The sequence below is a fragment of the Kaistia terrae genome, from assembly GCF_026344005.1.
In the GTDB taxonomy this organism is placed as follows: Bacteria; Pseudomonadota; Alphaproteobacteria; order Rhizobiales; family Kaistiaceae; genus Kaistia; species Kaistia terrae.
Map to the genome: position 1 here is coordinate 281401 of NZ_JAPKNH010000001.1, position 55977 is coordinate 337377.

Here is a 55977-nt window from a genome sequence, read left to right on the forward strand (position 1 = left end):
CTAGGTGTCTTTTGATGAATGGCTATCACGCGCGGGCCGGGCATCATCGACAGCGGGTAGAAGTGGGTCTCTTCGCCCATCTGCTCTTCGCCTTCCTGGTCCGGATAATAATATGGCCCGGAACTCGCCCTGCCCGACATTACGGCGATGGTTTTGCAGAGCCCGAAAGAGCAGGTGAAAAAGCTGGTGAATTTGCCGCTGGCGACTAAGGGTTCCTCACTTGCCTCCCAAATCGTGACGGTCCTGTTCTTGACCCTCCTGAGGAGCCCATTACTGCATTTCGGGCAAGGGAATGCGGGATAGCTGTCTTCAGGGTATTTCTCGCTCCAGAGTAACCTGTCCATCATCCACCCACATGTTTGACGTCGCGCCGTGCTTTGACTTCCATTAGAGCCGCACGGGCGGGAGGAATCTCATGTTTAACTTGCTTATGCGGTCGGCCGACTGGAATATCAACAAGGCTGAAATGCCACTCGAACGTATGTTCGAGTATACGGAAAAGCACCTCGCCGCCTACTTCACGACAGAGGGTAAGCCAAATTTCGACTGGCTCTTCCAGCACCCCTGCCTGTTCATGGATGAAGGCATCATGGATGAAGTCGCGCACGTAGGGCGCGTCACTAGGCACCGCATCAGCGGCAAGGAAGTCGCGATCGAATACCAGATCGACAGGGAGGTTCCGGTACTTCGCAACGACTTCATCTATGAACACCGTCGGCATTTTGACATGACCGCTGATTGGGAATTCTCCCGCAACCACTGGGCAGTCAAGGAAGTGGATCTCTACCAGGTCCTTTTCACATCATGCGGTTGCCAGTCCGTTAGCGTCCGGAGGTCTTCAAGCTCGAGGAGCGCGAGATCGTCGATCCGAATCTGGTGTCTGCAATGATGCCGTTCGCCCCCGCGTTCAACGGCGTCTATGCGGCAATCGAGGCCGCGGCTGCGCAGATTGGAATGACCTGCCATCGCGCTGACAACGTATGGGAACATCACGCAATCATTCAAGATATCGTTCAGCTAATTGACTTCGCGCGCATCGTTGTCGTCGACTGCACCAGCCGCAATCCCAATATCTTCTACGAGGCCGGAATCGCGCACACGCTGGGCCGCGAAGTCATCCTGATCACGCAAAGTAAGGACGATATCCCCTTCGACCTTCAGCACATCAGGCATATTCCCTACCTGAACAACGGCGAAGGGCTCGCCGACCTGAAGGGCAAGATTCTAAGGCGGATGAAGACTGTGACCGGTCGCTAAGCAGGTTACGGCGACAAGCCTGTGCTCAATGGCCTTGGCTTTATGCTGGGTCCGGTTGACCCATCCAAGATGCGGACGGTGCGCATGCGGCCCGACACTGGCCGGAGATCGTTTAGCTTCTGAAGGACAGCTTCCGGGGTGCGACAGCAGGTCGTGGAACGACCGCCATGGGGTCGTGAGCGGACCTGCTATCCCAGGATATGCCAGGGGCCGTTGCATAGCGCTTCACACAACGGAACCGGCCCTCACTCCAGCGAAACTTCCGCCGCTTTCTTCTGGCCGGGCCGGAGCAGGAAGATCAGTAGCGCCATGAATCCGGCCGCGACGGTGATTGGCAGCGCTTCCGCGCCAAACAGGTCCATCAGGAAGCCGATCGGCGTCGAGCCGATCACGGAGCCGGCCGAATAGGCCATGGCGAAGCCGGTCGAGACGACCGCGAGGCGCTGGCCGCGAAAATCCTGGCCGATCAGCACGATGCCGAGCGTGTAGAGTCCCGAGACGGTGCCGCCGGCGATGAAGACAACCGGTTCGAGCAAGAACGCCTTGTCCATGACAAAGGGGAAGGCGAGCGTGCTGACGACGGCGATGCCGGCGCAACCGATCAGGGTCAACCGCCTGCCATGCCTATCGGCAAACCAGCCCAGAGCCACGATCAGAACGGCTTCGCCGAGGCTGAACACGGCGACCAGTCGCGAGGCGCCGGAATCGTTGAGGCCATGCGCGAGGCCGTAAAGCGGCAGCAAGCTCTGCATCGCCGTCTCGCCGATGCCGGTCAGGAATGCCGCCGCGATCAGGCTTCCCGCAAGCGTCAGCGACATGCGCAGCGTATGGACGTCGCCGCTCTCTTCCTCGTCGTCGACTTCGCCGACGGCGGAGCGGATCGACAGCGCCACCGCGACGCCGATGGCGAGCGGCACCATGGCGACGACAAGCGGCAGGCTGCCGGTCGAACCTGTTCCGGAGAGAAGGAGGGGGCCCATGAATTGGCAGGCGGCGTAGAGCGTGCCCGAGGCGCCGACGATCCGGCCGCGGTTCTTGTCGTCGACGACGCCGTTTAGCCAGATTTCAGTCGTCGTCCACAGTGCTGCGAAGCAGGTGCCCATGACGAAGCGCGCCACGAACCAGACGGCGATATTGTCGAAGGCGAAGATGGCCGCGAACGAAGCCAGCGACAGCGCGAACTGGGCGGCGACCAGCAGGCGCAGGCCCATGCGGTCGATCAGCCAGGGCACGAACGGGCCAAAGATCAGGATGCCGGCGCCGGCGATCGAGGCGTTGAGGCCGATCAGCCAGGTCGCGATGCCCTTCTTTTCCAGCGCCAGCGAGAAGAACGGATAGGAATAGCCGAACAGCAGCGCTTCGATGCCGATCAGCAGCAGTACACCGGCCACGCGCCAGGTGCGGCTTCGCGCGGCGGACGGTTTCGGTTCGGAAACAGGCATCAGATCTCGCAGTTGGGCTCTGGGCACCAGCATTTGATGCCCTGCGGCACCAGATCGAAGGTCCGGTAGTCGGCGGTCAGTTCCTCGCCCTCCGCGATCTCGCGATCGGCGAAGACATAGAGCTGCTCCTCCACCCGCGTGTTCGGGTGGCAGGAATGGTTGAGGAAATCGATGCCGGCCGGCTCTTCCATCGGCAGCAGGCAGAGCAGCTTGCGGCCGATCAGCTTCAGATGGACGGATTGCCGCCACCAGTAGTCGTCAAGCTCGCTCTGCTTGTCGAGGTCGATCAGCATCGCCTTGCCGTCGAAGAAGCCGAGCAGCGTGTCCTTGGGCACGGTGGCCTTGGCATGGATCGTCTGGTGATCGTCGCTGATCGAGCGGACCTCGATGAATTCTTCGTTGGTGTAGCTCATCGGGTCACTTTCTGAAGTCGAAGGCGGGGATGCCGCCGGACTGGCCGTCGCGGGAAGCCTGATAGCGCTCCCCGTCGAACAGCGCGGCGATCCAACGCTGGCAGAGGCGATTTGCGTAGACCACCGGCATTTCGTGGTCGTGCGGTTCCTTGGCGGTCTCGGCGAAGACCGGGTCGCTGTGCGGCGCCGTCCAGGTCTGCTGGTCGCTGGAAAGGTGTACAGCGCGCTCCGGCACCTCGGAAACCTTGTTGTAGGCCTGGATCGTGTTGATCGACATCTTCTGCCAGACCCCGGCGCACTTGTGGAGCAGGCGCTCCAGATCATGCCGGTTGCCCACCTCGTGCGGGGCGCAATGAAAATGCCGCTGGCTCATATCGCGCACCAGCATGCCGAAGGCGAAGGCGTCCGACGTGGTGTTGATGGCGAGAAACGGCGTGCTGAGGGCTGGATCGTAAAGCGGATCGACCACCGACGCCGCATGGGGGCAGAAGGCGACGGGGAAGAACTCGTAGAAGGTGGGAATTCCGGTCACCGGGCAAATCACATCGATCGGGATGGCGATGGTCTGGCTGTGGATCAGCGCTCCGGCACTTTCGGCGAACCCGGCATCGACCATGACCTGGGCAAGCACGCGCAACTCATCCTCCGAATTGTCGAAGACGCGGCTGGACGGAACAATGGCAAGAAAACCGGTCTTTCGGTACTCTTCAACATCCAGGCGGAAGGTATTGAGCGCTTCGGAGAACTGGTAGCCGTTGCTGACGTGCGCGACGGTATAGCGTCCCAGCTGGAATTCGCGCCTTCCCGCCGAGCAGCGAAGATCCGACTGTAGCCATTCGTCGAATTCAGCGGGGGACGGTGCCGTAGCGGTCTTGTGAAATGGGCAAGAGATGGCCGTGGATGATGCCATCCCAGCCGAATCCGGTGGGAAGTCCATATCGCCCCCGCAACATCGTCCACACAGGATAATACATGATTATGCGAAAATTGGGTGTAGGTCAGACGCTTTGTCAACCATATTATATTTGAAGCAATTGGGCGCCTTGGGGCCGCGCTCGATCCGCGAATGGGTAGCATCTCAGAACGGATTCGCACCGCGCGCCGCGGCTCCGCGAGCGATAAAATTGCCGAAATCCGGTTCCCCGAATATACCTAAAATGCGCTCGATCGAATTAAGTCGGCATAAAAGGGCCCGTGCTTACATTCCGGTGTAGTCAATCGAGATGGACCTTAAATGTCTCACCCGATCGCCGGGCGCATCACGTTTAACCTGGTAGTCGGCATCCTCGTGACGGTGGTGACGGTCATCGCGGGCATCGCCTGGATGGCCTATCGCCAGAATGACCAGGCCGCCGAGCAGACACGCACCATGGTGATGGGCGGCGTCGATGCCATGCATACCCGCATCCAGGGGCTGGCTAACGACTATTCCTGGTGGGAAGAGGCGTATGACGCCTATCAGCGCGGCGACGAGGAATGGATCGGCGCGAATATCGGGACCGGCATCGTCGACACCCAGATCGCGGATTTCCTGGCCATTCTCTCGCCCGAGGGGGAGCTGAAGTATGGCTGGTCGACACCGGCCGACGCACCGACCCCGAAATCCGTCCTGTCGCCCGAACTGATCGGGATGATCGAGGACCTTATCCGCTCGGCGCGCGTCGAAAACAACGCGGCCCGCTCCGGCTACATCGAAACCGCAGCCGGGACGCTGCTCGTCGGCGTTGCGCGCATCGCGCCCTTTTCAAAGGCCGAAACGGTCGACCCGGCGTCGCTGCCCTTGCTCGTGATGGGCTTCTATCTGGACAAGAAGCGCCTTTCCGGACTCGGCCAAACCTTCCTTATCGACGACCTGCGCCTTGAGCCGGAAGATCCATCGCATAAGGACAGCGAGTTTCCCGAGATCCGCGACCTCTACGGCGAGGTGATCGCGCACTTTGTCTGGACGCCGCCGACGCCCGGCTTCGCGGTCCTGCGCAACGTCGTGGCGCCGATCGCCGGCGGTCTGCTTGTCTTCTGCCTGATCGCCATGGGAACGGTGCTGCGCGCGCGTCGCCTGGCTCTTTCGCAAGCCCTGAGCGAACGGCAGGCCATCGAGGCCGCCCGAACCGACAGCTTGACCGGCCTGACCAACCGCTTTGGCTTCAACGAGATGATTGGCGGCGCCGCCTTCCTGGATGCGAGCGGCAAGGGCGCCGCGGCGATCATCTATCTCGACGTTAACGGGTTCAAGTCGGTGAACGACTCCATCGGCCATCAGGGTGGCGATGAGCTGGTCGGCATGCTTGCCGAGCGGCTGGCGATGATCCTGCCGGCGGATGCCTGCTTTGCCCGAGTCGGCGGCGACGAATTCGCGGTGGCCCTGACGGGACGTCCGGCGCTCGAGGCGGTCGCCGGCATCGCTTCCGCCATGGTGCATGCGCTCGATCAGCCTTTCGCGGTCGCCGGCTTCCAGTTCCAGGTGACGGCTGCCGTCGGCTACGCGGTTTCTGACGGGCCGGATGTGGCGCCGGAGGAATTGCTCCGTCGGGCCGATCTGGCCATGTACCAGGCGAAGAACGCGGCCGAGCGGGACGCCGTACAGTATCATTCCGGCCTCGAGACGGGAGCGCTGCATCGCAAGCGCCTCGGCATGGCGCTTCGCAGCGCCATCGAGATGAACGAAATGTCCGTTGTCTATCAGCCGATCGTGCGGGTCAGCGACCTGACGATCGTGTCGGTGGAAGCGCTCGTTCGTTGGGAATCGGGTGAGTTTGGCCGCGTCTCGCCGGCCGAGTTCATCCCGGTCGCCGAGGAGACGGGCGCGATCCACGATATCGGCAAGTTCGTGTTCCAGCGCGCCTGCCAGGATATGGTCGACTGGACCGGGCTGAAGATCTCGATCAATGTTTCGCCGGCCCAGCTGCGCGATCCGAGCTTTGCCAACGATCTGGGCGCCATTGCGCGCCGGCATGACGTCGTGCCGAACCGCTTCAAGCTGGAGCTGACGGAAGGGCTGCTGGTCCGCAACCCGACCATCGCCAAGCGCAAGCTGGCGCGGCTGAAGTCGATGGGCTTCGGCCTGTCGCTGGATGATTTCGGCACCGGCTTTTCCTCGATCGGCTATCTGCGTCAGTTCCCGTTCGATTGGCTGAAGATCGATAAGTCGTTCATTGCCGAGCTTGGTACCAATCAGACGGCGAATGCGCTGATCCAGTCGATGATTGCGCTTGGCGACGCCATGGACATTGCCGTCGTTGCCGAAGGCATCGAGACGGTCGAGCAACTGATGCTGCTGCGAATGCTGCATTGTGAATATGTGCAGGGCTTCTTCCTGGCCAAGCCGATGTCGGCGGCGGAAATTACCGCTCTGCTGGCAGAGCTTGGCGAGAGCCGCCGGATCCTTCCGGATCTGGATCTGCCGGATGTCGTGCCCGGCAGGGCGGTCCTGACCCGGTTCGGCTGAATGTCGATCTGGTTTCCTCGCTCCGCCTTTGCCATACAGGGGTATGAGGGGCTTTGGGGGAATGCCGGTGAGCGATGTACTGACGGGCGAGGAAGCGCGGCGTATCGCGCTCGCCGCCCAGGGTTTTGGCAGTCGGCGCGATGCCGGCCTGTCGTCCTGGCGGCAGATAGCCCCGGCAATCGGCCGCATGGGCCTTCTGCAGATCGATTCCGTCAATGTGCTGGTGCGCTCGCACTACCTGCCGGTTTTTAGCCGGATCGGCGCCTATGACCGCGCCGCCCTCGACACCCGCGCCTTCGCCGGCGGCAAGAAGCGGGCGCTGTTCGAGTATTGGGCGCATGAAGCCTCGCTGCTGCCGCTCGACATGCATCCGCTGATGCGCTGGCGCATGCAGCGCGCCGCGGCTGGCGTTGGCATCTATTCCGGCATCGCCAAGTTCGCTTCCGAAAATAGGGATTATGTCCGCGCGGTCGTCGAGGAAGTCCGCCAGCGGGGGCCGATGGGGGCCAGCGAACTGGACGATCCCGGCACCCGCAGCGGCCCTTGGTGGGGCTGGCACAAGGGCAAGACGGCGCTCGAATACCTGTTTTGGGCTGGCGAGGTCACGACCGGCCACAGGCGCGGCTTCGAACGAATCTATGACCTGCCGGAGCGCGTCATTCCGAGTGAGATCGGCGCCGTCGAAACGCCCGATGAGGCCGACGCCATCCGCGCGCTGACGCTGGCGGGCGCCAAGGCGCACGGCGTGGCGACCGAGACCGACATCCGCGACTATTTCCGCCTGCCGGTGGCCGAGGCGCGGATCGCGCTGCGCGAACTGGTCGAGGAAGGCGCGCTGCGGCCCGTGCGCGTCGAGGGCTGGCAACATCAGGCCTATCTTGCCGCCGACGCGGTCATGCCGGCGCGGGGAACCCCGACAGCGCTGCTATCGCCGTTCGATCCACTCGTCTGGCACCGGCCGCGCACGGAGCGGATCTTCGATTTCCATTACCGGCTGGAGTTCTACACACCCGGTCACAAGCGCATCTTCGGCTATTTCGTGATGCCGTTCCTGCATCGCGGTCGACTGGAGGCGCGGATCGATCTGAAAGCCGACCGGGCCGCGAACCGGCTGCGCGTTCTCGGTGTCTTCACGGAAGAGACGGTGCGCAGGCCCGAGGCCATGTTGCCGGCCCTGGCCGAAGAACTGCGGCGCTTGGCCGGATGGCTGGAGTTGGGCGATATCCTTGTAGAAGCGCAGACTCCACTTGCGAATTTGCTAAAAGAGCAAATGACTTAGCCACGCATTAAGTAATTTCGCGAGATCTTTGCGGAACGTGGAGCGATAGTTTGCACGTCGCCGTGGGAGATGATCTTGTCAGCGGTACCATGAGCCTGCTCCAGCGATCCACCTTCCGATTTGCCCTGCGCGTCGCCTTGCCGGTACTGCTGGTGCTGGCGGCGTCGATCGCGTTCATGATTTTCTCGCTCGCCGAGATGGCGGGGGAAGTGGACCGGATCGACGGCGTCGCCAAGGAACGATCGGCCGGTGCCGCCGTGGATGCCTACCTGAAGCGCCTGCGCGAGATCCATGGCGATTATGCCGTCTGGGACGATGGCGCGGTCAAGCTGGCGGGTGAGATCGACAAAAGCTTCGCCGAAAGCAATTTCAAGGAAGGGACACGCTCCGGCGTGTTTTTCGACGCCGCCTATCTGCTGGATGAGAACGGCGAAAACGTCTTCGCGTTTCGGCGCGGCGGCGTGGCGTCGCGTGGGGCGCTGGAGGAATTCGGCTCACCGCTCCAGGCGATGATCCTGAGCCTTGCAGGTCGTCATGCTCCCTTCGATTCCAAGGTGGGCATGATGAAGGATCGCTCGGGCAGCATCGCCGCGGTCGCCGTCGGTTCGATCTTTCCCGCAACCGAGTCGAAGCCAAGGCCCGTCGGCCAGCCGCGCCTGCTCGTGCTGGCCCATGTCCTCGATGAATTCACGATCCGCAAGATGGGCGAGGATTTCGTCATCGAGGGAATGTCCCTCAGCCTGGATCCGGAGATCGGCCATAGAGGGACCGTTCTGCTCGATCCGGGCAACAACTCGATCGGCGCCCTGACCTGGGCGCAGGGCAGCCGCGGCGGCGAGGCCTATTCCCGCGTTGCCCCGATGGCCTATCTCACGCTGACGGCCATCGGCCTGACGGTCCTGTTCCTGCTCGGGATCGGCTATTTCAACCTTGTCGCCGTGCGCCGACGGGAGCGCCAGGCCGTCCATGACGCCAATCACGACGGCCTCACCGGATTGCCCAATCGCGTTGCGCTGATCCGGACGCTGGAAGTCGCGGTGCGTCGTCCGCGTGCGCCGCCGCTGACCGTGTTGTTTCTCGATCTCGACCGTTTCAAGGAGGTCAACGACTCCTACGGACACCAGATCGGCGATCGCCTGCTGCAACGGGTCGCGCTTGGGTTCGGGGCGATATGTTCGCGGTGGGGGCAACTGGCCCGTGTCGGCGGCGACGAATTCGCGCTGGTGCTCAACTCCGGCGCATCGGTCTCGGCGGCCGAGGATCTCGGCAACCGCCTCGTGAACTATCTGAACGGGCCGATCGTGATCGATGACCGGGTGATCTCCATCGGAACCAGCGTCGGCATCGCGGTTGCCGACGAGAAGGGGATCACGGCCGATGAGTTGCTGCGGCGCGCCGATGTCGCGATGTATCAGGCCAAGGAACTCGGCCGCAGCCGCGTCGCGTTCTATGACTGGTCGATAGACGCCGAGAAGACCGATCGAAAGCGCCTGGCGAATGAACTGCGCGAGGCGCTGGAAGCCGACGCGCTGCATCTCGTGTACCAGCCGATTTTCGAGGCGCAGACGATGCGTCTGGCTCAGGTCGAGGCGCTGTTGCGCTGGACTCACGCCAGCCAGGGGCCGATTCCGCCTGATCTGTTCATATCCATAGCCGAGGAAAGCGGTCTGATGGATGCGGTCGGCGACTGGGTGCTACGCCATGCCTGTCGGGATGCGGTGCAGTGGCCGACGGTCCGGCTCGCCATCAACGTGTCGCCGGTGCAGTTTCGCAATCCGGGTTTCGACCGGGCCCTGGCAGGCATCCTGAGGGATTCGGGCCTGCCGGCGAGCCGTCTGGAAATCGAGATGACGGAGACCAATATGGTCACCTTCCCGGAGCGCGCCCAGAACATCGTCGCTTCGCTGCGCGCCCTCGGCGTCAGCGTGGCGCTGGACGATTTTGGCACAGGCTATTCGTCGATTGGCTATCTTCGCCGCTTCTCATTCGACAAGCTGAAGATCGACCGGTCGCTCGTCCATGGCGTGTCCGTCGATCCGGAGACGCGCCGGCTCTGCGAGGCGACCATCGCCCTCGGCCTCGCCCTTGATCTTGAAGTCACGGCCGAGGGAATCGAGTTCGAGGCGGATGCCGAAATCCTGCGCCAGGCCGGCTGTTCCTATCTGCAGGGCTTCGCCTTTGCCCGGCCGATGTCGGCGGCGGCGATCAAGGAACTGCTCGCCGCCGGCGCGACGCCGGCGGGCGCATCCTTGCACGAGGCTTGATCGATCCGGCCGCCGGCGGCCGGATCGAAATCCGGCGGATCAGGCGAGCGTCTTGACGGCGGCGGCGATCGCTTTGCCGAGGGCAACCTGATCGGCCGGGTCGAGATGGATGCCGTCATAGGCACTGGAGCGGATGTGCTGGCCAGCGTCGAGGAACGCCGTGCCGTGCTCCTTGGCGATGGCGGCATAGAGCGTCGCGAACTTCAGCGACTTGGCATGGCCGCCTTCCAGCATCGGCGTGTATTCCGGCTTCTCGCCCGTATGGTCGAGCATCGGGGCGGGCGCGACGACGAGGATTTTTGGCACGCCGGCATCGTTGCCGGCTTCGGCCTGCTTGACCAGCTTGATCAACTCGCCGACGCCCTTGGCGATATCTTCCGCCGGCACGTTGAACCGCGCCTTCAAATCATTGGTGCCGAGCATGATCACGACGACGTCGAGCGGGCGATGGCTGCGCAGGCAGGGCAGGAGGTAGGTCTTGCCGTTCATGTATTCGCCCTCGACCGGGTCCGAATGGACGGTCGAGCGACCCGGCAGCCCCTCTTCGATCACATGCCAGCCGGAGCCAAGCTCCGCCTGCGCGACACCGGGCCAGCGCTCTTCGCGCGTATAGCGCTCGTCGGGGCGGGGGACGGTTGCGGCGCCCCAGGTGTTGGAATCGCCATAGGCGAGAACGGTCTTCATGGAAATGCGCTCCTCCGGGCGAATCTTCTTCGCCTCTCCGTCCCCGATCAAACATCAGTTTTCCAAATTCTCAACCCGGGGGCTTACGCGAATCCGCCCACCCTCTACGATCGGACAGGGTGCTTCGGGACGGAGTGCTGCATGATGGAGAACCTTGAGAATGCGGAAGCCTGCCGACACCGCCGTACCGATCCTGCCCGTGATCGCCGAGCGCTGGAGCCCGCGCGCCTTCGATCCCGACAAGACGCTTTCGGAGGCCGATCTGAAACCGCTCTTCGAGGCGGCGCGCTGGGCGCCTTCGTCAAGCAACTCGCAGCCCTGGCGCTTCGTCTATGCGTTTCGCGGCGAGCCATTCTTCGACACGCTGGTCGATTGCGCGGTCGAGGGCAACCAGCCCTGGGTCCGCCGCGTCTCGGTGCTGGCCTATGCCGTCGCCAAGCTGCATTCCAAGAGCGGTCGCTCGCTTTGGCATAACCGCCACGATACCGGCATCGCGCTTGGCTATCTGCTGCTGCAGGCAACCGCCAATGGTCTCGCCGTGCATCCGTTCGGCGGCTTCGAGAGCGACAAGGTGATCGCCGCAGCCAACGTACCGGAGGGTTTTGAACCCTGCACCGGTATCGGCATCGGCTTCCCCGGCGATCCCGATATCCTGCCCGAGCGCGACCGGTTGCGTGAACTGGAAGGGCGCGAGCGGCTTGCGGTCAGCGAATTCGCCTTTCACGGCAAATGGCCTTCGGTCTAAACCGGCAAGTTGTCGACCGCTCCCTCCCGAGTGAGGGGGCGGTCAAGCTTGCCGATCCGAAGCAGGTGACGCAGCGGAATTTCTCGCCTTGGCTGTAAGTGCCAAATATATGTACCCGCCGTACGTATATATATTATTATAATTTTGAAAATAGAGCGACAAGGGACGGAATTTCGTTGTGTCGTCGGCCGGGTCTGCGTCGCCGGATATTGCGGCAATTGTCCACATCGCCGAATTGACAAGCTGCGGAGCGCGGACGTTAATGGTCGCCGACTACGGGATGGAGGCTTCGATCTCTCCGGGTTGGCGGACATGCGGTTGGAGGGCCGCGCCAACCCAAGGGGATCGTTGGATGGGTCCTTGGGAGGAACAAGCATGAAGAACCGTTTTGGCGTGCCATTCGGCGCGGCTAGTCGACGAACTGTGCTCAAATCGCTGGCGGCCGGGGTCGGCGTCGCGGCTTTAGGGGGCGGGTGGACCGGGGCGGCGTTCGCCGAGGACCGGACCCTCACGATCAACACCAACATAAGCGGCGAGGGCCAGCGCAAGCTGATGGCCCAGTTCATCGAAGAGTTCACGAAAGAGACCGGCATCAAGGTCCAGCAGAACGCGATGGACCATGAAGGCTACAAGACGGCGATCCGCAATTTCCTCGTCGCCAATCCGCCGGATGTCTGCCTGTGGTTCTCGGGCGATCGCATGCGCGCCTTCGTCAATCGCGGCCTGTTCGACGACATGTCGGATCTCTGGGCCAAGGAAGGCTGGGCCGACAAGGTCGGCGCGCTGACGACGACGGTCACGGTCGACGGCAAGCAGTATGGTGTTCCGACCGGGGCCAGCTTCTGGGGCATCTGGGCGCGCAAGGACTATCTGGACAAGTATGCCGGCGGCAAGGCGCCCGCCACCTGGGACGAACTCGTCGCCTATGGCGACAAGATGGTCGCGGACGGCATTTCGCCCTTTGCCATCGGCACCAAGGATCTCTGGCCTTCGGCAGCGTGGTTCGACTATCTGAACCTGCGCATCAACGGCTACGACTTCCATATGCAGCTGATGGCCGGCGAGGCCTCCTATGAGGATCCGAAGCTCGATGCCGTCTTCGACAAGTGGCAGGAACTGATCGACAAGAAGTTCTTCATCCCGAACCACACGTCCTATGACTGGCAGGGCGCGGTGCCCTTCCTGCTGCAGGGCAAGGCCGGCATGTATCTGATGGGCCAGTTCCTGACCCGCAACATTCCCGCCGCCGACCTCGACAAATACACCTACCTGCAATTCCCGGTGATCGACGCGGCGGTGCCGACTGCCGAGGAATTCCCGGTCGATTCCATGCACATTCCGTCCGGCGCGAAGAACAAGGACCTGGCCCGCCAGTTCATCACCTTCTTCTACCAGCCGCAGCGGCTGGCGCTCTGGGTCGAGCCGGAAGGCAATATTCCGACCCGATCGGACGTGCCGGTGCTGAAGAAGGACTGGCTGCTGGAGAAGGGCCAGGAAATCCTCAAATCGGCAAAGTCGGCCTCGCAGTACTACGACCGCGATACCGACCCCGACATGGCGCAGATCGGCATGAACGGCTTCCAGCAATTCATGGCGGATCCCAACAGCCGCAAGGCCGTCCAGGCCCGGCTCGAGCAGGCACGCAAGCGCATCTACAAGAAGAGTTGAGGCGGGGCGATCCACCGGCGCGGCCTATTCGCGCCGGTGGATCTTCGCTCGGGCTTCGGATGCGCGATCCCCCTGCGCCTCGTGGCTCCGAGCCGGCGCGCCTCGGGACTTCGCTCGATTCTCGCATCGAGTGTCCGGCCGGGGTGGCGATCCGAAATGACCGGATGGAATGACGGATGACAGATGTTTTGCGTGCATCGGCGACGCCAAATTCGCGACCGGGTTCCTTGTGGCGACGGCATCGGGAATGGCTGACGCCGGTGCTGCTTCTTGCTCCCGGCCTGATCCTTTTCCTGCTGATCATCGTCATCCCGACGCTGCAGAGCTTTCGCCTGAGCCTGTATGAATGGGATGGCATCGGCCCGAAAACCTGGGTCGGCCTCGGCAACTACACAGAACTGTTCGCCGACCCGCAATTTCTCACCAGTCTCAAGAACAACGTCATCTGGCTGGTGCTGTTCCTGATCGCGCCGGTGGGCGGGCTGGTTCTGGCCTTGCTGGTCAACCAGAAGATCAAGGGAATCCGGCTGGCCAAGTCGCTGTTCTTCATGCCGCTGGTGCTGGCGCCGGTGACGGTCGGCGTCGTTTATTCGTGGTTCTACGATCCGACCTTCGGCATGATGGCGCTGATCTTCAACGTCTTCGGCGCAACCGCGCCGGCGATCCTTTCGGATCCCGATCTGGTGACGTTCGGCATCGTTGCCGCTGCCCTCTGGCCGCAGGTCGCCTTCTGCATGGTGCTGTTCCTCGCCGGTCTCAATAATCTGGACGAGGATGTGCTGGGCGCCGGCCGCGTCGATGGCGCCAAGGGCTTTCCGATGTTCTGGCATGTCGTGCTGCCGCAATTGCGCGCGGCGAGCTTCATCGCCCTGACCGTGACGGTGATCGGCGCGCTGCGCAGCTTCGACCTGATCGCGATCATGACGCAGGGCGGTCCCTATGGCTCGTCCTCCGTGCTCGCCTACCAGATGTACGAGCAGGCGATCTTCTCCTATCGGATGGGCTATGCGGCGGCGATCGCCACGGTGCTGTTCGGCGTCATGGCGGTGTTCATCGTCTTCTATCTGAGCCGCGTCATGCGGGCTGAAGCGAGGCGCGAACGATGAGCTATCCGTTCCCCGTCCAGCAGGCGCGGCCCGCCGTCCGCGCGCTCTATCCTGTCGCCATCGTCGTGGTGCTGGCGCTGTGGCTGTTGCCGCTCGTCGCCATTACCATCACCTCGATCCGCTCGGCCGAGGATTTGATGGTCGGCAACTATTGGGGCTGGCCCAAGAGCTTCGATCTGCTGGAGAATTACCAGGCGGTCTTCACCCAGACGGCGATGGCGCGGTTCTTCTTCAATTCGCTGGTGATCACGCTTCCGACCGTGTTTTTCGTCCTGATCCTATCGACCATGATGGGCTTCGTGCTGGCGCGCTATCGCTTCCGCGGCAACATGCTTCTGTTCGCGCTGCTGATCGGCGGCAACTTCATCCCGCACCAGATCCTGATGATCCCGGTGCGCGATTTCATGCTAACGATCGGCCTCTACGACACGCCCTATGCGCTGATCCTGTTCCACACCGTGTTCCAGACCGGCTTTGCCACGCTGTTCATGCGCAATTTCATCGCCGATCTGCCGCCCGAACTGTTCGAGGCGGCGAAAGTCGAGGGTTCCTCGCCCTGGCAGGTGCTCTGGCACATCGTGACCCCGCTGGTTCGCCCGGCGCTCGCGGCGCTCGGCGTGCTGATCTTCACCTTTGTCTGGAACGACTATTTCTGGGCGCTGGTGCTGACCCAGGCCGATACGGTCCGCCCTGTCACCGCAGGCCTCGCCACTTTGCGTGGACAATACGTCACCGCCTGGAACATCATCGCAGCCGCGACCGTCCTGGTGGCGATTCCGCCTGTCCTGATGTTCTTCCTGATGCAACGCCACTTTGTCGCCGGCCTGACCATGGGTGCGGTCAAAGGGTAGCGGCGTGTTCCTTCTCTCCAAGGTTTCGGCGGTTTTGCCGAACGCAGTGCAACGAAAGAGACTGATATGACGATCTCGGCCGATAACCAGCCCCCCGTTCGCTGGGGTATCATCGGACCCGGCGGCATCGCCAAGGCGTTTCGCGACGGGCTGACGCATTCGAAGACCGGCAAGCTGGTCGCGATCGGCAGCCGCAATCCGTCCAAGCCGGGGCTCGGCGATGATTTTCCGGGCGCCCGTATCCATGACGGCTACCAGGCGCTGCTCGACGATCCCGAGATCGACGCCGTCTACATCGCGACGCCGCATCCCGGCCATGCCGAATGGGCGATCAAGGCGGCCGAGGCCGGCAAGCATGTGCTGGTCGAAAAGCCGCTCGGCCTGACCGCCTATGAGGCGGAGGCAATTTTCCACGCGCACAAGAAGGCCGGCACGTTTGCCGCAGAGGCCTTCATGTACCGCGTCCATCCGCAGACGAAGCGGCTCTATGACCTCGTCGCCAGCGGCATGATCGGCGAAATCCGCGCCATCAAGTCGAGCTTCGGTTTCGCCATGCCGAAATTCGATCCCGACCATCGGCTCTATGCCAATGACCTCGCCGGCGGCGGCATTCTCGATGTCGGCTGCTATCCGGTCTCGATGACCCGACTGATTGCCGGTGCAGCTTCCGGCAAGCCGTTCCTCGATCCCGTCCAGGTGCAGGGTTCGGCGCATCTTGGGAAATCCGGCGTCGACGAATGGGCGGCGGCGATCCTGACCTTCCCGAATGACATCATTGCCGAAGTCTCGTGCAGCGTGTCGGTGGCGCAGGATAATGTGCTGCGTATTCTCGGCACCAAGGGTCGCATCGAGGTTTCCGACTTCTGGTTCGCGACCGGCAAGGAAGGCGGCACCGGTACGATCCGTATCATCCGGCCGGATGCCAGCGTCGAGGTGGTCGAGGTCGTCGAGCCGAGCTGGCTCTATTCGTTCGAGGTGGACGCAGCCGGCGAAGCGATCCGCGCCGGCCAGCAGCAGCTTGCCTCACCCGGCATGAGCTGGGCCGATACGCTCGGCAATCTGCGCACGCTCGACAAGTGGCGTGGGGCAGTCGGCCTTGTCTTCGACATCGAGAAGGCATCGCGCAAGACGACCACGATCAAGGGCGCCAAGCTTTCGCGCGGCGCGAAATCAATCCCGAAGCGGCAGTTGGCGGGCGTCAGCCAGCCGACCTCGGTCGCAGCGCTCGGCTTCGAGTTCTTCCCGGATTTCGCCAGCGCTTCGGTGCTGCTCGACGCCTTCCACGAGGCGGGCGGCAATCTGTTCGACACCGCCTACATCTATGCCGGCGGCAAGACCGAGAAGATTCTGGGCGACTGGCTGACCAGCCGGGGCGTGCGTAATGAATCGGTCGTCATCGGCAAGGGCGCGCATTCGCCGCTCGTCTATCCGGATGTGATCGCCAAGCAGCTGACCGAGACGCTCGACCGGTTGCAGACCGACCATGTCGACATCTACTTCATGCATCGCGACAACCTGGACGTTCCCGTCTCGGAATTTGTCGATGCGATGGATGCCGAGGTGAAGGCCGGCCGTATTCGCGGTCCGTTCGGCGGCTCCAACTGGACGCGCGAGCGCATGGACGCGGCGATCGCCTATGCCGAAAAGACCGGCAAGCAGAAGCCGGGCGCGCTTTCCAACAATTTCTCGCTGGCCGAAATGCTCGACCCGATCTGGGCCGGCTGCGTCGCGGCTTCGGACGATGAATGGAAGGCCTGGCTCACCCAGCGCCAGATCCCGAACTTCGCCTGGTCGAGCCAGGGACGCGGCTTCTTCACCGACCGCGCCGGTCGCGACAAGCGCGACGACGAGGAAATCGTCCGCGTCTGGTACTCGGAGAAGAACTTTGAGCGTCGGGATCGTGCGATCGAGCTTGCCAAGCAGCTTGGCCGCGAGCCGATCCACATCGCGCTCGCCTACGTGCTGGCACAGCCTTTCCCGGTCGTGCCGCTGATCGGACCGCGTACGCTGGCCGAACTGGAAGACAGCCTTTCCGCGCTCGATATCCAGCTGACACCGGAACAGGTGAGCTGGCTGGATCGCGGCTAGCGCAGACTGGTGACGACCGGCGCCTCACCTCTCCCTGAGGGAGAGGTCGGACCGATAGGTCCGCGTGAGGGTTTAGGGAACCATCCGGTGAGGCCGTAAACCCTCACCCGCCGGCCCCTGGCCGTCGACTTCTCCCGTGAGGCGAGAGGTTAAGAATGGTGCTCACGTCGTGGGCTCGCCCTCATCTCCCTTTGGAGGTGAGGGCCTTGCCGCTTGCGCGGCTATTCCATCTCGGCGAAGCGATCGTCGACAAGCTGGGACATCGCCATCTGCTGCGACTTCTTCTCGGCTGGGCGCGCATGCAGCACAGCGGCGGCGAGGCAGGGGTTCAGCGCCTTATAGTGGCTTTGCAGGGCCTGCTCGCGGGCGCCGGGCTGGCTGGCGAGAATGGCTTGTTGCGACCTGGGCATTGGGTACTCCTCTCCCAGCCGCTGCATTACGCACAGCGACTGCCTGGTTTCGGATCGAACGCTGGCTGGGCGTCGACCGCTTCGGGACCGATCGGCAGATCGGCCAACTCGCGGACACTCAATCCCCAAAGTGCGTTCTCATTGTGGGCGACGGCCACTGGCTCAACTGCCCAATGAAGGACAGCGCGATAGAGTCCATAGATCGTCATGGTTCATCTCCTCGGCTGACGCTGAGGCAACATGGTCCTAAACCGATCGCGGCGGTATCGACATGATCTCGGTCACACTTTAGAAAAACTATATGACCGAGGCTTTCAAAGTTCCGCTCAATGCCCTCAGGGCTATAGAATTCGTCGCGCGAACCGGCACGCTGGCCGCCGCGGCGGCCGAGCTCGGCGTCACATCGGGCGCCATCAGCCAGCACATTAAGCGCGCCGAGGCGCGATTGGGGATTCACCTTTTCGAGCGCACGCCGCGAGGACTGGTGGCGACACCGTCACTGGAAGCGGCTTTGCCGCTGCTCAATGGCGGCTTTCGCCAGATCGCCGAGGCGCTGGCGCTGCTCGAAGGCGACGAGAGCGGCATGCTGACGATCACCACAGCGCCGACCTTCGCGGCGCGCTGGCTGGTGCAGCGACTGGGCCATTTCACCCGGGCGCATCCCGACATCGAGATCCGCTTCGTGGCCACGACGAATGTGATCGATCTTGCCCGCAGCGATGTCGATTGCGCGATCCGGCTTGGGCGCGGCGCCTGGCCCGGCGTGGTGGCGGAAAGCCTGACGCCGCAGCCCTTCTTCCCGGTCTGCGCGCCGCATTGGCGCGATCAGCTGCGAACGCCTGCCGATCTCGCGCATGTGCCCGTCATCGCCGATGAGGGAACGATGGTGGACTGGGAGGCCTGGTTTCTGGCGACCGGCGAGCCCCCAATCAAGCTGACGGGGCCGTCCTATACCGATCCGGTTCTGGCGCTGGAGGCGACGCTGGCCGGGCAGGGCGTCATGCTGGCCTGGCAGATGGTGGTCGCCGATGCGCTTGCCGCCGGTCGGCTTATCCGGCCGTTCCCGCAGGAGGCAAAAACCGATCTCGCCTATTGGTTCGTGACGACGGATGCCAAGGCGCGCAGCCGCAAGGTCCGGCTGTTCCGCGCCTGGCTACTCGACCAGATGGCGCAATCGCCGTAGCGGCGGAGCTATGTCGGCAAGGCATCCTGCGAATATTGCGCGGCGAATTCGGCACTGGGCGGGATCGGCGTGATGACGTCGATCAACACGCCATTCGGATCGCGCGTGATGAAATGCCTCTGGCCGAACGGTTCGTCGCGCAGGGCGAGCAACATCGGCAGGCCGGCCGCCGCAAGGCGCGCATGGACTGCATCGACATCCTCGACCTCGAAATTGAGCAGCAGGCCGGACGCCAGGCCCCGGCCGATTTCGGGAATCGTCGCATGCGTGCCGTCAAGCACGGCCAAGTTGATGGCAGGGTCGGTGGCGGATTGCAGATGGACATACCAGTCGCTTTCGAAGGCGGTGATGAAGCCGAAATGCGTCTGGTAGAACGCCGCCGTCGCCGGGACATCTTGCGTCATCAGGACGGGGTAGAAGCTGGTGATCCGCATGGCCTTGCACTCCCTCTGAATTGACATACAGTCTGTATGTATTTTCCTAATTAACATACAGGCTGTATGTATGCAATCGCCTCGCTCCAATCAGGACCGCACCGAAAAGACCCGGGCCGCCTTGCTATCGGCGGCGCGGGGCTTGTTCATCGAAAAGGGCTATGCCGAAACGTCGACGCCGGAGATCGTCGCGGCGGCCGGCATCACGAGGGGCGCGCTCTATCACCACTTCCAGGATAAGCGCGATCTGTTCCGGGCTGTTGTCGCCGAGGAAGCGAGCGCTGTCGCCGCGGCGATCGAGGGCAGGGCGTCGGCATCGATGCAGCCGGTCGCGGCTCTGATCGCCGGAAGCTTCGCCTATCTCGAAGCGATGCATGCGCCGGGCCGGACCCGGCTGTTGCTGATCGAAGCGCCGGCCGTGTTGGGCATGGCGGAGATCCAGGCACTCGACGAGGCGAACGCGGCGCGTACGCTTCGCGAGGGGTTGGAGGCGGCCTTCTCGCAAGCGGGGCGCGATCCCGGCCTGCCGCTTGCCGCGCTCACCGACCTGCTCTCGGCTGCGTTCGACCGCGCGGCGCTGGCGATTGATGCGGGCGGCAGCGCGGCCGACTACGGCGCGGCGATTTCAGTTTTGATAAGGCGTCTCGTGCTGAACTAGCGCCACAACATCGGAAGCTTGCCGCGCTGTCGGAACGACGTCGCATGCTGGGCAAGTGGACCACAAGGACTCGCAAGGAAACTGGAATGACGGAACAGAACGACCGGGTTCGCGAGCGCGAACGCATCCTGCTCTCGGAGAGCTGGGGCAAGCTGTACAAGAACATCTTCGATTATCGCCGCTCGGACGGCACCTGGCAGACGCAGACGCGCGAGACCTATGATCGCGGCGATGGCGCGGCGGTGCTGCCCTACGATCCCGATCGCAACACGGTCCTGCTGATCCGCCAGTTCCGCTATCCGGCCTGGGTGCGCGGCCATCATGAGCCGCTGGTCGAGGTCTGCGCCGGCCTTCTCGATGCCGACGATCCCGTTACCTGCATCAAGAAGGAAGCCGAGGAAGAACTGGGCGTCACGCTCGAAGCGCCGGTTCGTGTCATGGTTCCCTTCATGTCGCCTGGCAGCGTCGTTGAGCAGTTGCATCTCTTCGTCGCCCGCTATTCGCCGCACGATCGCACAAGCGAGGGTGGCGGCGAAGCGCATGAGGGCGAGGATATCGAGGTGATCGAGCTTCCCTTCGCAGAGGCGCTGGCCATGATCGACGATGGCCGCATCTGCGACGCCAAGACGATCCTGCTGCTCCAGCATGTGGCGCTGAAGCGTCTGCTGACGTCGTAACGCCCACCGGCGGCGAATGCGGCTGGCTGAATCGGTAGCGATCTGCTTTCCTGATCGGGATGGCGCGGAACGGGCCATCCTTCGGCTCGGATGACGGACCGTCGCCTGCCCGGAATGCAGCATTTCATGATCCAGTTTCGCCATTGCGCCGTGACGGTTGGAGCCTTGGCAGCGAGTTTGCTGCTGGTTTCCGCCGCGCGGGGCGCCGATCGCCTGGTGCTGTTCGACGCTGACGGGCTGGAGGTGAAGGCGCATCTGCAACTCGGCGGCAACGCCGTGTTCGAACGAAACCTGTTCTGGGACCTCGCCGCGACCGTCGCGCCGAACGCCGGCTTCGATCCGGATACGGACTGGCTCGAAGGCTACATCATGCCCGGGCTGAGCTTCACCAAGGAGCTGGGTGATTCACTCACCGCCTATGGCAAGATCTCGGTCGTCGCCTCCGGTACGCTGGGGATCGATGCCTTCGATACCGGCAGCACCGGCCGGATCACGCTGGAAGATGGCTATCTCGGCCTGCGCTCGCGCGACACCAGCGGCGCGACGCCCTGGTTCGACATCTCGCTCGGTCCGCGCGACTACAAGGCCGGCACCGGCATGCTGATCGCCAATGGCGGGGCCAACGGTTTTGAGCGCGGGGCGTTGAAGCTTGGGCCTCGAGAAGCCTGGGAGATGGCAGCCCTTGGCCGGTTCGGCTTTGGCGACTTCACGGCGACAGGCTTTTATGTCGAGCCCAACGAACTGCCGAGGAATCCGACCAACACGCAGATCGTCGGCGGCGATTTTCGCTATGACGGACCGCGCGATACCTATGCCGGCGCAACGCTCGGCTATGTGCCGGAATCAACCGCGCCCTATCCCAAGGCGGCGCCCGGCGGCGTCGGCATTCCCTCGATTATCCCAGATGGCCGCGACGGGCTGAAATTCGTCAATCTCTATGGTCGCGCCATGCCCTTCGAGGGCAGCCTCGAAAATCTCTTCGTCGGCGGCGACTTCGCCTATGAGTGGAACGATCGCATCGACATGCGGGCCTGGGCCGGGCGGGCGCAGATCGGCTACACCTTCGCCAATATCGGCTGGACGCCGACGATCGCCTATACCTACCAGACGTTCTCCGGCGACGATCCCGCGACGCCGCAGCTCGAACGCTTCGATCCGCTCTATTATGAAGGGTCGCCAAGCGCCTGGTCGACGGGCTCGAAATCGTCGATGGTCTTCATCAATTCCAACGTCAATTCGCAGCAGCTGAGCCTGAGTGTGCGCCCGACCGAGCGGGACACGCTGACGCTGCGCTACGCCTATATCAACGTCAACGAACTGCGGAGCCCGATCCAGTTCGGCCAGGCAACCCGGCTTGAATTCGCCAACGGCGTCGCTGATCCGGTCGCCGGCGTCACAGAACGCCATCTCGCCGATGACATCTATCTCGAATACATCCGCGCCATCACGCCCAGCACCTATCTGACCACCGGCATCAGCGCGTCGATCCCCGGGGCAGGCATGAAGTCCATCATCACCGGCCCGGCGCCGGTCTGGTATGGCGGCTTCGTCAACATCGTCAGCGATTTCTGACGCGCCAAGAGCTCAGTCGGCGCGCGAGTCGTAGGCGGCGCGTGTCGCGCGGATTTTTGCGTGGTTTGTCGAGGCCCAGTGCGTCAGCACGCGCATCGGCTCGGCCAGCGAATAGCCGAGATCCGTCAGTGCATATTCAACCTGAGGCGGCGTGGTGGGGAAAACCTTGCGGCTGACAAGGCCGTCGCGCTCCAGCCCTCGCAGCGTCACCGTCAACATCCGCTGCGAAATGCCGTCGACCGCGCGCTTCAGCGCATTGAAGCGATGCGGCTCGGAGGTCAGCTGCAACACGACGAGATAGCTCCACGCATCGCCCAGCCTGTCCAGCACATCGCGAACCGGACATTGCTCGGCCGGCAAAACGACCGTTCCGGCAAACGGTCCGTTCACCAACGGCTTGCCAATCGTTTCGACGTCGAGCCGTTCGGCGGTCTCGAAATCAAGCGAATCCGCAGTTTCGTGCATGTTCAAGCTGCCTCCGGCGGGCGAGGTGGTTCCCTCGTGGTGCCCTGGTGCGCCGCAAATGCGTCCTTCACGCATGCAAGTCAAGCGCCTAGTTATCTTTCGTAACCGCATCGTGCGGAAGCGGGGACGCCGGATGTTCGTCCCGCAACGGCGAAAAAGGATCGAGACAATGAAAATCGCAGTGATTGGCGCAACGGGCTTTGTCGGCTCGGCAGTTGTCGCCGAGGCGCTTTCGCGCGGCCATTCGGTCGGCGCCATTGCGCGCCACCCGGAAAAGCTGGCCGACGCACCGGGCCTGACCAAGATTGCCGGCGACGTGCTCGATGCCGACCGCGTCGCGGCGCTGGTCGCCGGCTATGACTATGTCGTCAGCGCCTATAATCCCGGCTGGACCAATCCGGATATCTACAATGAGTACAAGCGTGGCGCGGCGTCGATCGTCGCCGGCGTGAAGAAGGCGGGCCTGCCGCTGCTCGTCGTCGGCGGCGCTGGCAGCCTGGAAGTCGCTCCGGGCGTGCAGGCGGTTGACCTGCCGGAGTTCCCCGAGGCCTGGAAGCCGGGCGCGCTCGCTGCCCGCGACGGCCTGACCGACATCCGCAAGGAAACAGCGCTCGACTGGACCTTCCTGTCGCCGGCCGCCATTCTGGAACATGACACGCCGCGTACCGGCAACTATCGCCTCGGGCTCGACAACCCGGTCGTCGATCCGGCAACCGGCACCGCGCATATCTCGATCGGCGATCTGGCCGTGGCGATCCTCGACGAAGCGGAGAGCCGCAAGCACAGCCGCAAGCGGTTCACCGTCGGCGTCTGATCTACCCGAAACAAAAACGCCGCCCGGCTTTTCCTCGGGCGGCGTTTTATAGGATGAGTGCCAGCGGCAACCGCCGGCCCAGAATGGTTGACGATTTATTCGATGACGATGCTCGGCGCCTGCCTCGCGCCGGCGCCGGCCGAGACGGTCGCCCAGATCTTGGCGGCAATATCCTTGTAGACGCGGGCATGCGGGCTGTCGGGCGCGGTCGCGGTGATCGGCTTGCCGCTATCCGACGTCTCGCGGATGACCATTTCAAGCGGCACTTCACCCAGGAACGGCACGTCGAGCCGCTCCGCCTCGCGCTTCGCGCCGCCATGGCCAAAAATGTCGTAGCGGGCGCCGGTATCGGGCGCGATGAAATAGCTCATGTTCTCGACGATGCCGAGCAGCGGCACATCGACCTTGCGGAACATGGCGAGCCCCTTGCGCGCATCGATCAAGGCGAGATCCTGCGGCGTCGAGACGATGACGGCGCCGGCCAGCGGCACCTGCTGCGCCATGGTCAATTGCGCGTCGCCCGTGCCGGGCGGCATATCGACGACGAGAATATCGAGCGGCGCCCAGGCGACTTCGCGCAGCATCTGGGTGATGGCCGACATCACCATCGGCCCGCGCCAGATCATCGGCGTCTCTTCTTCCACCAGGAAGCCCATCGACATCGCCTTGATGCCATAAGCCTCCATCGGCTTCAGCGTGCGGCCGTCGATCGTTTCGGGCCGGCCGGAAAGGCCGAGCAGGCGCGGCACGGACGGACCATAGATATCGGCGTCGAGCAGGCCGACCTTCAGCCCGTTGGCGGCAAGCCCGAGCGCGATGTTGACGGCGGTGGTCGATTTGCCGACGCCGCCCTTGCCGGAAGCAACCGCGATGATCGCCGTCACGCCGGGAATGCCGGGCTTGCCGGAAGCGGAAGGCCGCGCGGCAGCCGGGCGCGGCGGGTGGGCGGCGGGCGAGGAGGCGGCCGATGCGGCGGGGCGCGGCGGCGGGCTGTTAGTGGCCAGCGTATTGCCCTTCCGCTCGGCCGTCAGAATTACCAACGTGCTCTCGACGCCTTCCAGGCTCTTGACGGCGGCGGCCGCTTTTTCACGCAGCGGCTCCAGCGCATGGGCGCGCGCCGCGTCGACGGTGATGGAGAACATCACCTTGCCGCCATTGATCAGAATATCGGAGACGAGGTCGAGGCTGACGATGTCGCCTTTTCCGTCCGGGCCTTCGACGGTCCGCAGCCGTTCGAGAATCGCGTTTCGGTCGAGAGCGGTCATGGCAAGCGGTCTTCCTGTCGATGAGTGGTGTGCTGCGGGGACATTAGCGCCGCGCGAGGCGGGATCAAGCGCCACGCGCGGAACAGCGCTCAATCCGGATTCAACAGGCGCCATCGTGGGTTAAGGCGTTAACGTGCGTTAAGACGCCTTACCGATAGGTTAACGCCTTACGCTGTACGGAAGGTTCTTGGTGTTGCAATTCTGTCATAGCGCCTGATCGCGCTTTCGCTATTATCAAATTCACGGAATCACGAGATGAGGTTCCGGTTGTTTCTGCCGGTCACCCTGGGGTGGGGGCCAATAAAAAGTAGAAGCAGCTGAACGGGGATTGGGACTGACTTCGTACGAGCTGACGAGAAGGGGTGATCCTGCGGGGTCTACTCGGTAGCGACGAGAAGAATGGCTAAATCTCTTTGTATTACCTTTTTGGAGGTCAGAACATGAACTTTAAGACCCTTCTCCTCGGCTCTGCTGCAGCTATGCTGATGGCTGGCGGCGCTCAGGCGGCGGATCTCACGGTCGCCGAGCCGGTTGACTACGTGAAGGTCTGCGACGCTTTCGGTGCTGGCTTCTTCTATTCGCCGGGCACGGACACCTGCATCAAGATCGGCGGCTACGTCAAGTTCGGTACGTCGTTCGGCGACCGTTCGGACCTGGGCGCGTTCAACGGCTCATACCCGGACAGCAACTGGGGCAACTTCTTCACCGAAGTCTCCATGCAGGCAACCGCTTCGTCGGTCACCGAATATGGTAACCTGACCGGCTTCATCGACCTGCGCGCTGCCACCAGCAACACGCCGGGCAACGCCAATGGCGCGACGCTCGACCAGTACATCAACAACACGACGAAGTCGGCTTATGTCGATAGCGCCTACCTCGAGCTCGGTCCGCTCAAGGCTGGTTACTTCACGTCGCTGTTCGACTTCGGCCGCGGCTACAACGACACCGGCATGTTCGGTTCGGATTCGACCGTCGATCACATCCAGCTGACCTATGCCGTCAACGGCTTTGGTCTGGCGATTTCGGTTGAAGATCAGCGCGACCGTGGTCAGCTGGCTCCCAACTTCGGCGTTGTTGGCCTGGGTACGGACTTCGTCGACACCCAGAACACGCCGGACGTCGTCGGTGCCGTCACCTACGCTTCGGGTATCTTCAGCGCCAAGCTCGCTGCTGCCTACACGAACCAGGCTATCGAATCGAACGGTCCCTACAGCTTCGATCCGAATGATGACAACTTCTTCGACGGCGCATCGGGTTGGGCTGTCGGCGGTGGTCTCGAGATCGCTCTTGACAACGTCTCCGCTGGCGACCGCTTCTTCGTGTCGGCTGCTTACGGCGACAACGCTAACTCCTTCACCGGTATTGCTGGCGGCACCTCGGTGGCTGGCTTCATCGGCCCCGTCCTGAACGACGCGGTCGCTGCGGCTCCCGGCACCAGCTGGAGCGCGCTTGCTTCGTACAAGCACGTTTGGAGCCCCGCTCTCTGGTCGTCGCTCTCGGGCGGTTACGCCAGCTACGATGGTTCTGACTACCAGGACAACATCGGTGTTGACGCTTGGCGCGTTGGCTTCACGACCGTCTACACCCCGGTCAAGGGCCTCGACCTCGTCGGTGACGTGTTCTACACGGCTGTTGACGTCAACGACGATCTCCCGACGGGCGGTCCGGACATCGACTACGTGAACCAGTCCAACGACGGTTCGGCTTGGAACTTCAACCTGTTCCTGAAGCGCTCCTGGTAATCTGACCTAAGGGTCAGTTATCGAAGGCCCGGCGGAGAAATCCGCCGGGCCTTTTTCGTTTGGCGACGTCGTGACGTGCGGCGCCAACGCCCTCTGCCTCCGCCGCATGTATTCCCCGCCGTCATCCGATCCGCCACCGCACGCCGCTGGCGTCATCTCGGAAGAAGACCTGGATCCGTTCAGCCAGAGCGTGCGTCGTGCGAGCCTCCCAACGTCTCGGCGCATGAATCCCAGCTTTCGAAGGATATCGGCAGGGTGGAGAGGTATGGCAGGGTAGGGATGGCGTGTTGGTTCCTGCTGACGCGCGGGACGACAACGCCAAAAAATTGCAGCCGACCATCCAGCTTCGCTCTAGAATGCCCTCATGGAATGGACCGATCAGGGCCTGGTATTGGGCGTCCGGCAGCAGGGTGAGACGAGCGTCGTTCTCGAACTGATGACGGCTTCGCGCGGACGGCATCTCGGTCTGGTGCGTGGCGGCAAATCACGCCGGCTTTCGCCGGTTCTCCAGCCCGGCAACACCGTTCAGGTGGTCTGGCGGGCGCGGCTCGACGAGCATCTGGGTGTTTTCACGGTCGAGCCGGTGACAAGCCGGGCCGCGAGCCTGATGGCCGAGCCGGCGGCGATCTTCGCACTGCAAACGCTGACCGGACATCTGCGCCTGCTGGCCGAGCGCGAGCCGCATGCGGCGCTGCATGGCGCGGTCGAAGCGGCTCTGGATGTTTTTGCGCAGGCCGATAGGCCAGATCTGCTGGATTTCGGCGCATTCATCGCCCGTTTCGAGCTGGTCCTGCTGGAAGAACTCGGCTTCGGGCTCGATCTATCGGTCTGCGCCGCGACCGGCGCGCGCGACGAGTTGCATTTCGTGTCGCCGAAGACAGGCCGGGCGGTTAGTCGCGGGGGGGCGGTCGGCTATGAGGATCGGTTGCTGCGCCTGGCACCGTTCATGACGGGCGGCCGCAGCAATGGCGGACCCGAAGAGTTGCGCGACGCCTTCCGCCTGACCGGCCACTTTCTGTCACGCCACATCTACGCGCCGCGCGGACTTCGCGAGCCGACGGCGCGGACGGAATTCCTGACCCAGATCGACCGGCTGGTCGAGGTCGTTTGAGGCTTAGGTCTATCCGCCCCTTGCTGCAAACCGCACGATCATCATCCTGACGTGCCCGGCTCGGCCGGGCCTCGAAGGAAGGTCCAGACGGCTCTTGGAAGCGGTAGTAGGCCATAGGATCGGGGGGCGTAGGAGAGGTTTCGTTGTTTCGCTGGACCCTCCTTCGAGGCTTCGCTCACGCGAAGCACCTCAGGATGATGGGCAGTGAGAAATGACGGGAATCCTGAGTGTGAGCCGGGATGGTTTACGGCCAAACCACATGGTTCCCCAAACCCTCACCAGGAGCTGCGCTCCTACCTCCCCCTGAGGGGAGGCGAGAAGCTAGATCCGCGTCTTGGATCTAGCTCTGCAAGCTCAGCGCGCCGCGCAGAAGTCGCGGACTTTCGGCGAGTAGCGGAAGGGGTTCAGCGTGATGTCCTGGCGGCAGCGATTGGCGATGCCCTGCTGAGTCCAGGGATCCAGCGACGACTTGAAGGCGGCGAGCGAGGCCGAGTCATCCGGGATGCTCGACAGGTCGAAGCCGAAAACCTTCCAATCGGGCAGCGGGCCGCTGTCGATGCCGCTCGTCGAAAAGTCATTGGCGCCAGCCAGCGCCGGTGACGAGGCAGAGACGACGATCGGGCCTGCCAGGAGCGCCAGCGCGACGAAACCGATTGCGGATTTGGACAGGCTCATCTTGGATCCTCATGCGATCGAATAAGTAGTGATGCGTGTATAGCTGGAATATCGTTGTCGAACCGTGAAATGCAACGCCCCATTGCGAGGATGGATGCATGCGCGGCGTTTTGGGGATCGGCGAGTAGGCTGCAATGTCTCCATTCTGCCACGCGCCTCAGGCTACACTGCGCTCACGATTCGGACGCCAACTGTCGAGAATGTCCTTGCGATACGCCATCTACGCCACGCCTTCCGCCGATCATCCCCTCTCGCAGGCCGCCGCCCGCTGGCTCGGGCGCGATGCCTTTACGGACGAGGCGCATCCGCTGCCGCCGGCAAACGGCTTTTCGGGCGGGACGATCGAAGCCTATCTGGCCGATCCGGCGCGCTATGGTTTTCACGCGACTCTGAAGGCGCCGTTCACGCTTGCCGAGGGCGAGAGCGAGGCGGGTTTGATCGCTTCCCTCGATGCTTTCGCGGCGCAGGCGGGCGCGGTCCTCGTTCCGGAACTGGTGATCCGTCGCCTTGGCCGCTTCTTCGCCCTGGTGCCGAACGAGCGGGTGCCGGAGCTTGACGATCTCGCCGGGCGGATCGTGGCCGAATTCGAGCCGTTCCGCTCGCCGCTGTCGGAGGCGGACATAGCGCGCCGCCGCGTTGCCGGACTGACGCTGGACGAGGAGACGAACCTGCTTCGCTGGGGTTATCCCTACGTCTTCGACGCGTTCCGTTTCCACATGTCGCTGACTGGCCGCGTGCCCAAGGATGACTCCGAGGCAATGGCGACCGAGCTGAAGCAGCGCTTCGCCGATTTCGATGGCAAGCCCTTTGCTATTGATCGGATTGCGCTTTTCGTTGAGCCGGAGCGCGGCGCGCCGTTCCGGGTTCGCCATGTCGCCCTGCTGACGGGAGGCGTTGCCTGATGCGCGAACAGATCTTTACGCATGCCCGCATCGTGCTGGATGACGAGATTGTCGAGGGCAGCCTCGTCGTGCGCGACGGGATGATCGCCGATTTCGACACAGGCGCGACGCGTCACGGAGAGGATCTCGGCGGCGATTATCTCGTGCCGGGTTTCGTCGAACTGCACACCGACCATCTGGAAAACCACTATGCGCCCCGTCCGGGCGTGCGCTGGAACGCGGTCGCGGCGGTCCAGGCGCATGATGCGCAGGTCGCCGGCGCCGGCATCACCACCGTGTTCGATGCGTTGCGCGTCGGCATGGACGAAGATGCGCGCACCACCACGTCCGAGATGCAGATGCTGGCCGGTGCGATCGAGACGGCGAAGCGCGAGGATCGCCTGCGCGCCGATCATCTTTTGCATCTGCGCTGCGAGGTTTCGGCGCCCGACGTGCTGGATGGCTTGGCCGGGTTCCTGGACATACTGCCGGTCAAGCTGGTCTCGCTGATGGATCATTCCCCCGGACAGCGCCAGTTCGCCAGCCTCGACAGCTATCGCGCCTTCTACCAGGGCAAGATGGGCATGTCGGACGCGGCCTATGAGGCGTTTGCCAACAAGCGGATCGCCCAGGCGGATGAGTTTTCCGCCCGCCATCGCCGCGAGATCGTCGATCTCTGCCATCCGCGCGGCATCGCGGTGGCGAGCCATGACGACGCCACGGCGGCGCATGTCGACGAAGCGGCGGCGGACGGCGTTTCGATTGCCGAATTCCCGACCACGATCGAGGCGGCGGCTGCGTCGCGCGCGGCGGACATCCGCGTCCTCATGGGAGCGCCCAACCTGGTTCGCGGCGGCTCGCATTCCGGCAATGTTTCGGCCGCGGTGCTGGCGGAAGCCGGGCAGCTCGATATCCTGTCGTCGGACTATGTGCCGTTCAGCCTGATGGTCGCGGTTTTCGCGCTGCCGCAGTTGGTGCCGTCGATTTCGCTGCCGGAAGCGGTGCGCCTCGTCACCCGCGCGCCGGCCGAGGCGGTCGGTCTCAGCGATCGCGGGGCCATCCGTCCTGGTCTTCGTGCCGATCTCGTTCGTGTTCGGGCGGGCGAGGGCGTTCCGGTCGTGCGCAGCGTCTGGCGTCTGGGCGAGCGCGTCTCGTAGATCAGGTTGTATCTGCTTGAAATGCCAGCGTTATTGTTCACCTCTCCCTGAGGGAGAGGTCGACGGCCGCAGGCCGGCGGGTGAGGGTTTACGGCCTTACCGGATAGTTCCCTAAACCCTCACCCGGACCTTTGGTCCGACCTCCCCCTCAGGGGGAGGTGCGAAACCAGCTTCCACCAAATGATTTATCCCGCCCCAGGGGGCTCGCGCAGATGTGCACAGCTCGCGAGCAGGCCGGGTCTATGCTCCGCCACCCGGATCACGTCGATCCGCAAGTTGGAGGCGCCACCATGGCTACGCAACAACAACCCATGCATCCGCATGCCGCGATGAACCCGATGAGTCGCAAGCTCGCTGACGAGCTTCAGCCGCTCCTGGAAGAGATCGCGGCCTGCATGGATCGCGGCGATGCCGCCGAGGCGACGAAGCTCTTCACGGAAGATGCGACCGTCATCAGTCCGACCGGTCTGAGGGGCTCCGGCCGAGCCGGTGTCCAGAAGGTTCTGGCGACCGACATGGCTTCGATACTCAAGGGCACGCACAGCCATTTCACCGTCGAAGCCGTGCGTCAGCTTGGCGATGCTGTCTTTATCGACGCGACGCATGAAATCGCCGGCTCGGGCGCCGGGTCCGGCGGCAAGATGGAAATCCATGTCGTGCTTCTCGCCCAGAAGAAGGGCGGCGGCTGGAGATTGATGGAGGCGCGGCCCTACGCCTTCATGACGCCGTCGACGACGCACTGACCGACTTCGACGCCATACGAAAATGCCGCCGAACAGGTTCGGCGGCATTCCTCAATCTGATCGCGGAGGGGGATGCCTATTTCTCGACGATGATCGCCGTGCGCATCATGCCGATCTCGTTGACGGCCCTGAAGAACACTTCGGCATTGGCCTTGTCGAGGCGGACGCAGCCATGCGAGGCGGGGCGGCCGAGGTTCTTCGTTTCAGTCGTTGCGTGCACGGCGATGCCGTCATTGAAGAACACCGAAAAAGGCATCGGCGCGTTCTCGTAGACCGTCGAATGGTGCATTTCGTCGAGATAATCGGGCCGGAACTTGCCCGGCGGTGTTTCGAAACCCTTGCGGCCGGTCGAGACCTTCCAGCTATAGGTTTCCTTGACGCCATTGCCGCGGTTGACCACGACATCCATCTGCTGCTTCGCCAGATTGACCTTGGCGAACACGCCGGCGGGGCCTGGAAACAGCGAGTTGGCGGAGGCGGCAAGCGGCGCTGCTGTCAGGACGACGGCTGCGAATGCGAACGAGGCGAGGCGGCGGGCGAACATGGGGGCGGTTCCGGGCGATTGGCCGGCGCCGTTCGGGCAGCGCGGGCCGGGTCAAGATCATGCGTCGAAGATCAGGACGAGCGACGTCTCGACGCCCGTTGAGACCGTTTCTAGCAGGCCGCGATTGCGGTGTCCGTGACGCTCGTCACGCAACGGCCGGTTGCTGCACGATTTTTCTATCGTGTGATCACAACGCGTGAATTCTTCATGCCGCGGTCGGCGATCAACCGGTAGAGCGTCCGGGCGTTTTCCGGCGCCAGCCGCACGCAGCCATGCGAGGCGGGCCGGCCGAGCGACCGGACATGCGGCGTGCCGTGGATGGCGTAGCCGCCACGGAAGAAGACCGAATTCGGCATCGGCGCCATATCGTATTTGCGCGAATACCACATGCGGTGCATCCGCGTCGGGCGATAGCTGCCGACCGGCGTGCGATAGCCGGCGCGCGCGGTCGAGACGTCCCAGCCATAGCGGGCGCGACCATCGACATAGACCACCATCTGTTGCGAACTCAGATTGATGCGCGCGACGACTTCGGCTCGCGCGGTTGCCGGGGCCGGACCAAGCAGGGCCGCGACAGCGATCGTCAAGGTGAGTCCAAAGGCTGCGAATGAACGGCGCATGAAGGTTCCTCCCCAGATTGCGCGTCCGAGCTAACCTTACGGTAGATGAGAAAGGTTGAACAACTTGTAATCCACGAACGAAAAGAAAGCGGAGGTGACGGCCGCGCGAGAGGAGCTGTTGCAATTGCAACTGCCAGCTCTGCGCGCGCAACGGTCGAACGATGCGCTGAACCGTGCTAGCAAGTCCTCGCCGGGCGCCAACGGAACAATCCAGACCCCGGAATCGTTCGAATGCTTATCTCGAGCATCGCAGTTCGAAGAAATATGGCTTCCGCGCCAAAGGAGACCTTGATGTCCGTCGAGCCCCAGACCCGCCGCCTGACCGCCGTCGATATCGGCAGCCGCAAGGGTGGCACGCCGATTGTCTCGCTGACCTCCTATCACGCGCATACCGCCTCGATCATGGATCCCTATGTCGACTTCATCCTGGTCGGCGATTCGCTCGGCATGGTGATGCATGGGCTGGAAAGCACGGTTCCCGTCACGCTCGACATGATGATCCTGCAGGGGCTGGCCGTGATGCGCGGCTCGAAGCATGCGCTTGTCGTCGTTGACATGCCGTTCGGCTCCTATGAGGAGAGCCCGGCGGCGGCCTTCCGCTCGGCCGTGCGCATCATGAAGGAAACCGGCTGCGGCGCGGTGAAGATGGAGGGCGGCGTGCATATGGCGGAAACCGTGCGTTTCCTGACCCAGCGCGGCATCCCGGTCATGGGCCATATCGGCCTGACGCCGCAGTCGATCAATACGATGGGCGGCTTCCGGGTCCAGGGCAAGACGGAGGCGAGCGTCGCCGCGGTCATGGCCGACGCCAAGGCCATCGCCGAAGCGGGCGCCTTCGCCATGGTCGTCGAGGGCGTGATCGAGACGGTTGCCCGCGAACTGACCAGGCAGGTGGCTATTCCCACCATCGGCATCGGCGCATCGCCCGATTGCGACGGCCAGATCCTCGTTCTGGAAGACATGCTCGGCCTGTCGTCGCGCGTGCCGAAGTTCGTCAAGAAGTTCGGGAATCTCGGCGGGCTGATCGAAGAGGCGATTTCTTCCTATTCCGAGGAAGTGAAGGCGCGGACCTTCCCGGCGCCGGAGAACGTCTACAAGGTCAAGAGCTGAGGCCCGGATCGAGCCTCCGCCCAAGAGCTGATTCGTCAGCGCATTCCGACGAACCCCGCCGGTGCTGGATGGGGCTGTGTGCGGCGCTGTCGCCACTCTTGGCGCAGCCCCGGAAATCGTCGGGACGCACGCAATATTTCCCCTGGATCCGCTGGCGGCGTGACGCTGCGGCGGATCCTCATGTTTCCCGGCTGAGAACCGCCAGCATCGATTTGCCAGCGCAGGGTCGCTTCGTTATGGTGCGCGCCGCTGACCGGAGCCGGAAAGAAGAGAATGACCGACATATTTCATGAAGTCGAAGAGGACCTGCGCCGCGAGAAGGCGAAGCGACTCTGGGCCCAATTCGGACCTTACGTACTTCTGGTTGCGGTTCTGATCGTTGTCGCGGTTGGCGGCTGGCGCGGCTGGGAATACTGGCGCGAACAGCAGGCCGCCGCGGAAGGCGACCGCTTCGTTTCCGCGCTGAATCTCGCGACCGAAAACAAGCACGACGAAGCCATCAAGGCGCTCAACGAAATCGCTGCGACTGGATCGGGCGGCTACCCCGTCCTCGCCGGCTTCCGTGCGGCTTCCGAGCTCGCAGCGACCAAGAAGACCGACGAAGCCGTCAAGGCGTTCGACGCGATCGCGGCGAAGTCGGATACCCCGGCGCTGCTCAAGGCGATGGCGCGTCTGCGCGCAGCCCTGCTCGTCGTCGATACGGCCGATCTCGCCACCATGCAGAGCCGGGTTGGCGATCTCGCCGCCGTTGGCGCTCCGTGGCGCCACAGCGCCCGTGAGTTGATTGGGTTGACGGCATACCGCGTTGGCGATCTGGAAGCGGCGCGCAGCCAGTTCCAGGCGATCGCCGATGATCCGGAGACGCCGCAGTCCATGCAGAGCCGCACACAACTGATGCTCGACCTGATCCGTTCAAAGATCGGCGCGGCTCCGGTTCCTGCCAAAAGCTGATGTCAGCCATTCGCTGACGCCACTCGTTTTCGTCGTTCCGGGGCCACGCGGAGCGTATCCGCCGGAACCTCGACGTGGCAGTCTTTCGGGAAGTCGCGGACGCCGTGACTTCCCGACGCCATTTTGAGGCCGAACCTACCATGACCTTCACCGTCGCCATCATTGGCCGACCCAATGTCGGCAAGTCGACGCTCTTCAACCGCCTCGTCGGCCAGAAGATTGCGATCGTCGACGACACGCCGGGCGTGACGCGCGACCGTCGACCGGGCGAAGCTCGGATCGGCGATCTGTATTTCACCATCATCGACACCGCCGGCCTCGAAGACGCCGATCCCGAGACGCTCGAAGGCCGCATGCGCGCCCAGACCGAAATGGCGATCGAGGAGGCGGATGTTTCGCTGTTCCTGATCGACGCCCGCGTCGGCGTGACGCCGATCGACGAGCATTTCGCCGAACTGCTGCGCCGCGTCGGCAAGCCGGTCGTGCTGGTCGCCAACAAGGCCGAGGGCAAGGTTGGCGAGAGCGGCGTCATGGAAGCCTATTCGCTCGGGCTCGGTGAGCCGGTGGCGCTCTCGGCCGAGCATGGCGAGGGCATGGCGGATCTGTTCGCGGCCCTGTTGCCGTTCGAGCGCGAAGAAGAAGAATTCGACGCCGAGGAAGATGATTTCGACGCGCCGCTGCCGATCGATCCAGAGACCGGCGAAGAGATGGAAGCCCCGCTCGACCTGAACCGGCCGATCAAGGTTGCCATCGTCGGCCGCCCGAACGCCGGCAAGTCGACGCTGATCAACACCATGCTGGGCGAGGATCGCCTGCTGGTCGGCCCCGAGGCCGGCATCACGCGCGATTCGATCTCGGTCGACTGGACCTGGAACGGCCGCCGCATCAAGCTGTTCGACACGGCCGGCATGCGCAAGAAGTCCCGCGTCGTCGAGCACAAGCTCGAGAGGCTGTCTGTCGGTGACTCGCTGCGCGCCATCCGCTTCGCCGAAGTCGTCGTGCTGATGCTCGACGTGACGATCCCGTTCGAGAAGCAGGATCTGCAGATTGCCGATCTCGTCGCGCGCGAAGGCCGCTCGCTGATCATCGCCTTCAACAAGTGGGATCTGATCGAGGATCGCCAGGCCAAGATGGCGGAACTGCGCGAGATGGCCGAGCGCCTGCTGCCGCAGGTGCGCGGCGTGCCGCTCGTGCCGCTTTCCGGCCTGACCGGCGCCGGCATCGACAAGCTGATGACCGAGCTGCTCAAGGTCTATGCGACCTGGAATCGTCGCATTCCGACGGCGGCGTTGAACCGCTGGCTGGCGAGCGTGCTCGAGCACCATCCGCCGCCGGCCGTCTCCGGCCGCCGCGTCAAGCTGCGCTACATGACGCAGCCCAAGGCGCGTCCGCCGACCTTCGTCACCTTCTGCTCGCGCCCGGAAGCGCTGCCGGAAGCCTATACGCGCTATCTGCTGAACGGCATCCGCGAGACCTTCAAGCTGGCCGGCGTGCCGCTTCGCCTGACCCTTCGCAAGGGTGAAAACCCGTTCGAGAACAAGGCGAAGAAGCGCTAGGTTAGGCGACGCGCGACCTTTCACCTCTCCTTGAGCGAGAGGTCGGAGCGACGCTCCGGGTGAGGGTTTAGGGAACCATCCGGGTGAGGCCGTAAACCCTCACCCGCCGCACTGTGTGCGTCGACCTCTCCCTCAGGGAGAGGTGAAGGTACAGTTTCGCAAGTCGAGGATTTCAGCCATGGCATCGCCCATCCGCGTCCTGATGACGGGCGACGATCTGGAGACGCCGGCCGCGTGCGTCCTGGCGCCCCTTGGCGCCATTCTCGAAACGATGAGTGGGCCGATCGACCGCGCCCGCATGATCGCGACGCTGGCGGAAAAACCCTTCGACGCCATTCTGGTGCGGGCCAACCCGCCGCTCGATGTCACGGTGCTCGATGCAGCCGGGCCTTCGCTCGCGATGATTTCCAAAATGGGGGCAGGGGTCGACAGCGTCGATCTCGCCGCCGCGACGCAACGCAATATCACCGTGATGACGGCCGGCGATGCCAACGCCGATGCGACGGCCGAAATGGCGATTGCCCTGATCCTTTCGCTGCGGCGCGACGTCGTGCGGCTCGATGCGCGGCTCAAGGCCGGCATCTGGGATCGCGGACCCTACCGGGCGACGGAGCTTCGAGGCCAGACGCTGGGCATTGTCGGGCTCGGCCGCATCGGCCGCCGGGTCGGCGAAATGGCCAGGGCGCTTGGCATGAAGGTCGTCGCATCGGGTCGTCCGGGCGCTGTCGCATCGGCGCAGGGCGGTTTCGCCATCCTGCCGCTGGACCAACTCCTGGCGGAGAGCGATATCGTTAGCCTGCATTGCCCGATGGATGCTTCCAATCGCGGTTTTCTCAACCGCGACGCCATAGCCCGCATGAGACCCGGCGCCTTGCTGGTCAACACGGCACGGGGCGGGCTGCTGCATGAGGCCGACGTGGCAGAGGCGCTTGTCTCGGGCCGTCTGGGTGGCGCGGCGCTCGATACGCTGGCCGTCGAGCCGGCGCTGGCCGAAAACCCGCTCCTGACCGCTCCCAACACGATCATCACGCCTCACATCGCCGCCGAGACGGAGGCGACGATTGAGCGCATCGCGGTGATGGGCGCGGAGAACGTCGTGAATTGGTTTTCGAGGCGCGAGATCCTCGTGGACCGGCTCGTCAACCGCGCCGTGCTGCCGCGGCTCAAGGATGTTTCGATCCTCTGAGCGACGGCGCTCCGGCCTTCCGGCCCTCCGGCAATCCCAATCCATCATCCTGAGGTGCTTCGCGTGAGCGAAGCCTCGAAGGAGGGTCCAGCGAATCGCCGGAACCTCCCAGGACACGATCAGGCGGACACACGCAAAGGAGCCATCTGGACCCTCCTTCGAGGCCCGGCTGCGCCGGCACCTTAGGATGATGATCCTGCGGTTTGCAGCATGAGGAGGGCAGGCTGGCGTCCCCTAAGGGATAAGTCGAAGGCTACTGAGGGCCACCGACTACGCCAAGAAGCGCGTCACCGTCCCCGTGGGGAATTCAAAGCGCGTGCCATTGTCGGTGAAGCCGGGCGCGATCATGCGCACGACGTCCGGCGCGACCACGCTCGGATGATTCAGCGTATCGGGATCCTCGCCGGGCTTGGCCTTGGCGCGCATCTGGGTGCGCAGGCGGCCGGGATCGAACAGATTCGCACGCACCGTGCTGCTGTCGATCTCCGCCGCATAGGTGCGTACGAGCGCTTCCAGCGCCGCCTTCGAGGCCGAATAGACGCCCCAATAGGGATTGCAGTTCACCACCGCGCCCGAGCTCAGGAACAGGGCACGCCCGGCGTCGGACTGGCGCAGCAGCGGGTCGAGCGAGCGGATCAGGCGGTAGTTGGCGGTGACGTTGACGGTCATCACCTCGTCCCAGATCTTCTGGTCGAGATGGTTGACCGGCGTGATCAGGCCGAGCTGCCCGGCATTGCCGACGAGGCCGTCCAGCTTGCCCCAGCGCTCGTAGATCGAGAGACCCAGCCGGTCTATCGCCTCCAGATCGCGCAGGTCGAGCGGCACCAGAGTGGCCGAGCCGCCCTTGGCCTGGATCGCGTCGTCGAGTTCCTCGAGTGCGCCGACCGTGCGTGCGATGGCGACGACATGCGCGCCGGCTTCGGCCACTGCGAGGGCCACGTTCCAGCCGATGCCACGCGAAGCTCCGGTGACGACGACAATGCGGCCGGTAAGGTCGGGAGTGGTCACGGGGCGTCCAATCAAGCTCTGTATTTCGCCGGGCGCGGCGCCTGGAAGGCGCCTGCGCTATTCCGGTGAGACGTGGGAAGGAAGGATCGAGAAGCGGGCGGCGGGTGCGCGGCTCAGCTTGCCTCGGCCAAAAGGTTCAGCTTCTGCACTTTTCCGCGATCTTCGAAATCGGCCAACCGGGTCGGGTAGTCGCCGGTGAAGCAGGCATCGCAGAACTGCGGTGCAAGGTTGTCGCGCTGCGCTTCGCCGACAGCGCGATAGAGGCCGTCGATCGACAGGAAGGCCAGGCTGTCGGCCTTGATGTAATCGGCGATTTCCTGAACCGTCATATGCGAGGCGATCAGCTTCGACTTCTCCGGCGTGTTGACGCCATAGAAGCAGGAATCCTTGGTCGGCGGGCTGGCGATGCGCATGTGCACTTCGGCCGCTCCGGCATCGCGAACCATCTGCACGATCTTCATCGAGGTGGTGCCGCGAACGATGGAGTCATCGACCAGGATGACGCGCTTGCCGGCCAGGACGCGCATATTGGCGTTGTGCTTGAGCTTGACGCCCATGTGGCGGATCGCGTCGGTCGGCTCGATGAAGGTGCGGCCGACATAGTGGTTGCGGATGATGCCGAGATCGAACGGGATGCCGGCGGCTTCCGCGTAGCCAATCGCCGCGGGAACGCCGGAATCCGGCACCGGCACGATGACGTCGGCCTCGATGCCGCTCTCGCGCGCCAGCTCGGCGCCGATGCGCTTGCGCACATGATAGACGCCGCGACCATCGACGGAGGAATCCGGACGGGCGAAATAGACATATTCGAACATGCAGAAGCGCGAACGCTGGCGCTCGAACGGGAAGAAGCTCTCGATGCCCTCATCGGTGATGATGACGACTTCGCCAGGCTCGATATCGCGGACATATTCGGCGCCGATGATGTCGAGCGCGCAGGTCTCGGAGGCGAGGATATGGGCGTCCTCCAGCTTGCCGAGTACCAGCGGGCGCACGCCGAGCGGATCGCGGCAGCCCATCATCTTCTTCTCGGAAAGGGCGACCAGCGAATAGGCGCCCTCGATGCGGCGGATGGCGTCGATGAAGCGGTCGAGCAGTTGGCCGTGGATCGAGGTGGCGATCAGGTGGATGATCGTCTCGGTGTCCGAGGTCGACTGGAACAACGAGCCGCGACGCTGCAATTCGCGCTTCAGCGTCATCGCATTGGTCAGGTTGCCGTTATGGGCGACCGCGAAGCCGCCGCCGGCGAATTCCGCGAACATCGGCTGGACGTTGCGCAGGCCGACGCCGCCGGTCGTGGCGTAGCGGTTGTGGCCGATGGCGCGCCGGCCGGGCAGCCGGTCGATCACCGCCTTGCGGGTGAAGTTGTCGCCGACGAGCCCCATGTGGCGCTCGATCGAGAACTGGCGACCGTCATGGGCGGCGATGCCGGCCGCTTCCTGGCCGCGATGCTGGAGCGCGTGCAGGCCGAGCGCGGTCAGCGCGGCCGCATCGTCGTGGCCGAACACGCCGAACACGCCACATTCTTCACGAAGGTGATCGTCGTCGGCGTCCAGGGGCAGCATCGAAAAATCGTCCATATCCGGTCCTTTTAGCCTGACGCGCGATCGGGGGCGCGATCGCGTCAGGGATTGGTACTTCCCCGGGTCAGTTCGGCGCCGGCGTCTGGTCCGGCTCTTCGGCCGGTGCATCGCCGCTGTTATCGAACAAATTGTCGAGGCCCTGGCGTTCCTGCGACCCGTATCCGGCTTCCGGCGGCTGCGGCTGCGTTTCCGGCTGCGTTTCCGGCTGCGCGCCTGGTAAGGCCGGGGTCGAATCCGGTGCGTCTTCGGCAGGAGCGTCGGTCGGCGGCGTTGCGTCTTCGCCCTTGCCGTGCAGGCGGTCCTGAATGGTCTTCTCGATGTCTTCCGGCAGCGCTGCCACCAGCCTATCGGCGAGAGACTTCAACATAGGTGCGCTTTGCGCATTGGCAACCCATGCCGGCTGCCTGTCGGACAGGATCCAGGACAGGAAGGCGAAGGCGATGACGACCAGCAGCAGGCCACGCGCCAGGCCGAAGGCGAAGCCCATGATGCGGTCGAGCAGGCCGACGCGGCTGTCGATGACGAAATCGGAGATCTTCATCGCGATGTAGCTGGCGATGATGAGCGCTACGAAGAAGATGCCGGCGGCGGTGGCGATGATCGCCACGTTCTTGTTGGCGATATAGGGCTCTACGAAGGGCAGCAGCGATTTGTAGAAGAAGAACGCCGCCGCGGCAGCCAATGCCCAGGATGCGACCGACAGCACTTCGCGGACAAAGCCGCGCACCATGGCCAGCATCGCCGAGAGGAGAATGACGACAAAGACTACACCGTCAAGGATTGTGACCGGCATTCCTACGATGACCCCGTTGCAGAAGGCTGCGGTTTAGCCTGTCGCATTCATGAATCCAATGCCTCATCGGCCACACTCGACCGTCGTCGTGCCGCCGGGTCCGGCACAGCCCGCTGTTCGGGCCGCGTGCCTGAGGCCGCGATCATCGCGACAAGACCGGCCAATTGATCGATCCCCTGTAGCCCAGGGCCGAGATTGGCGTCCTTGTCGATCGATGCGGCCGGCAGGACCGCCCGGGCAAAACCAAGCTTTTGCGCCTCTTTCAGGCGCTGCGCAGCATGGCCGACCGGTCGGACCGCTCCCGACAGACTGACTTCGCCGAAATAGACGCAATCCGCCGGCAGAGCAATACCGGAGAGCGAGGAGACCAGCGCCGAAGCCACCGCGAGATCGGCAGCCGGCTCTGTAATTTTCAGGCCGCCCGCCACAGCCAGATAGACGTCGTTGTTGCCGAGCTTCACGCCGCAATGTGATTCGAGCACCGCGATCACCATGGCGAGGCGGCCGGAATCCCAGCCGACGACCGCCCGACGCGGCGTGCCGAGCAGCGAGGGCGCCACCAGCGCCTGGATCTCCACCAACACGGGACGCGATCCCTCCATGCCGGCGAACACGGCGGCGCCGGGGGCGGTCGCGTTACGTTCGCCGAGGAAAAGCTCGGACGGATTAGGCACTTCGCGCAATCCGCTGCCGGTCATCTCGAACACGCCGATCTCGTCGGTGGCGCCGAAACGGTTTTTCACCGCGCGCAGGATGCGGAACTGCTTGCCGCCTTCGCCCTCGAAATAGAGCACGGCATCGACCATGTGCTCGACGACGCGAGGGCCGGCGATCTGGCCGTCCTTGGTGACGTGGCCGACCAGCACGATGGTCGCGCCGGAGTGTTTGGCATAGCGGATCATCGCCTGGGCCGAGGCGCGAACCTGCGTCACTGTGCCCGGCGCGGATTCGGCCGCTTCCGTCCAGAGCGTCTGGATCGAGTCGAGGATGATGAGGGCAGGGACGGGGCCTGCCTGCAGCGTCGCGAGGATGTCCTCGACGCTGGTTTCAGCCGCGAGCGCCACCGGCGTGTGGGCGACGCCCATGCGCTCGGCGCGTAGCCGCACCTGGGCGATCGCCTCCTCGCCGGAAATATAGACGACGCGCTCGCCCTTGGCGGCGAGTGCCGCCGAGGCTTGCAACAGCAGAGTCGACTTGCCGATGCCGGGATCGCCGCCGACCAGCAGCGCCGAGCCACGGACAAAGCCGCCGCCGGTGACGCGGTCCAGTTCGGCAATGCCGGTCGGGATGCGGGCGGCTTCCTCGCCGCCGCCGGAGAGCGCCTGCAGCTCGACGATGCGGCCGCGCTTGGCCGGGCCCTTGGCGGGGCCACCGCCAATGCCGCCCGAGGCGCTTTCCTCGACCATCGTGTTCCATTCGCCGCAGGCTTCGCAGCGACCCTGCCAGCGCGGGCTGACGGCGCCGCAATTCTGGCAGATGTACTGGATCTTGGCCCGCGCCATCAGGCGTCTCCGAGGTAATGCCGCGCATAGCGGGCGCCGAGGCTTGTCAAAAGTTCATAGCTGATGGTGCCGGCCGCCGCCGCGACCTCGGCCACCGGCATGTTGGCGCCGAAGAGCTCAACCCAGTCGCCGCGCCGCGCTTCGGGCACGTCGGTGACGTCGATCGCCATCAGATCCATCGACACGCGGCCGACGAGCGGCGCCGGACGGCCATGCAGGAAGGTCGCGGCGCCGGGGCGCTGATCGGTCGATCCGGCGGCGCGATGGTAGCCGTCGGCATAGCCGGTCGAGAGGATGGCGATCCGGCTCGGGCGGGCCAGCGTCTGCGCCGCGCCATAGCCGACCGTCTGGCCCGCTGGCACATTGCGGATCTGCACGATGCGCGCCTCGGCGGTGACGACCGTCTCGAGCGGCGCGATGCCCTCGATATAGGGGCCGCCATAGATGCCGATGCCGGGGCGGGCGATGTCGAAGTGATAATCGGGGCCGAGCGTAATGCCGGCCGTGTTGGCGAGCGAGACGGGCAGCCCGGGGAACAGCGCCCGAACATTCTGCATCGTCGCCAACTGGCGCGCGTTGAGCGGATGGGCCGGCGTGTCGGCGCAGGCGAGATGGCTCATCACCAGCGTCAGCCCGAGACGTTCGACCAGGCCGGGATCGGCGGCCAGTTCCTGCGCTTCGGCGAAGGTGATGCCGAGGCGGTTCATTCCGGTGTCGACATGCAGCGCGGCGTTGCCGTCGCCGCCGCGGGCGCGATAGGCGGCCCATTCATCCAGTTCGCCGGTCGAGCCGATGACCGGGCGAAGCCTCGCCTCGGCATGCATGGAGGAGAGGTTCGAGGCGAGGCCGTTCAGGATATAGATCGTCGCGTCCGGCGCCGCAGCGCGGACTCGCAGGCCTTCGTCCGGCAGCGCGACGAAAAAGGTGCGGCAGCCGGCGCGGGAAAGCGCCCGTACGGCGGGTACGAGGCCGATGCCGTAGGCATTGCCCTTTACGGCGGCGGCGGCCTCGGCGGCGCCTGCCAGGGCGTCCAGCGCCAACCAATTGCGCGACAGCGCGCCAAGGTCGATCGTCAGCCGGTTTCCGGCCGTGACGGGCGCCTGGGCGCGATTGGGATCCGATTGTTCCATCAGGGGAGGTTACGCGATTCTTGGCCGCCAGCGCGGCGAGCATGGGCAGGAATTCAAGGCCCCGGTCTCCCCGATTTTCACGGCGATCTCAAGGCGATTCCGTGTGGTATCGGTCTTGGCTGCACGGATGAAACGCGACCGACAAGAATGCAGGAGCTTGTTTTGACGACGGAAAGCCACCGCTATCTCGCAGGGCTCACCCTGGTCGTGCGCGACTATGACGAGGCGATCGCCTGGTATCGCGACAAGCTTGGCTTTGTCTGTGTCGAGGATACGCCGCTGGAGGCCGGCAAGCGCTGGGTTCTGATGGCGGCGGGTGCCGCTGCCGAGACGCGGATCCTGCTGGCGCGGGCCCGCGACGACACGCAACATCAGGCCATCGGCCGCCAGTCCGGCGGCCGGGTGTTCCTGTTTCTGCATACCGACGATTTCGAACGCGACTTCGCGGCGTTCACCGATCGCGGCGTCACCTTCCTCGAAGCGCCGCGCGCCGAAGCCTATGGCATCGTCGCGGTGTTCGAGGATCTCTATGGCAACAAATGGGACCTGTTGCAGCCGAAGTCGTGAAGCGCGGCTACTCGAATGTTTCCGGCAAGTGGTCGCGTTTGGCGAGGTTCGAGAAGCGGGTGATCTCGGCCTCGAACTGCAGCTGGACGGTGCCGGTGGGGCCGTGACGCTGCTTGCCGATGATGACTTCAGCGGTGCCGGCGACCTGTTCCATCTCGGCCTGCCACTTGAAGAAGTCCTCGGTGCCTTCCTTCGGCATCTTGCCCTTCAAATAGTACTCGTCGCGGTACACGAACATCACCACGTCGGCGTCCTGCTCGATCGAGCCCGATTCGCGCAGATCCGAAAGCTGCGGACGCTTGTCTTCGCGCGATTCGACCTGACGCGAGAGCTGCGACAGCGCGATCACCGGAACCGCGAGTTCCTTCGCCAGCGCCTTGAGGCCGGTGGTGATTTCGGTGATTTCCTGCACGCGGTTCGCCTGGCCCTTGCCCGAACCCTGCAGCAGCTGGAGGTAGTCGATCATCAGCACGTCAAGGCCGCGCTGGCGCTTCAGGCGGCGGGCGCGGGCGGTCAGCTGGGCGATCGAAAGACCACCGGTCTGGTCGATGTAGAGCGGAATGCGCGCCATCTCGCGTGATGCCTCGACGACGCGGGCGAACTGGTTCTCGTCGATCGAACCACGGCGGATATGCGAGGACGAAACGCCCGATTGCTCGGCGACGACACGGGTCGCCAGCTGTTCGGCCGACATTTCCAGCGAGAAGAAGCCGACGATGCCGCCATTGACGGTCTTCATCGAGCCATCGGGCTGCAATTCACCGCGATAGGCCTTGGCGATGTTGAAGGCGATGTTGGTGACGAGCGAGGTCTTGCCCATGGCGGGGCGGCCGGCCAGCACGATCAGATCCGAGGATTGCAGGCCGCCCATCTGGCGGTCGAGATCGTCGAGGCCGGTCGCGATGCCCGAGAGATGGCCGTCGCGCTGATAGGCCTCGCTGGCCATGTCGATGGCGGTCTTCAGCGCGTCTTCGAACGAGTGGAAGCCACCATCGTAGCGGCCGGTTTCGGCCAGCGCGAACAGGCGGCGCTCGGCGTCCTCGATCTGCGCCTTGGGCGGCATGTCGATCGGCGCGTCGAAGGCGATGTTGACGACGTCCTCGCCGATGCCGATCAGCGAGCGGCGCAGCGCCAGATCGTAGATCGAGCGGCCGTAATCCTCGGCGTTGATGATGGTCGTCGCCTCGGCGGCGAGGCGGGCCAGATACTGCGCCGGGTTCAACTCGCCGATGGCGAGGTCCGCGGGCAGGAAGTTCTTCAGCGTGACCGGGTTGGCGATCTTGTTCTGGCGGATGATCTGCGAGGTGATCTCGTAGACCGTCTTGTGCACCGGCTCGAAGAAATGCAGCGGCTCGAGAAAGTCCGAAACGCGGTAGAACGCCTCGTTATTGACGAGGATGGCGCCCAGAAGCGCCTGCTCGGCCTCGATATTATGCGGGGGCTGCCGATAGAATTCGGCTGGCTGCTGCACGGCTCGCGCTGGAACGTTCATGGTCAATTGGCTCTCAGATCCCTGAACGCCCTAGTTAGGCGCAGGAACCCTCGTCTGGCTAATGCTCGATGGTTTAGTACCCGCTATCCATAGGTTGGGTGATGCGACTCCGCGCCTACCGCATTTGCGGCTTGCGCGAAGCGATTCGGTGACAGTGGCGACCTTTCCGATTCGCGGAAGGTAGCTCCCTCCAAAGATGGAGAGAGCTATCCGTTGCCGGCGATCTTCAACGAAGGGCGCTGGCCGGCATGGTCGCGCCGACGCAAGGCGTCCTCGGCCTGCCAGATATAGTCCCGCGTCAGCGGCAGGGCGTTCTGGTCGCGGACGATCTGGATCTGGAAGATCATCATGTCCTGATAGCGGAAAGCCGTTTCGGAAGCCGCGAGATAGAACTCCCACATCCGGCAGAAGGCCTCGTCATACAGGGCGACAGCCTCGGCGCGGTGGGCCAGGAAGCGTTCGCGCCAGGCCTTCAGCGTCTCGGCATAATGCAGCCTGAGGATCTCGACATCCGTGACCTTGAGGCCCGCCTTCTCGATTGCCGGAAACACTTCTGACAGCGACGGGATGTAACCGCCCGGAAAAATATACTTCTGGATCCAGGAGTTGGTCTCGCCGGGCGAATCGAACCGTCCAATCGCATGCAGGACCATCACGCCGTCTTCGGTCAGGAGTTGGCGTGCCTTGTCGAAATACTCGCGGAAGTGACCAATGCCGACATGCTCGAACATGCCGACGGAAATGATGCGGTCAAACTGGCTTTTCAGCGCGCGGTAGTCCTGCAGCTTGAAGCTGGCGCGATCGGCGAGGTTCAACGACGCGGCGCGGGCGTTCGAAACCTTGTGCTGCTCTTCGGAGAGCGTCACGCCCGTCACGTCGACATCGGCATGGGTCGCGAGATAAAGCCCGAGGCCGCCCCAACCGGAGCCGATATCCAGCACCTTCTGTCCCGGCGCCAGCGCCAGCTTGGCTGTGAGATGGCGCTTCTTGGCCATCTGCGCTTCTTCGAGGCTGGTGTCCGGCGTTTCGAAATAGGCGCAGGAATATTGCTGGTCGCTATCGAGAAAAAGCGTATAGAGACGCCCGTCCAGGTCGTAGTGATGGGCAACGTTCTGGCGCGATCGGAAGGGTGTGTTCCACTGCCGGAAGCGGCGGGTCAGGACACGGACCTTATAGACGAGTTGCATCCACCAGGAACGCCCGCCACCGCCGGTGTTTTGCAGCACGACGGCAAGGAAATCATAGATCGATCCCTGCTCGACGACGAAGCTGCCATCCATGAACGTCTCGCCGAGTTTCAGCTCGGGGTTCATGAGGACCGCTCTTTCGGCCGCCGCTGTGGTGAAACGGACGCGGACCGGAATACCGCTGCCATCGCCGAAGCGGTGGAGCCTTCCCTTGGCGTCGATGATTTCAAGCGATCCGTGCTTCAGGATGCCTGACAGATAGTTGATGAGCAACCGGTTCATGGTGATCCGCTGCCCCCCCCTCTAAATGTCTTGGTTTACCAAGGCAGGTTGCGACAAGGCGGTCGGTGACGTCCGGCCGTCACATGGATGGTAATCCCGATTTCGCCGCAATTTCAAGCGGGTACGCGTGAAGCCGATTTCGTAGTGTTCGCCAAAGAAAAAGGGCGCCGCGGAGACCGCGACGCCCTTCCAAAACCAAGGCTCCCTTCGTGTGAAAGGAGCTGTTGATTAGATCTCTTCTTCGTCGTCGACGCCGGCGAAACCTTCGCCTTCCGGCAGCGGCTCGAGCTCGAAATCGTCCTGAACGGACGACAGGTCTTCGCCCTTCGACTGGCGAGCGGCTTCATCGGCGCTGCGAGCGACGTTGATCGAGACGGTTGCTTCGACTTCCGGATGCAGCGCGATCACGACATCGTGCAGGCCGATGGTCTTGATCGGAACTTCCAGGACGACCTGGCTGCGGCCGACCGAGAAGCCGGCTTCGGTGACGAGGTCCGACACGTCGCGCGAAGAAACCGAACCGTAGAGCTGGCCGGTCTCGCCTGCCTGGCGGACGACGACGAACGACTGGCCGTTGAGCGCCTCGGCGACCTTCTCGGCATCGGTCTTGCGCTCAAGGTTGCGAGCCTCGAGGTGGACCTTCTCGTTCTCGAAGCGCTTCTTGTTGGCTTCGTTGGCGCGCAGCGCCTTGCCCTGCGGCAGCAGGAAGTTACGGGCAAAGCCGTCCTTGACGTGCACGACATCGCCCATCTGGCCGAGCTTTGCGACGCGTTCCAGCAGAATAACGTCCATGAGATTAACTCCTTCGTTCGAGAATTCGATTGGTGATTACGAGATGCCGGGACGAGGCGCGGAGCGCCGGGCCCGGAATTGAAGCGCCGTGTCGGCCAGTCCGACCACGGCCATGATGCCGAGCGGCAGCAGGAAGATGAAACTGACGGCATAGACCAGAAACAGCAGCAGCGGCCGCGCCGCCTTGCCGATGAGTACCGCGTGCAGTAGGCCGAAGCCGGTCAGCGCGAAGGCGAAGCCCATGGCGCCGGCGACGGCGCCGCCGATCTGGCCGGGGATGCCCGGCAGCATGCTGGCGACAAAGGCGAGGCCGAAGAACAAAGCTGCCGACTGCGGCAGGACGACCGTCCAGAGCGGCGTCCATTCGCGCTTCAGCAGGCCGGACATCTTCGCGATCCGGGCGCCGAGCCAGGTGGCGAGCACGAGGATGCCGAGCGCCAGGCTTGCCGAGGTGAACGGCATCAGCGCGATGTTGAAGCGGACCAGCGGCTCCAGTTCCGCATCCGTCGGCGTGACGCCGTCGGTCTGGGCAAGCCACGTCTTCAGGACCGCCAGTGTCTGGGTGATCAATGCCTCGGGATCGTAGCCGAGCAGGAAGCCGGTCAAGACGACGGCGACGGAAATGGCGAGGGCCACGCGCATCAGCACGACGTCGAGCGGAAACCACTGCCGTCCGCCGGGCGCGGCATCATCCGGCCGCGACAGGCCGACGAGATGCGCTGCCCAGGCGACGGGCGCTGCGAAGAGGATGAAATAGAGGCCGCCGGCGAGGTAGCTGAGCGTGAAGCCGATCAGCGCGGAGGCAAGTGTCGCCGCGGCGGCGCCGGAAAGCGTGCCGAAACCAAGCGCGGCGATGGCGATCGGCAAGGGCGACAGGATGAACAGGGGGAAGGCGAGGGCGGTCCCGCTGATGAGCCCGGCAAACAGCAACGCTGCCGCCATTCCGGCTCCAGAACCAATCAGGATATTCCGCATCAACATGGTATCTCGCTGTCCCGCTTCGAGAGCGGTTAGAGGCAGGTCACGGGAAGCCCGGCCAAACCCCAACCAAGTCTTGCCTCTGGGAGGCTTCATGAAGTCTCGCCCATCGGGCGGATGTCGGACCGGCGCGAGGCGTCGGTCCGACGAATTCAACCTGTCGCGAGTGGAGACTTACGTCTCCGGCGACAGAAGTCTTACTTGATCACGTAGGGGATCAGGCCGAGGAAGCGGGCGCGCTTGATCGCCTGGGCGAGTTCGCGCTGCTTCTTGGCGGAGACCGCCGTGATGCGGGATGGAACGATCTTGCCGCGCTCGGAAATGTAGCGCTGCAGGAGACGGACGTCCTTGTAGTCGATCTTCGGTGCGTTCGCGCCGGAGAAGGGGCAGGTCTTCCGGCGACGGAAGAACGGACGACGCTGGCCGCCGCTGGAGGTGCTGGTTGTGCCGACGTCAGCCATTATTCAGCCGCTCCTTCAGATTCATCCGAGCGCGGACGGCGCTCGCCACGGAAACCACCGCCGGCGCCACCTTCACGGTCGCCACGGAAACCACCGCCAGCGCCACCACCGAAGCTGCCGCGCGGACGGTCGCCACGGTCGCCGAAGCGGCCGCCACGGTCGCCATCGTCACGATCGCGCTTCTGCAGCATTGCAGACTGGGCTTCCTCATGCGCTTCGACCTTGAGGGTCAGAATGCGGAGGACGTCTTCGTTCATGCGCTGCTGACGCTCCAACTCGGCCATGGCGGCCGCCGGTGCGTCGATGTTGATCAGCGTGTAGTGCGCCTTGCGATTCTTGCGAATGCGGAACGCAACAGACTTCAGGCCCCACTGCTCGATCTTGCCGACCGTGCCGCCATTGGCCTCGATGAGGCCCTTGAACGTCTCGGTCAGTGCTTCGACCTGCTGTGCGGACACGTCCTGTCGCGACAGAAATACGTGCTCATAAAGCGGCATGATTGCCCTTCCTTTTCATTTCCCGGCGCCAAGCCTCACCGAAGCCTTCGAGAAAGGCTGATCGGTACGAACTTCGAGAGCGGGAACACGGGAAGACGGGATCCTTGTGATCCCTACGGCTTGCGCCGCCTTCCGTTCAACCCCCGGCCGGGTGTCGATACGACGGGCGGTGCATATACGGGAATGGCCGGGAAGGCAAGGCGACTGGGATTCTTTGGGGCTTGCTTTGGGTGATCCTGCCCGAAAAGCGGCTCATAGAACTTTGGCGTACTCGAGAATTGAAAGAAAGACCCTCACCCAACCCTCGCCCGCGAGCGGGCGAGGGCTTAGGGCGGCGGACTTCATCGGTATCGGGCCAGGCGCCGACAAACGCCCTCTCCCGCCGCGCGGGAGAGGGCTGGGGTGAGGGGTTTGCTTCCTTGCCCGCGCGTAGGGCCTACCTCGCGCCGATGGAATCGAGCTCCGCCATCGCCTCGTCCGGCAGGGTGAGATCGGCGACAGCGAGGTTTTCGTTGAGATGGGCGACCGACGAGGTGCCGGGAATGAGCAGGATGTTCGGCGAGCGGCGCAGCAGCCAGGCGAGCGCCACCTGCATCGGCGTCGCGCCGAGACGTGTCGCGACTTCGTTCAGCGTCGACGACTGCAGCGGGCTGAAGCCGCCAAGCGGGAAGAACGGCACATAAGCGATGCCGTCGCGGGCGAGATCGTCGATCAGCGCGTCGTCGCCTCGGTGCGCCAGATTGTACTGATTCTGCACGCAGACGATCTTGGCGATCTTCTTCCCTTCGGCGACCTGTGCCGGCGTCACATTGCTGAGGCCGATATGGCGCACCAGCCCTTGCTGCTGGAGATCGGCCAGCACCGTCAGCATCGGCTCGATCGATCCCTCGGCCGGACCGTGCGTGTCGAACATGATGCGGAGATTGACGACTTCCATGGCGTCGAGGCCGAGATTGCGCAGGTTGTCGTGCACCGCCTGCCTCAATTGCTCCGGCGCATAGGCTGGCTGCCAAGACTTGTCCGCGCCGCGCAGCGCGCCGATCTTGGTGATGATCACCAGATCGTCCGGGTAGGGGTGGAGCGCCTCGCGGATCAGATTGTTGGTGACATGCGGGCCGTAGAAATCACTGGTGTCGATGTGGTTGACGCCCTGCGAAATCGCCTCGCGCAGCACGGCCAGCGCCGCGTCATGGTCTTTCGGGGGGCCAAACACGCCGGGGCCTGCCAGTTGCATCGCGCCGTAGCCGAGCCGCTTCACCGTACTATCGCCGAGCTTGTAGCTGCCGGCCGCGTCGATATTCGTCATCGTCTGTCTCCTTCTGGGTGACACTCAGATAGAGGCTGCGTCCCTCGGCGATAATCGGATACAATCAGCACGGGCTGTGCGGATTGACGAACAATGACGGTAGATCTCAGCGATCTGAATGCCTTCCTCGCCGTGGCACGCGCCAGGGGTTTTCGCGAAGGCGCGCGCGTCAGCGGCGGCAGCGCGTCGGCACTGAGCGAGGCGGTGCGTCGGCTGGAGGCGCAACTCGGCGTCCGGCTGCTCAATCGCACCACCCGCAGCGTCGTCCTGACCGAAGCGGGCAGGGGGCTGATGGAGCGGCTCGCGCCCGCCCTGACCGAGGTCGAGGCGGCGCTCGACGTCGTCAACGGATATCGTGATCGGCCGGCCGGCGTGCTGCGGCTCAATGTGCCGATCAGCGCGGTACGACTCGTGCTGGGCAGCATCGTTCCGCCTTTTCTCGCGGCATTTCCCGAAATCCGGCTGGAGGTGACCGCCGAGGACAGTTTCGTCGACGTGCTCGCTGCCGGCTGCGATGCGGGAATACGCTACGACGAGCGGCTGGAGCAGGACATGATCGCCGTGCCGATCGGGCCGCGCGTCCAGCGCTTCGCAACCGCCGCAGCGCCCGCCTATCTCGATCGTCGCGGGCGGCCGGAGCATCCGCGCGATCTGCTCGACCATGCCTGCATTCGCGGCCGCTTTTCCAGCGGGTCCATGCCGGCGTGGGAGTTCGAGCGCGACGGCGAAATCGTTCGTGTCGATCCGACCGGGCCGCTGATCGTGCAGGCGGGGTCGGCCACCGATCTCGCCGTCGACGCCGCGATCGCCGGCACCGGCATTATCTATCTGTTCGAGGACTGGCTGCGGCCACATCTCGACAGCGGTACGCTGGAGCCGATCCTCGAGCCGTGGTGGCAGCATTTCTCGGGGCCGTTTCTCTATTATCCCGGTCGCCGCCTCGTGCCCGCGCCGCTGCGGGCCTTCGTCGATTTCATCAAGGCCTCGGCCGAACGGCCCTGAAGCCGATAGCGCCAAATACCTCGCCGGCTTTCATTCTTGCCCCGGTTTCGCCGGCCGATTTCACATGGGTGTCATACGCAAGTTTTAGGTCGGCATGGTCGGCCGCAGCGCGGTCCCACCCATTGAAGAGGCTCCCGATGCGCAAACTGCTGTTCACGCTCGCCGCGACGACCATGCTCGCCGGCACCGCACAGGCGACCACGGTCTATCCGCTGGACCGCGCCACGATTCTCGCCGGCTCGCCGTTCGACTTCAAGGTCGAGTTCAACGAGACGGTGAAGCCCGAGGACATCAAGGTCACCGTCAACGGCCAGGACTACAAGACCGTCTTCGGCTCCGAGGCGACCTTCACCGAGACCGAACTCGGCAAGGACGACAAGAAGCTCGGTTCGGCGCTGACGCTGCGCAAGCTCGTGCTGGCGACGCCGGGCGACTACGCCGTCGAGGCGACCGCCGGTGGCGAGACCAAGTCCGTCACCTGGGTTGTTTACGGCACGGCCGAGCAGCCCAAGGCCAAGAACGTCATCTTCCTGATCGGCGACGGCCTTTCCGTCGCGCACCGCACCGCCGCCCGGATCATGTCCAAGGGCATGACCGAGGGCAAGGCTGACGGCCGCCTCGCCATGGACGACCTCGACCGGATGGCCTTCATCGGCACGTCCTCGACCGAAGCGGTTGCCACCGACAGCGCCAACACGATGTCGGCCTACATGACCGGCCACAAGACGGCCGTGAACGCGCTCGGCGTCTATGCCGACCGCACCCCGGCCTCGATGGACGATCCCAAGGTCGAGACGCTCGCCGAGGCGCTGCGTCGCCAGACCAAGAAGTCGATCGGCATCGTCACGACGTCGGAACTGCAGGACGCGACCCCGGCCGCCGTGGTCGCCCACACCCGCAAGCGCGCCGACAAGGCCGAGATCACCGGCATGATGTTCGACGTCCAACCGGACGTCGTTCTCGGCGGCGGTTCCGCCTACTTCCTCGGCAAGGAAACGCCCGGCTCCAAGCGCAAGGACGACAAGGACTACATCAAGCAGTTCCAGGACGCGGGCTACACGCTGGCCACCGACAAGGCGGAACTCGAGAAGGCGGCCGGCACCAATACCGGCAAGATCCTCGGCCTGTTCCACACCGGCAACATGGACACCGTCCTTGACCGCAACTTCCTGAAGAAGGGCACTGTCGGGAAGTTCCCGAACCAGCCCGGCCTGGTCGAGATGACCGAAACCGCGCTGGCGCAGCTCTCGAAGAATCCGGAAGGCTTCTTCCTGATGGTCGAGGCGGCCAACATCGACAAGATGTCCCATCCGCTCGATTGGGACCGCGCCGTCGTCGAGACGATCGAGTTCGACAAGGCTGTCGCCGCTGCCCGCGCCTTCGCCGAGAAGAACCCGGACACGCTGATCATCGTCACCGGCGACCATACCCACGGCGTCTCGATCATCGGCACCGTCGATGACGAGAAGACCGGTCCGGAAATGCGCGAGAAGGTCGGCACCTACGCCGATGCCGGCTTCCCGAACTACAAGGACGCCGACAAGGACGGCTATCCGGACACGATCGACGTGTCGCGCCGCCTGTTCCTCGCCGCCAATAACGGCCCGGACCACTATGAGACCTTCCGTCCGAAGCTCGACGGCCCGTTCGTCCCGGCCGTGAAGAACGAGAAGAAGGAATATGTCGCGAACGAAGCCTACAAGGACGTTCCCGGCGCCGTCTTCGTCCAGGGCAACATCCCGAAGGAAGGCGACTCGGGCGTCCATGCCGTCGATGACGTCGTCCTGCAGTCGACCGGCCCCGGCTCGGAAGGCTTCAAGGGCTACATGGAACAGAGCGACGTCTACCGCGTGATCGTCGACGTACTGGCGCTCGCGCCCGCCAAGAAGTGATCCGCCGGCCGCTGGCCGTATCCTGAAAGACAGGCTTCGGGCGCAAGCGCCCGGAGCCATTTATGCCTGGATCCCGACCCGGTTCCTTCGTTCTTCACCTCTCCCTGAGGGAGAGGTCGGAGCGCAGCTCCGGGTGAGGGTTTAGGGACCCATCCGGAGAGGCCGTAAACCCTCACCCGCCGGCCTGCGGCCGTCGACCTCTCCCTCAGGGAGAGGTGAAGGAGGGTCTTGCGACCTTTGATAGGAGAGACCGATGACGCTGGTTCGGATATCGCGGCGCGAAGCGCTGCTCGGAAGCCTCGCCGCGCTGGCAGCCCCTGTGCTCGTTGCGCAGCCCGCGCTTGCCGCGCTGCCGACGCTGACCTTCGATGAACTCTACGGCTCCGTCGGCGTTCTCGGCCTGACCTTCTCCGACAAGGTCAAGCAACTGGCCGGCCAGACCGTGACGATGCGCGGCTTCATGGCGCCGCCGCTCAAGGCCGAGGCGGCCTTCTTCGTCCTCACAGAAATTCCGATGGCGCTCTGCCCGTTCTGCTCGTCCGATTCCGATTGGCCCGACAACATCCTTGTCGTCTATCTCGGCGAGAAGCAGACCTTCGTGCAGCCGAACGCCGTCATCGAGGTGAAGGGCGTGCTGGAGTTCGGATCCTGGACCGATCCCGAGACCGGCTTCGTCAGCCTGCTGCGCCTGCGCAATGCCAGCTTCGGTGAAGTCTGACCCGATGCTCGGACTTTCTATCGAACGCCTCGCCATCTCGTTTCCCGGCCTGCCGACGCCGGTCCTGTCGATCCCGGCGCTGGAGATCGCGCCTGGATCGCGTGTCGCCGTCACCGGGCCGTCCGGCTCCGGCAAGAGCACGCTGGTCAACATCGTCACCGGGCTCGAGCGCACGACACAGGGCGCCGTGCGCTGGCGCGATACCGACATCGCCACGCTGCCCGAATCGAAGCGCGACGCTTGGCGGGCCGAGAATGTCGGGCTGGTGATGCAGGATTTTCATCTGTTTGCGGGCCTCTCGGCGTTGGAGAACGTGCTTTTGCCCGTGCGGCTGCGCGCCCGCAGCGTCGCGTCGCATATCGGCCGTGCGCGAGAGCTGATGAGCCGGGTCGGGCTCGCGCGACACGACCAGTCGATCACCACCATGTCGCGCGGCGAGATGCAACGCGTTGCCGTGGCCCGCGCGCTCTTGCGCAAGCCGGGCGTCATTGTCGCCGACGAGCCGACCGCCAGCCTCGATGCCGAGAGCGGCGCGGTCGTTGCCGACCTCCTTCTGGAACTGGCTAGCGAGGAGGGCGCGACACTGCTGGTCGTGTCGCACGATGCGCGACTAGTCGAACGGATGGATCGCTGCATCCGCCTCGTTGCGGGGCGGATCGTTGCCGAGCCCGCAGGAGAGCTTGTCGCACCCGCCGGGGGGCCACGCGCATGATTCGCTTCGTCTTCGCCGACCTTCGTCGCCTTTGGGCCGGTTCGCTCGTCGTCGTCCTGCTGGTTGCGCTGGCAACCGCGCTGGGCGTCGCCGTGACGTTGCAGGAGCGGGCGCTCCGGCTCGGCAGTGCGCGGGCGGCCGACAAGTTCGATCTCGTCGTCGGCGCGGCTGGCAGCGAGACGCAACTGGTGCTGTCGTCCATCTTCCTGCAGGCGGCGCCGTTGCCGCTCGTCCCGGGCAAGGTGCTGCACGATCTCGCGGAGGATCCGCGTGTCAGCTGGGCGGCGCCGGTCGGATTCGGCGATTCGTTCGACGGCCAGCCAATCGTCGGCACCACGACGGCACTGATCGACGGCGCCGGTGGCGGACTTGCCGAGGGCCGGGCATTTACCGCCCGGGCCGAAGCCGTCATTGGTTCTGGAGTCGGGCTAAAGCTGGGGCAGGAAGTCAAGCCGATGCACGGCATGCCGGGCGAGGGCGGTCACACCCATGCCGAGATCGCCTATCGCGTCGTTGGCCGCATGCAGCCCACCGGCACGCCCTGGGATCGCGCCATCCTCGTGCCGATTGAAGCTGTCTGGGGCATTCACGGCATGGAGGCGGGCGGTGCGCATGCGCATGACGCGGCAGGCCACGATCACGACCATGATGGCCCCGGCCAGGATCATGCTGCCAGTCATGACGATGAGGCGGAGCCGGATCATCATCACGGCGAGGAACAGACCGCAGCGTTGGGCGGCCCCTGGAGCGAGACGACGCCCGGCGTTCCCGCCATCCTCGTCAAGCCGAAGACCTTTGCCGACGCCTACAAGCTGCGGGCGCAATATCGAACCGGCGCGACGATGGCCGTCTTTCCCGGCGAGGTGCTGACCAGGCTCTACGCCACGCTGGGCGATGCCAAGAGGGTGCTGAGCGCGGTTGCAATCGGCGCGCAGGCGCTGGTGGCGGCGGCGATCGCGCTGGTGACGATCGTTCATGTTGGTCAGCGACGTCGCCAGATCGGGGCTCTGCGCGCGCTCGGTGCGCCGCGCCTGGCGCTGTTCGGCATCGTCTGGACGGAGTTGTTCCTGCTCGTCGCC

The 55977-nt window shown here is 64.1% G+C and carries 55 protein-coding genes (2 of these 55 cut by a window edge); 29 read left to right on the plus strand and 26 right to left on the minus strand.

Annotated elements, in window-relative coordinates; genetic code table 11:
- A protein-coding gene (locus OSH12_RS01380) for a DUF4145 domain-containing protein (RefSeq protein WP_266341708.1) crosses the window boundary here: on the minus strand, positions 1 to 347 show its start. The gene continues 388 nt to the left of window position 1, outside the view; only the first 347 of its 735 coding nucleotides appear in the window; the start codon lies at positions 345 to 347; its stop codon lies beyond the left edge, outside the window.
- Positions 344 to 721 (minus strand): hypothetical protein, encoded by a 378-nt coding sequence (locus OSH12_RS01385; protein WP_266341709.1) that lies wholly within the window; start codon positions 719 to 721, stop codon positions 344 to 346. The genes OSH12_RS01380 and OSH12_RS01385 overlap by 4 nt, the downstream gene beginning before the upstream one ends.
- A 164-nt stretch (positions 722 to 885) precedes the next feature.
- On the opposite strand from OSH12_RS01385, the gene OSH12_RS01390 reads away from it, so the two are divergent.
- Positions 886 to 1257 (plus strand): hypothetical protein, encoded by a 372-nt coding sequence (locus OSH12_RS01390; protein ID WP_266341710.1) that lies wholly within the window; start codon positions 886 to 888, stop codon positions 1255 to 1257.
- 245 nt (positions 1258 to 1502) lie between these two features.
- On the opposite strand, the gene OSH12_RS01395 is transcribed toward OSH12_RS01390, so the two are convergent.
- From OSH12_RS01395 to OSH12_RS01405, 3 genes are read right to left on the minus strand one after another with little or no spacing between them, the layout of a single operon-like run.
- Positions 1503 to 2699 carry an MFS transporter gene (locus OSH12_RS01395; RefSeq protein WP_266341711.1) on the minus strand — a complete coding sequence of 399 codons (1197 nt, stop codon included), beginning with the start codon at positions 2697 to 2699 and terminating at the stop codon, positions 1503 to 1505.
- Entirely contained in the window at positions 2699 to 3112 is a 414-nt protein-coding gene (locus OSH12_RS01400) for an SET domain-containing protein (protein ID WP_266341712.1), read from the minus strand. The genes OSH12_RS01395 and OSH12_RS01400 overlap by 1 nt, the downstream gene beginning before the upstream one ends.
- 4 nt (positions 3113 to 3116) lie before the next feature.
- The gene (locus tag OSH12_RS01405; RefSeq protein ID WP_266341713.1) at positions 3117 to 4022 is read right to left on the minus strand and encodes a hypothetical protein; all 906 of its coding nucleotides are present in this window, start codon (positions 4020 to 4022) and stop codon (positions 3117 to 3119) included.
- A gap of 324 nt (positions 4023 to 4346) precedes the next feature.
- Here OSH12_RS01405 and OSH12_RS01410 point away from each other — a divergent pair, with 324 nt between their 5' ends.
- The 3 genes from OSH12_RS01410 to OSH12_RS01420 all read left to right on the plus strand — a co-directional run bounded on the left by OSH12_RS01410 (position 4347) and on the right by OSH12_RS01420 (position 10100).
- Entirely contained in the window at positions 4347 to 6557 is a 2211-nt protein-coding gene (locus tag OSH12_RS01410) for a putative bifunctional diguanylate cyclase/phosphodiesterase (protein ID WP_266341714.1), read from the plus strand.
- A 67-nt stretch (positions 6558 to 6624) separates the two neighbouring features.
- Positions 6625 to 7836 carry a winged helix-turn-helix domain-containing protein gene (locus tag OSH12_RS01415; protein WP_380223948.1) on the plus strand — a complete coding sequence of 404 codons (1212 nt, stop codon included), beginning with the start codon at positions 6625 to 6627 and terminating at the stop codon, positions 7834 to 7836.
- A gap of 89 nt (positions 7837 to 7925) precedes the next feature.
- Positions 7926 to 10100, plus strand: a complete 2175-nt coding sequence (locus tag OSH12_RS01420; RefSeq protein ID WP_266341716.1) for a putative bifunctional diguanylate cyclase/phosphodiesterase — start codon at positions 7926 to 7928, stop codon at positions 10098 to 10100.
- A 39-nt stretch (positions 10101 to 10139) separates the two neighbouring features.
- Here the strand turns inward: OSH12_RS01420 and OSH12_RS01425 are convergent, their stop codons facing one another.
- Entirely contained in the window at positions 10140 to 10784 is a 645-nt protein-coding gene (locus OSH12_RS01425) for an SGNH/GDSL hydrolase family protein (protein ID WP_266341717.1), read from the minus strand.
- Positions 10785 to 10944: 160 nt separating this feature from the next.
- On the opposite strand from OSH12_RS01425, the gene OSH12_RS01430 reads away from it, so the two are divergent.
- From OSH12_RS01430 to OSH12_RS01450, 5 genes are all read left to right on the plus strand, one after another.
- Positions 10945 to 11529 carry a nitroreductase family protein gene (locus tag OSH12_RS01430; protein WP_266341718.1) on the plus strand — a complete coding sequence of 195 codons (585 nt, stop codon included), beginning with the start codon at positions 10945 to 10947 and terminating at the stop codon, positions 11527 to 11529.
- A gap of 375 nt (positions 11530 to 11904) precedes the next feature.
- A complete protein-coding gene (locus OSH12_RS01435; RefSeq protein WP_266341719.1) occupies positions 11905 to 13197 on the plus strand; it encodes an ABC transporter substrate-binding protein in 1293 nt (430 codons plus the stop codon).
- A gap of 176 nt (positions 13198 to 13373) precedes the next feature.
- Positions 13374 to 14303 (plus strand): carbohydrate ABC transporter permease, encoded by a 930-nt coding sequence (locus OSH12_RS01440; protein WP_266341720.1) that lies wholly within the window; start codon positions 13374 to 13376, stop codon positions 14301 to 14303.
- A complete protein-coding gene (locus OSH12_RS01445) occupies positions 14300 to 15154 on the plus strand; it encodes a carbohydrate ABC transporter permease (protein ID WP_266341722.1) in 855 nt (284 codons plus the stop codon). Before OSH12_RS01440 ends, OSH12_RS01445 begins: the two co-directional genes overlap by 4 nt.
- Before the next feature lie 66 nt (positions 15155 to 15220).
- Entirely contained in the window at positions 15221 to 17242 is a 2022-nt protein-coding gene (locus OSH12_RS01450; RefSeq protein WP_266341723.1) for an aldo/keto reductase, read from the plus strand.
- 221 nt (positions 17243 to 17463) lie between these two features.
- Here OSH12_RS01450 and OSH12_RS01455 read toward each other — a convergent pair whose 3' ends face one another.
- Complete coding sequence (locus OSH12_RS01455; protein ID WP_266341724.1) at positions 17464 to 17652, minus strand: hypothetical protein; 189 nt, start codon at positions 17650 to 17652, stop codon at positions 17464 to 17466.
- Between the two features lie 26 nt (positions 17653 to 17678).
- Positions 17679 to 17861 carry a hypothetical protein gene (locus OSH12_RS01460; RefSeq protein WP_266341725.1) on the minus strand — a complete coding sequence of 61 codons (183 nt, stop codon included), beginning with the start codon at positions 17859 to 17861 and terminating at the stop codon, positions 17679 to 17681.
- 92 nt (positions 17862 to 17953) lie between these two features.
- Here OSH12_RS01460 and OSH12_RS01465 point away from each other — a divergent pair, with 92 nt between their 5' ends.
- A complete protein-coding gene (locus tag OSH12_RS01465) occupies positions 17954 to 18835 on the plus strand; it encodes a LysR substrate-binding domain-containing protein (protein WP_266341726.1) in 882 nt (293 codons plus the stop codon).
- 8 nt (positions 18836 to 18843) lie between these two features.
- Here the strand turns inward: OSH12_RS01465 and OSH12_RS01470 are convergent, their stop codons facing one another.
- Positions 18844 to 19269, minus strand: a complete 426-nt coding sequence (locus OSH12_RS01470; RefSeq protein ID WP_266341727.1) for a VOC family protein — start codon at positions 19267 to 19269, stop codon at positions 18844 to 18846.
- Positions 19270 to 19339: 70 nt separating this feature from the next.
- Between OSH12_RS01470 and OSH12_RS01475 the strand changes: the two genes are divergently transcribed.
- The 3 genes from OSH12_RS01475 (at position 19340) to OSH12_RS01485 (ending at position 22176) form a co-directional block, all read left to right on the plus strand.
- Positions 19340 to 19927, plus strand: coding sequence for a TetR/AcrR family transcriptional regulator (locus OSH12_RS01475; RefSeq protein ID WP_266341728.1), 588 nt, complete (start codon positions 19340 to 19342; stop codon positions 19925 to 19927).
- 86 nt (positions 19928 to 20013) lie between these two features.
- The gene (locus OSH12_RS01480; protein WP_266341729.1) at positions 20014 to 20604 is read left to right on the plus strand and encodes an NUDIX domain-containing protein; all 591 of its coding nucleotides are present in this window, start codon (positions 20014 to 20016) and stop codon (positions 20602 to 20604) included.
- A gap of 126 nt (positions 20605 to 20730) precedes the next feature.
- Positions 20731 to 22176 (plus strand): alginate export family protein, encoded by a 1446-nt coding sequence (locus OSH12_RS01485; protein WP_266341730.1) that lies wholly within the window; start codon positions 20731 to 20733, stop codon positions 22174 to 22176.
- A gap of 12 nt (positions 22177 to 22188) precedes the next feature.
- On the opposite strand, the gene OSH12_RS01490 is transcribed toward OSH12_RS01485, so the two are convergent.
- Positions 22189 to 22641, minus strand: a complete 453-nt coding sequence (locus OSH12_RS01490) for a winged helix-turn-helix transcriptional regulator (RefSeq protein WP_266341731.1) — start codon at positions 22639 to 22641, stop codon at positions 22189 to 22191.
- A gap of 169 nt (positions 22642 to 22810) precedes the next feature.
- Between OSH12_RS01490 and OSH12_RS01495 the strand changes: the two genes are divergently transcribed.
- Entirely contained in the window at positions 22811 to 23455 is a 645-nt protein-coding gene (locus OSH12_RS01495) for an NAD(P)-dependent oxidoreductase (RefSeq protein WP_266341732.1), read from the plus strand.
- A gap of 95 nt (positions 23456 to 23550) precedes the next feature.
- On the opposite strand, the gene OSH12_RS01500 is transcribed toward OSH12_RS01495, so the two are convergent.
- The gene (locus OSH12_RS01500) at positions 23551 to 24720 is read right to left on the minus strand and encodes an Mrp/NBP35 family ATP-binding protein (RefSeq protein WP_266341733.1); all 1170 of its coding nucleotides are present in this window, start codon (positions 24718 to 24720) and stop codon (positions 23551 to 23553) included.
- Positions 24721 to 25160: 440 nt separating this feature from the next.
- On the opposite strand from OSH12_RS01500, the gene OSH12_RS01505 reads away from it, so the two are divergent.
- Both OSH12_RS01505 and recO read left to right on the plus strand, forming a co-directional pair.
- A complete protein-coding gene (locus tag OSH12_RS01505) occupies positions 25161 to 26462 on the plus strand; it encodes a porin (protein ID WP_266341734.1) in 1302 nt (433 codons plus the stop codon).
- 364 nt (positions 26463 to 26826) lie between these two features.
- The gene (gene recO / locus OSH12_RS01510) at positions 26827 to 27573 is read left to right on the plus strand and encodes a DNA repair protein RecO (protein WP_266341735.1); all 747 of its coding nucleotides are present in this window, start codon (positions 26827 to 26829) and stop codon (positions 27571 to 27573) included.
- Positions 27574 to 27927: 354 nt separating this feature from the next.
- Here recO and OSH12_RS01515 read toward each other — a convergent pair whose 3' ends face one another.
- Positions 27928 to 28248 (minus strand): hypothetical protein, encoded by a 321-nt coding sequence (locus OSH12_RS01515; protein WP_266341736.1) that lies wholly within the window; start codon positions 28246 to 28248, stop codon positions 27928 to 27930.
- Between the two features lie 206 nt (positions 28249 to 28454).
- Here OSH12_RS01515 and OSH12_RS01520 point away from each other — a divergent pair, with 206 nt between their 5' ends.
- The 3 genes from OSH12_RS01520 (at position 28455) to OSH12_RS01530 (ending at position 31029) form a co-directional block, all read left to right on the plus strand.
- The gene (locus tag OSH12_RS01520; protein ID WP_266341737.1) at positions 28455 to 29150 is read left to right on the plus strand and encodes a DUF1045 domain-containing protein; all 696 of its coding nucleotides are present in this window, start codon (positions 28455 to 28457) and stop codon (positions 29148 to 29150) included.
- Positions 29147 to 30286, plus strand: a complete 1140-nt coding sequence (locus OSH12_RS01525; protein ID WP_380224341.1) for an alpha-D-ribose 1-methylphosphonate 5-triphosphate diphosphatase — start codon at positions 29147 to 29149, stop codon at positions 30284 to 30286. The genes OSH12_RS01520 and OSH12_RS01525 overlap by 4 nt, the downstream gene beginning before the upstream one ends.
- 290 nt (positions 30287 to 30576) lie before the next feature.
- The gene (locus OSH12_RS01530; RefSeq protein WP_266341739.1) at positions 30577 to 31029 is read left to right on the plus strand and encodes an SgcJ/EcaC family oxidoreductase; all 453 of its coding nucleotides are present in this window, start codon (positions 30577 to 30579) and stop codon (positions 31027 to 31029) included.
- 76 nt (positions 31030 to 31105) lie between these two features.
- Here OSH12_RS01530 and OSH12_RS01535 read toward each other — a convergent pair whose 3' ends face one another.
- Both OSH12_RS01535 and OSH12_RS01540 read right to left on the minus strand, forming a co-directional pair.
- Positions 31106 to 31573 carry a L,D-transpeptidase gene (locus OSH12_RS01535; protein WP_266341740.1) on the minus strand — a complete coding sequence of 156 codons (468 nt, stop codon included), beginning with the start codon at positions 31571 to 31573 and terminating at the stop codon, positions 31106 to 31108.
- Positions 31574 to 31749: 176 nt separating this feature from the next.
- Positions 31750 to 32193: a L,D-transpeptidase gene (locus OSH12_RS01540; RefSeq protein ID WP_266341741.1), complete on the minus strand. Its 444-nt coding sequence runs from the start codon at positions 32191 to 32193 to the stop codon at positions 31750 to 31752.
- Between the two features lie 291 nt (positions 32194 to 32484).
- Between OSH12_RS01540 and panB the strand changes: the two genes are divergently transcribed.
- From panB to OSH12_RS01560, 4 genes are all read left to right on the plus strand, one after another.
- Positions 32485 to 33303, plus strand: a complete 819-nt coding sequence (panB, locus tag OSH12_RS01545; protein ID WP_266341742.1) for a 3-methyl-2-oxobutanoate hydroxymethyltransferase — start codon at positions 32485 to 32487, stop codon at positions 33301 to 33303.
- A gap of 273 nt (positions 33304 to 33576) precedes the next feature.
- Entirely contained in the window at positions 33577 to 34254 is a 678-nt protein-coding gene (locus tag OSH12_RS01550; RefSeq protein WP_266341743.1) for a DUF2659 family protein, read from the plus strand.
- Positions 34255 to 34394: 140 nt separating this feature from the next.
- Entirely contained in the window at positions 34395 to 35810 is a 1416-nt protein-coding gene (gene der / locus OSH12_RS01555) for a ribosome biogenesis GTPase Der (protein WP_266341744.1), read from the plus strand.
- Between the two features lie 178 nt (positions 35811 to 35988).
- Complete coding sequence (locus OSH12_RS01560) at positions 35989 to 36996, plus strand: NAD(P)-dependent oxidoreductase (protein ID WP_266341745.1); 1008 nt, start codon at positions 35989 to 35991, stop codon at positions 36994 to 36996.
- A 270-nt stretch (positions 36997 to 37266) separates the two neighbouring features.
- Here the strand turns inward: OSH12_RS01560 and OSH12_RS01565 are convergent, their stop codons facing one another.
- The 5 genes from OSH12_RS01565 to alr form a co-directional block, all read right to left on the minus strand.
- A complete protein-coding gene (locus tag OSH12_RS01565; protein ID WP_266341746.1) occupies positions 37267 to 38004 on the minus strand; it encodes an SDR family NAD(P)-dependent oxidoreductase in 738 nt (245 codons plus the stop codon).
- 113 nt (positions 38005 to 38117) lie between these two features.
- Positions 38118 to 39584, minus strand: coding sequence for an amidophosphoribosyltransferase (gene purF / locus OSH12_RS01570; RefSeq protein WP_266341747.1), 1467 nt, complete (start codon positions 39582 to 39584; stop codon positions 38118 to 38120).
- A gap of 67 nt (positions 39585 to 39651) precedes the next feature.
- Entirely contained in the window at positions 39652 to 40380 is a 729-nt protein-coding gene (locus tag OSH12_RS01575; protein ID WP_266341748.1) for a CvpA family protein, read from the minus strand.
- 47 nt (positions 40381 to 40427) lie between these two features.
- Positions 40428 to 41882 carry a DNA repair protein RadA gene (gene radA, locus OSH12_RS01580; protein ID WP_266341749.1) on the minus strand — a complete coding sequence of 485 codons (1455 nt, stop codon included), beginning with the start codon at positions 41880 to 41882 and terminating at the stop codon, positions 40428 to 40430.
- On the minus strand, positions 41882 to 43012 hold the full coding sequence (gene alr / locus OSH12_RS01585) for an alanine racemase (protein ID WP_266341750.1): 1131 nt from the start codon (positions 43010 to 43012) through the stop codon (positions 41882 to 41884). The genes radA and alr overlap by 1 nt, the downstream gene beginning before the upstream one ends.
- A 162-nt stretch (positions 43013 to 43174) precedes the next feature.
- Between alr and OSH12_RS01590 the strand changes: the two genes are divergently transcribed.
- Complete coding sequence (locus OSH12_RS01590) at positions 43175 to 43579, plus strand: VOC family protein (RefSeq protein ID WP_380223929.1); 405 nt, start codon at positions 43175 to 43177, stop codon at positions 43577 to 43579.
- Positions 43580 to 43586: 7 nt separating this feature from the next.
- On the opposite strand, the gene OSH12_RS01595 is transcribed toward OSH12_RS01590, so the two are convergent.
- The 7 genes from OSH12_RS01595 to OSH12_RS01625 form a co-directional block, all read right to left on the minus strand.
- Positions 43587 to 45071: a replicative DNA helicase gene (locus OSH12_RS01595; RefSeq protein ID WP_266341752.1), complete on the minus strand. Its 1485-nt coding sequence runs from the start codon at positions 45069 to 45071 to the stop codon at positions 43587 to 43589.
- A gap of 206 nt (positions 45072 to 45277) precedes the next feature.
- The gene (locus OSH12_RS01600; protein ID WP_266341753.1) at positions 45278 to 46540 is read right to left on the minus strand and encodes an SAM-dependent methyltransferase; all 1263 of its coding nucleotides are present in this window, start codon (positions 46538 to 46540) and stop codon (positions 45278 to 45280) included.
- 228 nt (positions 46541 to 46768) lie between these two features.
- Entirely contained in the window at positions 46769 to 47332 is a 564-nt protein-coding gene (rplI, locus tag OSH12_RS01605) for a 50S ribosomal protein L9 (protein ID WP_266341754.1), read from the minus strand.
- Between the two features lie 36 nt (positions 47333 to 47368).
- On the minus strand, positions 47369 to 48274 hold the full coding sequence (locus OSH12_RS01610; RefSeq protein WP_266341755.1) for a hypothetical protein: 906 nt from the start codon (positions 48272 to 48274) through the stop codon (positions 47369 to 47371).
- A gap of 233 nt (positions 48275 to 48507) precedes the next feature.
- Positions 48508 to 48771 carry a 30S ribosomal protein S18 gene (gene rpsR, locus OSH12_RS01615; RefSeq protein WP_266332246.1) on the minus strand — a complete coding sequence of 88 codons (264 nt, stop codon included), beginning with the start codon at positions 48769 to 48771 and terminating at the stop codon, positions 48508 to 48510.
- Positions 48771 to 49268: a 30S ribosomal protein S6 gene (gene rpsF / locus OSH12_RS01620; RefSeq protein ID WP_266341756.1), complete on the minus strand. Its 498-nt coding sequence runs from the start codon at positions 49266 to 49268 to the stop codon at positions 48771 to 48773. Before rpsF ends, rpsR begins: the two co-directional genes overlap by 1 nt.
- A 436-nt stretch (positions 49269 to 49704) precedes the next feature.
- Positions 49705 to 50574, minus strand: coding sequence for an aldo/keto reductase family oxidoreductase (locus tag OSH12_RS01625; protein ID WP_266341757.1), 870 nt, complete (start codon positions 50572 to 50574; stop codon positions 49705 to 49707).
- 93 nt (positions 50575 to 50667) lie between these two features.
- Between OSH12_RS01625 and OSH12_RS01630 the strand changes: the two genes are divergently transcribed.
- The 5 genes from OSH12_RS01630 to OSH12_RS01650 all read left to right on the plus strand — a co-directional run.
- The gene (locus tag OSH12_RS01630; protein WP_266341758.1) at positions 50668 to 51576 is read left to right on the plus strand and encodes a LysR family transcriptional regulator; all 909 of its coding nucleotides are present in this window, start codon (positions 50668 to 50670) and stop codon (positions 51574 to 51576) included.
- A gap of 137 nt (positions 51577 to 51713) precedes the next feature.
- Complete coding sequence (locus tag OSH12_RS01635; RefSeq protein ID WP_266341759.1) at positions 51714 to 53468, plus strand: alkaline phosphatase; 1755 nt, start codon at positions 51714 to 51716, stop codon at positions 53466 to 53468.
- A gap of 253 nt (positions 53469 to 53721) precedes the next feature.
- A complete protein-coding gene (locus OSH12_RS01640; RefSeq protein ID WP_266341760.1) occupies positions 53722 to 54186 on the plus strand; it encodes a hypothetical protein in 465 nt (154 codons plus the stop codon).
- A gap of 4 nt (positions 54187 to 54190) precedes the next feature.
- A complete protein-coding gene (locus OSH12_RS01645) occupies positions 54191 to 54898 on the plus strand; it encodes an ABC transporter ATP-binding protein (protein WP_266341761.1) in 708 nt (235 codons plus the stop codon).
- Positions 54895 to 55977, plus strand: the 5' portion of a protein-coding gene (locus tag OSH12_RS01650) for an FtsX-like permease family protein (RefSeq protein WP_266341762.1). 213 nt of this gene lie beyond the right edge of the window; 1083 of the gene's 1296 nt are visible here — the first part of the coding sequence; the start codon lies at positions 54895 to 54897; the stop codon falls past the right edge of the window. Before OSH12_RS01645 ends, OSH12_RS01650 begins: the two co-directional genes overlap by 4 nt.

Excerpts from the sequence above, each read along its gene's own strand:
- OSH12_RS01385 (WP_266341709.1), bottom strand. The coding sequence starts at position 721 with ATGCCGACGGTGTTCATAGATGAAGTCGTTGCGAAGTACCGGAACCTC.
- OSH12_RS01390 (WP_266341710.1), top strand. The coding sequence starts at position 886 with ATGATGCCGTTCGCCCCCGCGTTCAACGGCGTCTATGCGGCAATCGAG.
- OSH12_RS01395 (WP_266341711.1), bottom strand. The coding sequence starts at position 2,699 with ATGCCTGTTTCCGAACCGAAACCGTCCGCCGCGCGAAGCCGCACCTGG.
- OSH12_RS01400 (WP_266341712.1), bottom strand. The coding sequence starts at position 3,112 with ATGAGCTACACCAACGAAGAATTCATCGAGGTCCGCTCGATCAGCGAC.
- OSH12_RS01405 (WP_266341713.1), bottom strand. The coding sequence starts at position 4,022 with ATGGCATCATCCACGGCCATCTCTTGCCCATTTCACAAGACCGCTACG.
- OSH12_RS01410 (WP_266341714.1), top strand. The coding sequence starts at position 4,347 with ATGTCTCACCCGATCGCCGGGCGCATCACGTTTAACCTGGTAGTCGGC.
- OSH12_RS01420 (WP_266341716.1), top strand. The coding sequence starts at position 7,926 with ATGAGCCTGCTCCAGCGATCCACCTTCCGATTTGCCCTGCGCGTCGCC.
- OSH12_RS01425 (WP_266341717.1), bottom strand. The coding sequence starts at position 10,784 with ATGAAGACCGTTCTCGCCTATGGCGATTCCAACACCTGGGGCGCCGCA.
- OSH12_RS01430 (WP_266341718.1), top strand. The coding sequence starts at position 10,945 with ATGCGGAAGCCTGCCGACACCGCCGTACCGATCCTGCCCGTGATCGCC.
- OSH12_RS01435 (WP_266341719.1), top strand. The coding sequence starts at position 11,905 with ATGAAGAACCGTTTTGGCGTGCCATTCGGCGCGGCTAGTCGACGAACT.
- OSH12_RS01440 (WP_266341720.1), top strand. The coding sequence starts at position 13,374 with ATGACAGATGTTTTGCGTGCATCGGCGACGCCAAATTCGCGACCGGGT.
- OSH12_RS01445 (WP_266341722.1), top strand. The coding sequence starts at position 14,300 with ATGAGCTATCCGTTCCCCGTCCAGCAGGCGCGGCCCGCCGTCCGCGCG.
- OSH12_RS01450 (WP_266341723.1), top strand. The coding sequence starts at position 15,221 with ATGACGATCTCGGCCGATAACCAGCCCCCCGTTCGCTGGGGTATCATC.
- OSH12_RS01455 (WP_266341724.1), bottom strand. The coding sequence starts at position 17,652 with ATGCCCAGGTCGCAACAAGCCATTCTCGCCAGCCAGCCCGGCGCCCGC.
- OSH12_RS01460 (WP_266341725.1), bottom strand. The coding sequence starts at position 17,861 with ATGACGATCTATGGACTCTATCGCGCTGTCCTTCATTGGGCAGTTGAG.
- OSH12_RS01465 (WP_266341726.1), top strand. The coding sequence starts at position 17,954 with ATGACCGAGGCTTTCAAAGTTCCGCTCAATGCCCTCAGGGCTATAGAA.
- OSH12_RS01470 (WP_266341727.1), bottom strand. The coding sequence starts at position 19,269 with ATGCGGATCACCAGCTTCTACCCCGTCCTGATGACGCAAGATGTCCCG.
- OSH12_RS01475 (WP_266341728.1), top strand. The coding sequence starts at position 19,340 with ATGCAATCGCCTCGCTCCAATCAGGACCGCACCGAAAAGACCCGGGCC.
- OSH12_RS01480 (WP_266341729.1), top strand. The coding sequence starts at position 20,014 with ATGACGGAACAGAACGACCGGGTTCGCGAGCGCGAACGCATCCTGCTC.
- OSH12_RS01485 (WP_266341730.1), top strand. The coding sequence starts at position 20,731 with ATGATCCAGTTTCGCCATTGCGCCGTGACGGTTGGAGCCTTGGCAGCG.
- OSH12_RS01490 (WP_266341731.1), bottom strand. The coding sequence starts at position 22,641 with ATGCACGAAACTGCGGATTCGCTTGATTTCGAGACCGCCGAACGGCTC.
- OSH12_RS01495 (WP_266341732.1), top strand. The coding sequence starts at position 22,811 with ATGAAAATCGCAGTGATTGGCGCAACGGGCTTTGTCGGCTCGGCAGTT.
- OSH12_RS01500 (WP_266341733.1), bottom strand. The coding sequence starts at position 24,720 with ATGACCGCTCTCGACCGAAACGCGATTCTCGAACGGCTGCGGACCGTC.
- OSH12_RS01505 (WP_266341734.1), top strand. The coding sequence starts at position 25,161 with ATGAACTTTAAGACCCTTCTCCTCGGCTCTGCTGCAGCTATGCTGATG.
- recO (WP_266341735.1), top strand. The coding sequence starts at position 26,827 with ATGGAATGGACCGATCAGGGCCTGGTATTGGGCGTCCGGCAGCAGGGT.
- OSH12_RS01515 (WP_266341736.1), bottom strand. The coding sequence starts at position 28,248 with ATGAGCCTGTCCAAATCCGCAATCGGTTTCGTCGCGCTGGCGCTCCTG.
- OSH12_RS01530 (WP_266341739.1), top strand. The coding sequence starts at position 30,577 with ATGGCTACGCAACAACAACCCATGCATCCGCATGCCGCGATGAACCCG.
- OSH12_RS01535 (WP_266341740.1), bottom strand. The coding sequence starts at position 31,573 with ATGTTCGCCCGCCGCCTCGCCTCGTTCGCATTCGCAGCCGTCGTCCTG.
- OSH12_RS01540 (WP_266341741.1), bottom strand. The coding sequence starts at position 32,193 with ATGCGCCGTTCATTCGCAGCCTTTGGACTCACCTTGACGATCGCTGTC.
- panB (WP_266341742.1), top strand. The coding sequence starts at position 32,485 with ATGTCCGTCGAGCCCCAGACCCGCCGCCTGACCGCCGTCGATATCGGC.
- OSH12_RS01550 (WP_266341743.1), top strand. The coding sequence starts at position 33,577 with ATGACCGACATATTTCATGAAGTCGAAGAGGACCTGCGCCGCGAGAAG.
- der (WP_266341744.1), top strand. The coding sequence starts at position 34,395 with ATGACCTTCACCGTCGCCATCATTGGCCGACCCAATGTCGGCAAGTCG.
- OSH12_RS01560 (WP_266341745.1), top strand. The coding sequence starts at position 35,989 with ATGGCATCGCCCATCCGCGTCCTGATGACGGGCGACGATCTGGAGACG.
- purF (WP_266341747.1), bottom strand. The coding sequence starts at position 39,584 with ATGGACGATTTTTCGATGCTGCCCCTGGACGCCGACGACGATCACCTT.
- OSH12_RS01575 (WP_266341748.1), bottom strand. The coding sequence starts at position 40,380 with ATGCCGGTCACAATCCTTGACGGTGTAGTCTTTGTCGTCATTCTCCTC.
- radA (WP_266341749.1), bottom strand. The coding sequence starts at position 41,882 with ATGGCGCGGGCCAAGATCCAGTACATCTGCCAGAATTGCGGCGCCGTC.
- alr (WP_266341750.1), bottom strand. The coding sequence starts at position 43,012 with ATGGAACAATCGGATCCCAATCGCGCCCAGGCGCCCGTCACGGCCGGA.
- OSH12_RS01595 (WP_266341752.1), bottom strand. The coding sequence starts at position 45,071 with ATGAACGTTCCAGCGCGAGCCGTGCAGCAGCCAGCCGAATTCTATCGG.
- OSH12_RS01600 (WP_266341753.1), bottom strand. The coding sequence starts at position 46,540 with ATGAACCGGTTGCTCATCAACTATCTGTCAGGCATCCTGAAGCACGGA.
- rplI (WP_266341754.1), bottom strand. The coding sequence starts at position 47,332 with ATGGACGTTATTCTGCTGGAACGCGTCGCAAAGCTCGGCCAGATGGGC.
- OSH12_RS01610 (WP_266341755.1), bottom strand. The coding sequence starts at position 48,274 with ATGGCGGCAGCGTTGCTGTTTGCCGGGCTCATCAGCGGGACCGCCCTC.
- rpsR (WP_266332246.1), bottom strand. The coding sequence starts at position 48,771 with ATGGCTGACGTCGGCACAACCAGCACCTCCAGCGGCGGCCAGCGTCGT.
- rpsF (WP_266341756.1), bottom strand. The coding sequence starts at position 49,268 with ATGCCGCTTTATGAGCACGTATTTCTGTCGCGACAGGACGTGTCCGCA.
- OSH12_RS01625 (WP_266341757.1), bottom strand. The coding sequence starts at position 50,574 with ATGACGAATATCGACGCGGCCGGCAGCTACAAGCTCGGCGATAGTACG.
- OSH12_RS01630 (WP_266341758.1), top strand. The coding sequence starts at position 50,668 with ATGACGGTAGATCTCAGCGATCTGAATGCCTTCCTCGCCGTGGCACGC.
- OSH12_RS01635 (WP_266341759.1), top strand. The coding sequence starts at position 51,714 with ATGCGCAAACTGCTGTTCACGCTCGCCGCGACGACCATGCTCGCCGGC.
- OSH12_RS01640 (WP_266341760.1), top strand. The coding sequence starts at position 53,722 with ATGACGCTGGTTCGGATATCGCGGCGCGAAGCGCTGCTCGGAAGCCTC.
- OSH12_RS01645 (WP_266341761.1), top strand. The coding sequence starts at position 54,191 with ATGCTCGGACTTTCTATCGAACGCCTCGCCATCTCGTTTCCCGGCCTG.